Genomic DNA, 57,671 nt, shown 5'->3' with positions numbered 1-57,671 from the left:
CCAAGAGAGAGGCAAAACGATCCGCTGCCTGTGCCTGGATCTCCTGGTAGAAGAAGACACCTAACAGCTCAGAGATAATAGATAAGCCCACCATGCAGTACACCAGAAGAGCCGCAGTTTTAAGTACCTTGGGAACCAGTGGCTTCTCCATGTGTTCGGGGAGCTGCTGGCCATAAGCCTGAGCGTAGCCGGGGGCTGACCCCTGCTGGTACTGCCCAGTATGGGGGGCCTGCTGGTACTGGCCGGTGTACTGGGGCGGCTGAGGCTGATTAGGGTAGGTGTAGTTAGGCTGATCTGACATCGAGTCTGCTCCTTAGCTTCCTTTTCTGCTTGTTCCCTTATTCTCTGGCGGCACCTGCACCGAGGGGCTAGGCCGGACCATGTCATAAAGGTCTGGATATGCGCACAAGCTTCCTCTTAGAACCTACACTAAGAGTGATATAGCTCCAAGAGAGAAAGAACAAAGATGTCCGCACTACTCCAAGAATTAGTTCAGTCCGTTTCCTGTACTGTACTCACTGACCCAACTGACTTTGACCGCTACCCGGAAGATGACTCCGAAGCCACACCCGAGCTACCGCTGGCCGTCCTGCTGGCTGAGTCCACCCAGGATGTTTCTACCGCCCTGGCCTGGGCCAACCGGCACGGGGTTAAGGTATCGGTCCGCGGTGCCGGTAGTGGGCTAGCCGGTGGGGCAGTTGCTTACGCCGGCGGCCTGGTGCTTTCGGTGGAAAAAATGACTTCCCTGTCTCTTGACCCGCTGGCCCGCCTGGCGGTAGTTGGGGCAGGTGTCATTACAGCTGATCTAGATAGGGCCGCCCAGGAACACGGGCTCTTCTTCCCGCCGGACCCGGCATCGGCGGCTATCTCAACGGTAGGCGGTAACATTGCCACCAACGCCGGCGGACTGCGCTGTCTTGCTCACGGTGTTACCGCTGACTCGGTTGTAGCCCTTGAAGTAGTTCTTGCCGACGGCAGTGTCATTCATACCGGTGCCCGTACAGCTAAAAATGTCACCGGCCTTAACCTGACCCAGCTCTTTGTGGGTTCGGAGGGCACCCTGGGTGTTATTACCCAGGCGACGGTCCGGCTCAAGCCTGTTCCTGAGGGGGATCCAGCAACCTTCTCCGCACACTTTGATTCGTTTGAAGAGGCCACGGATACCATCATTGCCATTGCCTCCAGCCAGGAGAAGCCCGAAAGCCTGGAACTTGTAGATGCCGAGACAGCGACCATGATTGAGAAGCACCACAGCAGGGGTCTGACCATTCCGAAGGCCGCTATCGTCATGGGTAAAACCACCGGGCCACGTGCCCTAGAACAGGCTCAGGCCTTTGCACAGCGGTGTGCTCAGGGTGGTGCGATTGAGACTGCCGCTCTACCCGGGCTAGATCTTATGGAAACCCGCAGACTGGTTCATTCAGCCACCATTGCAGAGGGCTACCTGGTCTTTGGTGACACTGGCGTACCGCTAGAGAAGCTCTCCCTCTTCGTAGCAAAAATCCGGGAACTAGAAGCCGAGTACGGCCGTAAAGTCACAATCTCTGCCCATGCAGGGGACGGCAACCTACACCCGGCTGTCTACTCAGCAGATGGGGAGGAAGGCCAGGCACAGGCCCACGAACTCTTAGACAGAATCGGCCTTGAAGCGCTCAAATTGGGCGGTACCGTCACCGGTGAACACGGCATCGGCTCTCTGAAGATGCAGGGCATGCTCGAGCAGCTCAGCCCGGCTACTCTTGCGGCCCAGCGCGCCATTAAGGCGGCGCTGGACCCCAACAATATTCTGACACCGGGCCGGGCTGTCTAGGCCGCTCCCCCGGTAGGGTTTAGTTACCCTGGGTGAAGATTCCCCGCGCCTTATCTTTAAGGACTGTGGTCGCGGGGAAGATTCGCCCGCTCATAGCAATGTAGATACCAGGTTCTAAAAGCCCCAGGGCAGTTACCGCTGACCCCAGGTTGAAGCTGGCGTCAGAGGCCCGCATAGAAGCCGGTTGCATGGCCCCGGTGAGCACAACGACCTTGCCCTGTGCCTTTTTGTTCGCTTGCAGGTAGCGAGCAGTCTCGGGCATAGTGTCCGTACCGTGGGTGATCATGACGTGCTGGGTCTCTACCGCTTCGAGGGCGGAGGCAAGAACTGCGCGGTCCCGATCGGTCATGTCCAGGCTGTCGAGTTTCAGCACACTCTGTACCGTGAAGTTGATGTCGCTGAGCACAGGGCCCAGGAGCTCGGGAACGCTGGGCGGGCCAATAATAAGTTCCCCCTCTAGGGAGTAGATTTTATCCACGGTCCCCCCGGTAGTCAGAACGGTAATATGGCTGGGGTGCTGAATAGGCATCTATTGGCTTTCTACTGGTGCTGACGTGCTCTCTTACTCTGGCACGCCTAAGGGGGTTGCGGAATTGCTGGATTAAAGTCTAGTCCACGGTTTTATCTTTTCGGGGCGGTAGTATGGTCCCTAGGATTTTCCACTGAGCAAAGGAACACTATGTCTGTAGCGACTGCACCTCTTAAGCTGACCTTCCCTATCGTAGGGGCACAGTGGCTTGCCGCTCACCTAACGGCACCTAACCTGATTGTTCTGGACGCGTCGGTCGGTGACTTTGCAGGGGCAAGCGAGGGGATCCCCGGTGCCCGCGCTTTCGATATTGACGGTCAATTCAGCGCCTCCCAAGGCGTTCACACCATGCTCAGTGCACCCGAGTTTGAAGACAGGGCACGGGCTCTGGGAATTAACAAGGACTCAGCTTTGGTGGTCTATGACAGGCAGGGCATGTTCTCTGCCGCCCGTGGTTGGTTCATGTTTGTGGCCATGGGTTTTGACAACGTGGCTGTTCTGGACGGCGGCCTACCCGCCTGGGTAGAAGCTGGCTACCAACAGCTCCCTCTGGATCGTGGCCCCTTCGTCCCTGGCTCTTTCCTTGCAGAAGACCGAGAGATTTTCGTGGATGCCCTGACCACCAAGGCCATGGCGGGTCACGATTCAGCACAGGTTATTGATGCCCGCAGCGCTGAGCGTTTTGCCGGCAAGGCACCGGAACCGCGCCCCGGTTTACGGTCCGGGCATATCCCCGGTTCTGTCAATCTACCTTTCACCAGCCTGCTCGATGAACGGGGCAGGTTCCGTCAGCCCGATGAAGTTAAAAAGGCTGTCGATGAGGTTGCCGACGGCAAAGAGCTACTGATTTTCACCTGCGGTTCCGGTATCACCGCCTGCGTGGATGCCCTGGCCGCCTATGTTTCTGGCTACCAGCAGATTGCCGTCTACGACGGTTCCTGGGCTGAGTACGGGGCAGAAGACCCCGCCGGGGTACGCCCCGTGGAGCGCTAAAATGCGTGTTGAAAGCTAACTAGCTCCAGGAACAGGCGCACTACCAGCCCAAGCATAAGAAAACCCCTGTCTTCCTAGGAAGACCGGGGTTTAGCTGTGCGCCCTGTGGGAAATTCAGAAATCAACCCGCCATTGAATGTACCAGGACATCCTCGATCCTAATCTCTGATGTAATATCGCAGCATCAAACTGAACCAGTGAAATTATCCTTATTTCTGTAGAATCCGGCAATGCTGCAAATCAAACCGGTAAATCCTCAGCTAACCGAATCACATCAGACAGTGACACGGAGGTAAGTGTGGCACTTAGAGTAGAGCAGTTGCGCTCTTTATCGATTTTATTTCCTCCTATTTTCTCTAGTCAATGGGATAGTTCTCGTCCGCGTAGTGATGCAAAGCCTCGGAGGCAAAAACGGCGGCTTGCGACCCGCCAAAAGCTGAGTAAAAGTCGGGGTTAGTGGCATAGAGGTTGGCTATACAACGTAGCATGGCGGCGGTTTTAAATATATCTCCTGCATGCAAGGGTGTCCCCGGAATCTGGGCGAACCATGCTACGTGCATAGCCGCATGATCTTGGGTGGTCGTATCTGTAGGAGTAAGCCCCTGTCCATGTAATTCACCCCACTGCGCCAAAAGCTTCTCTGTATTGGCTTGGAACCGCCGTTGCTCGTCGATACTCTTGGTATGCCACCAGCGGTTTGACTGTTCGAACGCGCTATGGCCCCACCGTTGGATGACCTCATCTTCATAGCGGTCGTTGAAACCTTCTAGAACCATATTCATCCGAGGTTGCTTCCCCTCGCGACGCATCATCAAGATGTTTCTGACCGCTGTGATGCGCCGGGCAAGTTCTTTCTGTTCCTTGCTTAGGTAAGCCAAATGGTCATTAAGGGTTTTATTTTCGGCACCACAAGTGCCGCCCTCCTCCAACGCGGTGGCTATATCCGCAAGCGACATACCTGTTTCACGAAGTTGCAGGATTCGTTGTAGATGTGCGATAGAGGTGGATCCATAATAACGGTAACCGTTAGTACCAATTCGGTCCGGTACTAAGAGACCAATCTGGTGGTAATGGCGTAGGGTTCGCGGGCTAATTCCAGCCCGCTCTGCAACTTCATGGATAGTCCACTCCATTATCAAAATTCTCCCATTCAGCACTCATGTTTCGTCAGGCCCAACCGCGGCAGTGCGATATCCAGGACCTCAGAAGCCGGGGTAATCACGCACTCAGCTGCTGTGCGGCAGGTTGCGTCCAGGTATGCCTGAACAATGCGAGTTCCCGCAGCATACCCTGCTCCAGTAGGTAGGCCAACCGGTTGCAATCCGTACAAGCGGGCTGTTGCGTCACCGAGAACCCAGGCAACGAAGTCTTGCATCCCCGTAACATCAAGACCTTCGGTAACGCGACGCAGAACGTCATTACTTGACCTGGTCTGGTCGGTAACGAAGTGTGTGTAGCCACGCTGGCCGTAGGATTGTACGGCAAACAGGTCAGCCAAGCCCTCTGCGATAACATGCTCAGCTACAGTCACAGTTTGTGGATCCCATACAACCCCATGAGGCGAATAGCGCACGTTATGATGCAACTCATGCAAAGCAATCGCTTCCAACCGTCCGAGCACCTCATCTGTGGGCCAGACCGTAATAACGATATATCCACTAATCCCGCCGAAAGCCGACAGTCCCCGAATCTCATCCATGAAATGCTGATTGGTAGGGTCACCCAGCACTAGCAACACGGTCAGATCCGGAATAAGTATATGGGGATTGGCCGTAGCAAGGTCCAAAATCCCCTGCGAGAGGGCCCGATTAACGCGATTCCAGGCATCGGCATCCTTCAACTTACCCAGCGCATTAATTATTTGCTGACGAGGTGCCCCTTGGCTGAAGCCTAAATTCTGACTGTGGACGACGGTCCAATCAGGGCCACCGGGGATAAAAAAGTACATACCGCGCATTGGTTCCCACAATTGGCGGGTTTCTTCCAGCCATTGCTCCGGCGAGCAGTCCAGCATGGCTTGCATTCTGGCAAGGCTATCAATCATTGAAACTTTCATGGCTTCAATGCTAAACATTGACGCAACGGCAAGGTCAATCATGCACCTCATCAAATATACTGGCCGCCGTAAATATGGGCGATGATGGTGTGTCTAGCCAGCTATCCCCCGATGGCCCTGTGAGATGCTTTTTGGGACAGATGTGTATAACTCTGGAGTCTGCATCAGGGTGCTTTGACGGAGCGTGGGCTATAGCTCCTTTCTTTTAAAATCAAGGCTAGGATCAGCTCTGCTCTCAGAGGGACGATTATCTGAGTTCCGCTCTCCTCTAGTAAGTTTCGACTAAAACTTCTCAAAAATAAGAATTCGCAACAGTGAGATAGCCGCTAGGACCACAGTAAGATACAAGAAAGATGAAATTGATAGCCATAGATACGCAGTATAACTACATCTCAGCAGGTTTTGCCCTGGGTATGGTCAATTCAGATCTAACCGGCGAAGATCCAGTGCTGAAACTATCGAAGACTAACTTTGACAGCGCCTTCTGGCAAGCCTGGAGAGACTGGCAATACAGTACGGAGTTCTCCAGCGTCTCACGCTCCGCAGAGTTTAGAGGCAGATGCCTAGCACCCTACATCTTCACCCGCAAGTTCACCTGCAGAAAGTTCTCGCCCTCCTCCCCCTTGTACTGGGAAGGAAACACGATATACACCATGATTGACGCCCCCAGCAAAGAGAATATGAGAGATATTGCACTTGGCATAAACCCCAGCATCTCGCTTGATGCCTGGGTTGAACTTGTTGAGAATGTTTTTACCATCTGCCCCAACAAGCAATAACTCCGCTACCGCTTTCCGTCGTCTTTTGAGTAGCTTAAGCAGGCGCTTTTTACGCTCTTGCGTTGCAGTTAGCTCACCGAAAAATCGCCCACCTACAGACTGGAGGGGTAGATTATCCAGTGCCCCCTCATATCTTCCGTAAGACGGTGGCGACCTTGCTTGCTCGTACATCTAGCCTGGAAGATGCGAGCGCTCAGCTAGGGCACTCGTCTACTGACATCACGGCGGCTTACTATATTCAGCGGCTTTCTGAGGCTCCGAATAATGCGGCTGTGTTGGGTGCTTACTTGGTTTGAATTTCGAGAGTTTATCGAGACCTGAGGTTTTTTCTGACCCTACAACAAAACCCCATCTCCCTAGTTTTAACTAGTGAGGTGGGGTTTAGCTGTGCGCCCTGTGGGGCTCGAACCCACGACCCACGGATTAAAAGTCCGATGCTCTACCAACTGAGCTAAAGGCGCTCCACTGAGACGAACTCAGCGCTTACCACTATACACGCTGAGCACCGTACCCACAAAACCTTATTCACCTGCTGGGCCATCCGCTCGGCAGGCACCCAGCAACTAGGGCTAAACTAGCAGCTATGTCAGCCGCCCGCTTTCACCGCCCCGTCAAGTTCTCCACCGAAAAATTCGAGCGCTTCCAAGGCGACACCAGCCCAGAAGACCTCACAGCCGCCGCCCAAGCCTCCGCCCGCGCTCTTCTTGCCCGCGGCCGGGCTAACGAAGACCCCTCCGTCACCAAACGGCTGGTGCACTTTACCGACGAGTTCGGCATTGAAGCGGTCGCCCAGCTCTGGGCACAAGCTGCACCCGTGACGGTGGCAGGAGCCCTCTGGCGTATCTACGCCCTACGCGGCATCATCCGCGCAAACGCTCAGCTCATGAGCTACTACTACGAGCGCGGCATGCACTCCAACTACCTGGCCCAGGCCCTCGCTGGTGTGCCCTCACCTCCGACTGCCGAAGAAATCTGCTCCACCGTTGATGCCATTCTGGCCGGTGCCTATACCGGTGATTTTGATATAGCGCTGGAACGCTTTGCCGCTTTTTGCCGAGTACTCTCCTTGGGGCAGGACGATATTGCCCTAGAACTAAGGCACGGACAGTCGCTTACCGACCACGGTCACAGGCACAGCGCAGATCCTCTCCATCTGCCCTCCCCCGAGGTCAAAGCCGAAGGGGCAAGCCGAGCTCAGCGGCTCCGCACCGCGGCCCGCAAGCTCCTGGGTACGGCAGGGGAACTTGAAGAAGCCGCTGCGCTCTGGCGGGCGGGCACCCTCGACTAGCCGTTCGCCCTACCTTGTAGGCAATAGCTTCTGCCTGGCTTACTTTCTGGGCACGGCAAAGGGCCCCGGTCCACTATTTCTAGCGGGCCGGGACCCCTCACCTATCTACCTGCTGGGGTGCCGGTAAAAGTTTTACCGGCTAGCCCCTAGGCGGCCTTAGCGGCTTACTACGTTCTGGTCGTAACGGTAGATGAAGGCTGCCATAGCATCACGGGCAATCGGGGTGACGGGGCGGAAGCTACCGTCCTCCCAGCCGGTGGTGATGCCAACCGAGTTCAGCCAGGAGATTTCCTTGTAGAACTGGTCACCGGGCTTCACATCGCTGAACTTAGAATCAGCCGGTGCCGCGTAGGCAGGTTCCCCGGCCATGCGGTAGAAGAAGGCTGCCATAGCGTCACGGTTGACGTTAGCCTGGGGGCGGAAGGTGCCATCGGGATAACCGGTGGTGATACCCATATCGTGCATCCAGGCGATTTCCTTGTAGAACTGATGGCTGGTAGGTACATCAGAGAAAGGTGATTCGCTGGGTGCGGTGTACTGGGGTGAACCAGCCATACGGTAGAAGAAGGCTGCCATAGCGCCGCGCTCAACCTTGTTCAGCGGGCGGAAAGTGCCATCGGGGTAACCGGTGGTGATCTTCTGATCAGCCAGCCAAGAGATTTCCTTGTAGAACTGGTCGCCGGGCTTCACATCGGTGAAACGGGGCTTGCCCTCAACAACGGAGGGGCTAGTCTCGGTGACGTTGAGGACCTCAGCCTTAGCGCCATCTTCACCGCTCTTGGTGCCGGTTAGGTCACCGCTGGCGTTGTGGAAGTGCAGGAGCAAGGCCTCATTGTTTGTAGCGCTACCGGGACCCTGGCGGTCTACGGTGATGTCGGCATCGGGTGCATCGACAAACAGGCCCTGAGCATCTGAGCTCTTACCAGAGAAAGTGAGCTCAGGTGAGTAGGGGTTGTAGCTAATCCAGTCGGTCTGGTCCACGGTGGATGGTTCGTACCAGGAGTAGGTAGAGACAGAGTAGCGCAGGTTCTTGGCCTTAGCTTCATCCAAACCAATAGCCGACAGTTTAACAGGTAGCGCCATGACGTTGCTATCGAAGGTGTTGGTGTCAACATCACCTAAGGCTCCGTTAAGGGGCTGAACATCCAGCAGAGTCAGCTGACCCTTATCGTAGCCGGTGGTGTAAACCAGCGGGTAGTCCAGGCCGGGGAGGCGCTGTGTCATCACAACGTAGTCAGCACGGTTATCACCGTCCAGATCGATTCCCACTTCTACTGCTGTAGTCGGAGTGAGATTTTCCCAGTTAGCCCAGGTTGAAAGGCCGATGGTCATGATGCCGTCCTTGGCTATATCTCCGCCGGAGGCCTCGAGCTCAGGAACGTTGCTGTAAGCGCCCACGTACTGCAGGTCAACGCGCTGGCTGGTCAGAGCACCAAGACGTGAGCTCTGAATACGGTCGCTCTTAGCGCCCAGCTGATAGGCACCAACCAGGGAGGTGTAACCGCCCTGATCTACAGGGCTACCTTCAAGGTCGATCTTTGCTTGGCTTGCATCGTTAGCAAATTCAATGCTTGAGGATGCAGCCTTCATATCAGCAACAGGCTTAGGAGCGATCTGAATAGGCAGACGGGTCTGCTGATCACCTTCAGTTAGGAGCAGGCGACCTGACTCAATGCTCAGATACTGGCGGGCAAAATCAAGCTGTTCAGCTCTACTTGCCGGGTCCAGTGTCTTAGCTAGCTGAGCAGGATCAACAGTCACAGTCACAGTTACCTGTGCCTTCTGGCCGGGCTGAACGGTGACACTACCGGGGGTAGAGACAGTGACACCGGGAGTCTTTGAGGAAGCCTCGAAGGACAGTGCGTAGGTGTGAGCTACTGAGTCGTAGTTTTCTACGGTCAGGTCGCGGGTGTAGCTCTGAACACCGGCCGTGGGGAGGACCTCAACCACACCAAAGCTCTCGGAAACCTGCGCGGGAGTGTCTGAGTTATAGACCAGCACATTCTGGTTAACGGCCTGGAGAGCATCAACGCGGCCGGAGCCTACACGCTCAACGGACTGGACAGCACCGTCAGCGGTTTTCAGGTCGTGAACAGCAGAGTTCATGATCGCGGCCTTGACCTGGGGAGCTGAGTAGTTCTGGTGAGCCTGGTAGACCAGAGCGGCGATACCTGCTACGTGGGGGCTAGCCATTGAAGTTCCGGTGAAAATAGCCTTACCGTTACCGCTACCCACGGCTGCTGAGCCAATGTTGGTACCGGGGGCGGCAACATCGGGCTTGGTGAAGCCCTGGGAGCCGTGAACGCCCCTACCTGAGGATTCATTGACCCGGTCAAACTGCTCTGAGTCTACAACCAGAGAACCCACCCAGTCGCTTTGGAGCTTAATTTTTAGGTTGCCGGCCTGGGCTGCCGGGCGAACTTTCTCGGCATCACTCTTGCTGAGGCGGATACCGGGGATTGTTGCGTTACCGGCGATGCCGATATTTTCGATCTCCAGGTTAGAAGCCAGGACAACGCCCTTGGCTCCTGCCTTCTCTAGGTTGTCGAAACGGACCTTAGAGCCGCAGGGGAAGGTCTCGAAGTTATCGGTCCAATCAATAAAGACCCACTTGCCACCAAAATCAGTGCCTGCGGGGAATGCGTCACAGGCAAACTTGTTATTCTCGGGCGCTGCGACAACGGTGCCGCTAAGCTCTTCCTCAGAAGCAGCGGCATAATCGAAACTAACCGAGTAGGAGCCCTTTACCTGGCCAGCAAGGTCACTAGGAGCCGTTACCTCTGCCTTATCCACATAGGTAGTCGAACCAATCGAGTTGGCTACCGCCAGGGCGGATACAGCGTTTGCTGGGTTACCGGAGACAGAGTAGGTGTCCCCATTACCCTTAGCTGCTGAAGAGTTACCGGCGGCGACAACGCTTAGAATTCCATAGCGGGTCAGAGCATCAACCATGGCGTTCTCAGGGTCATCAATGGCACCAAAGTCGGAGCCCAGTGACATGTTGACCACATCAACACGGTCATCGTATTTACCGTCGCCGTTAGGGTCCAATGCTCGGTCAAGAGCCAGGCCCGTCAGATCGGTTGAGCCCTCACAGCCAAAGACACGCAGCCCAACAAGTTGAGCACCGGGAGCGGTGCCAGCACCGATCTTCATATCGCGCATCTGGTCTTCTGTGATCTTGGTGTAGTCACCCTTGAAGGTGCTACCATCGGGGTTGACCGCGTAACCAGCTGCAGTGCCAGCAACGTGGGTACCGTGACCGGCGGCCTTGCAGTCTAGGGGGTTACCGTCTGGCTGAGGGACGCGAGTTTTACTGCCGTAGTCATCACCAGCTAGGTCATAACCGCCAATAAATTTCTCGGGGTCGTAGAGGCCAGAATCTGCCGCTGGCATCTCGCTCGAAGCTGAAGCCTTAGCGTAAGCCTCGCTGGTACCGGGACCACCAAACTGGGTGTGGGTGTAATCGATACCGGTATCGATCACAGCGATCTTGACACCTTCACCGGTGAAACCGGTCTGTTGCCAGGAGGCAATGGCCTTGGTATCAATGGCTGAGCCGGCATTTGAAGGGTACTTGGCAACGATGGGGGAAATCTTAACTACATCACTACGCGAGGCAAGCTCACGAATCTTAGCGGCGTCACCGCGCAAGGCAACACCGCGTACGGTGTTGTGGGCAGTGTAAATAACATCTGCACCTGCGGCAGCTGCAGCTGACTGCCCCTGCTTTTCAACAGCTGCGGCAATAGCCTGCACCTGCGCCTGAGCATCAACGGCAGTTGCCTGCTCACCCTGCAGAACAGAGTCCGGCTGAGTACTCTCGTAAGCTCCCTTACCGCGGAACTGGACGAAGACGCTCACCTGGCCTTCAGCGGCCTGCATGGAGGGACTAATAACCTGGTCGCCAATCTGATGGCCAGATTGCACCATATCGTCTACCGAGCCCTGGAAGAGCCGGGCATCTTCTAGGGCACTTGCTGCGGGCAGACCCAAAGTTAGGGCCATACCCAAGCCCAGGACAGATGCCACGCTGGCGCGAGCTACCTTCTTGGGTGTGTATTTTTCATTCATTGAAGGATTCCTTTGAATCAGTGATTCACGGTGTGTAAAAGTGCGAGCGTACAATAACAATGTCGTACATCACATTCTTAGTCAATAGTAACCCAGCTTATTACCCAAATATTTAGCCCCCGCCACACACTGGTGACACAGCAGAGAAGAACTTGTACTAAGCGGCCGCTTCTGCTCTCACTAGAGGCCCCACAAAGACCCCGTACACAGCTTGACAGAGGCACCGCAGAGGAGAAAGATGTATTACAAGATGTCAGGCTGCTAAGGTAGCCCCGGGCTCCAAATCTTTAGCCGCTTCGAGCGGCCTACCGCCGAGAGGCGCTCCCAGCCTGGCATCCCTCAACTTTCATACGGCTTAGGCCGGGCACCACCCTCTTGGGCTGGCTGTCCGGCTTTTGCGTGCCCAAGGGTAGCGCCACCCCAGCATTTGTTAACTTTCTGGCGGTACCATAAGCACAAGCAGACCAGACAGCATCATCAGGAGAAACGGCAAATGCTCCAGCGCATGTTCCCCCAAGAAAACACTTCGCTAAAAGCCCTTGCCGGCCTCTCCGAACAGGTCTCAGCTTCCGCTGCCCTGCTCTCCGAAATGGTGGGTTCCCCCGAAGACCGCTACCCCGAACTGCTCGAAAGAACACTCACCCACGAAGCTGAAACACTCGACATGCTTCTAGCAACTATGACAGCGGTTCGTAGCTCCTTCTCCACACCTATTGCCCGCGAAGATATCTACGCACTCGCTGTTTCTCTCAACACCGCCGTTGAAAAGCTCACCTCCGCCGCAAATATTCTTCACCTCTACGGCATTGTCAGATTCTCTCCTAAGGCCGCGACCCTTCTTGACCTCATTCAGCGTCAGGCTGTACTCACCACAGGCATCATCCCCAAACTCAGCACCCTGCGCGATATGGACAACTACTGGATAACCATGCTCCGCATCACCAAACAGGCCGTAAGAATCGCGGAGGAGTACGATGCCGATATCCAGGGCCGATACAAGCAGAGCCGCTATCTGCAAACCAGGCGGTTTATCCATAAATTGGTTGAAGCCTCCGAAGCCATGCGCACCGTCGCCACAGAAATCGGTCGTATCATCGTTCAGGAATCCTAGTGACCCTGCTTCTCTTCGCCCTTAGCTGTATAGCCCTCATCGGCTTCACCTTTGTGACAGGTTTTCACGATGCTCCCAATGCAACAGCGATCCCCGTCAAGACACGAGCACTCACACCCAAGGTAGCTTTACGCACTAGCGCCCTCTTTAACTTTCTGGGCATGGCCCTCACCGGCCTTGCTCTGGGATCGGTGACAACACACTGGCTTACTGTTCCCCAGGGCAAGACCGGCCTGGGCATGATCCTGGCAACCCTCACCGCCGCAGTCATGTGGGGGCTCATCACCTGGTGGTTCCGTATGCCCTCGTCCTCAACCCACGCGCTCATCAGTGGCCTTGCGGGGGCTGCCTGGGCGGCACAAACAGTAGGGCTTGGCCGTTTTAACCCCTTTTCTGAACCGCTCACCACCTTCCTCATCATTCCCCTGGTCCTGGTTCCCCTTGTCCTTTTCTGTTTCTCCTGGGCCGCTGTTTTCCCTTTCTACGGGTTACTTCAAGGCACCTACCCCGCCACCGTCAACAGGTTCTCCCGTATTATCCTGTCCCTGGCGAACTCCCTTATATCCCTGGTGCACGGCGTACAAACGGGGCAGCGAGCTGTGGTGATATACGCGGTTCTACTCCTCTCGGCAGGGCTGGATGTCGCTCCGACGACCTACGTTATATCGGCGATTTTCCTGGCCATGGTGTTGGGCCTGGGCACGGCCCGCGGAAGCTCCCGTATCGGCTACACCTTCGCTCACCAGATGGTCAGAGTTGACCCCCTGCGAGGGGCTATCGCCCAAAGCTCCACCGCTTTAGCGCTCGTGCTTCTGCAGTTCTTCCTGAACACTCCGGTATCGTCCTCCCACCTATCAGCATCGGCAGTTCTAGGCTCCGGGGTTAACCAGCGGTTCGCAGCAGTTCGTCTCAAAATTGTTGTGCGCATTATTTTCACATGGGTCATCACTCTGCCGGCCTGCTTCATACTCTCAGCAGTTTTGTTCTTGGCTCTCTCACCCCTGCTTTAGCTCAGGGTCTTTCCCCATAAACAGGTGCAAACCCCAACATCGCGGAGTCAGTCACCATTCGATATATTGGGAAGAGAACCTCGCCCCAAACAAGCTGAAAGCACCATGCCAAAAGTTGCAATTATCGTTCGCACCAAAGATCGGCCTCTCTTTCTGAGGAGAGCGCTAGCTAATATCGCCGAACAGACCTACACGGACTACACGGTGGCAGTCGTTAACGACGGTGGGGACCGTAAAGTCGTAGAGCAACTGGTTGCAGAAGCTCAGGGCCTTAGGGAGGTCCAGGTCATCCATTCGGGCTCATCAAAGGGTATGGAGGCCGCATCTAATCTGGGCATCAAAGCCACAGAATCGACCTATATAGCCATTCATGACGATGATGACCTCTGGGAACCAACTTTCCTGGAAACTACCGTAGCGGCCCTGGAAGAAACCGACGGGCAGATAGTCACCGTACGCACTGATGAATATTTCGAACGTATCACCGATCAGGGCACCTTAGAATTCATCGAATCACGGCCTTTCTGGGGTTCCCTCAACGACATCACGATTCAAGACCTCATGCGTATCAACCGAGCTGTCCCCATCTCTATCCTCTACCGCCGGAGTCTGCACGAAGAGCTAGGTTACTACGACGAATCCTTACCCGTGACCGGAGACTGGGAATTCAATATCCGGGTAGCCTCCCGCTACCCGGTACACTTTATCGAGCAGAACCTCGCTCACTGGTCCAAGAGGCCCCAAGCAGATGGTTCTAATGCCAACAGCATCCATGCAGGGCAGATACTCCACGATATCTTCGACGGGCAGGTTCGTGCGCGGGCTATCCGCGAAGACCTCTCGCAGCAGGGTCGGTTAGGCTCCTACCTCTTTCAGGCACACCTAGCAAATCAAGTCGATGGCAGAGTAGGGCATAATATTGATTTGACCAACCGTGTCCTTGACGAGCTGGCAGCTATCAACAGTAAGCTGGACCGGTTAGAAGAAATAACCCGTACCACCACAGAGCAGCTTAACCGCATCGAGCGGGCGCTCTCGCTCAAATCCCGCCTGGCTCGCCTGGTGAAAGGAACCCGCTAACTATGCCACGTATTCTTGTGCTCGCCGATCTAGGGCAGGTTCAGTACCATGTGGGAGACGAGACTATGGGCATTGCAGCCGCTGACGAGCTGACCCGCCGTGGGTTCGATGTTGTCATCGCAACCCGTGACGTCGAACATTCCAGGCAATATATTGGGTCCGCAAGCGACTATATGGCAACCCTGCAGGTACCCTGGCCCCCTGCTGAACGTGAGCTTTATATTGCTGAGCTCCGCGCTCATTTAGCAGGTGCACCAGCGCGGTCAGAAATCACAGATTTTGTGCACAATGTATCAGCAGTAGACGGCATAGTTATAGCTGGTGGCGGCAATATGAACTCCACCTATGGCTGGCTACTCTACGAGCGGGTTGCCTATGCTCTGATCGCTCAGGCCTATCAAATACCCCTGGTTATTTCGGGTCAGTCTCTGGGACCGGTTCTTACCGAAGCCGATGCAAAGGTTCTGCACGAGATGCTCGATATAGCCCAGCTCGTTGGCCTGCGCGAATCTAGCTCCTACAGCTGGGCCCTGTCCCGCGGTCTTAAAGCTAACCTCATTGCAGATGACGCTACTTTCTACCAGCATAAGCACCGTTCCCTACCCGGACGCCCGATTGTTGATTTGCCCGAGAACTATATCTGTGCCACCTTCAACGGCTTGAACTCCGGGCAGTCCCGGATAATCGGTCAGATTCTGGACGATATGCACCGCCAGTACGGCCTAGGTACCGTCTTCCTGCCCCATATGGGCCAGCCCCAGCAGGAGCAACAGGGCGATGTAGCGGTTCACCGAGAGATTGCCTCACACATGTTCTCGAACCCCATTGAGCTACCGGTCGTCCATGCAGACGACGCCGTCCAGGTGCACAGGGGAGCTTACATCGGTTTTTCGACCCGCTACCACCCCGGGGTATTTTCCCTCTCAGCGGGTATTCCTTTCGTAGCCCTGCTACCCGATGCTTTTACCGACATGCGGGTACGAGGAATGATGAGCCAGTACGGTGCAGAGAACTACGCTATACCCCTGGCCCTCTTAAACTCAGCAGCCCCCCTTGAGGCACTGCACGAGGTAGTTCAGCTACGCCCTGAGCTTTCTGCAAGCCTGCAAGCACGCACAAACCGCCTGAGTGCTTTCTCAGCTCAGTGGTGGGATGCCGTATCCACTGTCTTAACCCACAAGAGCAGCCATCTGGCCCCAACTATCCAAAATCTAGACAGTACTCCCACGCTTTTTACCGGTGAATGGAATCTCACTAATCTGCTGGTTCGTGACGATATTGCCGAGATTTCGCTGGCAGCCTCCCTAGCTCGCGCTGAAAGTGACCGAGCGCTTTCCTGGGACTACCAGCGTCTGCTCCAGCGCGACCGTGCCCAAGCCCGCGCCGATGAACTCGAGCGTAGGAACGCGGAGCTGGCTGATTCTCTGATTGAGGCAGAAGAAAACGCCACTCTACGCGGCTGGGTACGCCGCAAGATGCGCGGAGAGTAAAAAGGAACCCAGCTCCCGTCTGGGAGCTGGGCTTCTTTTATTTTTTAGCCGAAACGGCCTGAGACGTAATCCTCGGTGGACTTTTCTCGGGGGTTGTTGAAGATTTCCTGGGTGGGGGCATATTCAATGAGCTTGCCCGGTTTACCCGTTCCCGCAATGTTGAAGAAGGCGGTCTTGTCTGAGACGCGAGCGGCCTGCTGCATATTGTGGGTCACGATCACCACGGTGAACTCTTCTTTCAGCTCATTGATAAGATCCTCCACGGCCAGTGTAGAGATAGGGTCCAGGGCGGAGCAGGGCTCGTCCATCAGGATTACATCAGGTTTGACCGCTATGGAGCGGGCAATGCACAGGCGCTGCTGCTGACCGCCCGACAGGCCGGAACCCGGCTTATCTAGACGATCCTTAACCTCCTTCCAGAGGTTAGCACCGCGCAACGAGCTCTCAACCAGCTCATCGGCGTCACTCCTAGAAATTTTGCGGTTGTTGAGCCTGACCCCTGCTAAGACGTTTTCACGGATTGACATGGTGGGGAAGGGGTTAGGCCGCTGGAAAACCATGCCGATCTGCGAGCGCACGGTCACGGGGTCTACTCCCTTGCCGTAGAGGTCGTCCCCGTCGAGCAGGACCTTGCCTTCGACCCGGGCGCCGGGGATAACTTCGTGCATGCGGTTGAGGGTACGCAGGAAGGTTGACTTGCCACAGCCGGAGGGGCCGATGAAGGCGGTCACTGTTCGTGGCTCAATGGCCATGGTGATATCTTCTACCGCGAGAAAGTCACCGTAGTACACGTTCAGGTTTTCAACGTCGATACGCTTTGACATGTGTTTTCCTTTTTCAAGATAAAGTCTCTAAAGAGGGAGGCCGCTCGGGCCGGGTGCTTAGCGCCCGGTCTTGGGGGCGAAGAATTTGGCGATAAGGCGGGCTGTTAGGTTCAGGATCATCACAATCAGAATCAGAATCAGTGCCGCCGCCCAGGCGCGGGTCTCGGAAACTCCGGCTGCGGTGGGGCTGGTCGGTGACATGATCTGGTAGTAGATGTAGGTGGGTAGTGTGGCCATCCAGCCGCCCAGGGCATTCCAGTTGATGGAGGTGACGAAGCCTGCGGTTACCAGAATCGGGGCGGTTTCACCGATAACTCGGGCGATAGCCAGGGTGACACCGGATGCGATACCTGAGATTGCGGTAGGGATGACGACTTTCATGATGGTTCGCCATTTACGCACGCCCAGCGCGTAGGCCGCTTCACGCAGTTCGTTGGGCACGATTCGGAGCATTTCTTCGGCGTTACGAACTACGGTGGGAATCATGAGCACCGATAGCGCTACCGCAGCGACCAGACCCATACGGTTCATAGGGTCACCCGAGATAAGGGCGAAGAAAGAGGCGGCAAAAAGACCGGCCACGATTGAGGGGATACCCGTCATAACGTCCACGAAGAAGGTAATTGCTTTGGACAACCATTTACCCTGGCCGTATTCAACCAGGTAGATAGCGGTTAGTAGGCCAATCGGCACAGAGATCACGGTGGCAAGCAGGGTGATCTCTAAGGTGCCAAGGATGGCGTGGTAGATACCGCCCAGTACCGGTCCGGTGCCCTCGGCTGCCGCGTTGTCGTGGACGCCGGTGACGCCCTTCATGGATGTACTCAGGAAGTTACCGGAGAGGCCGGGGATGCCCCGGGTGAGTACGGTGTAGAGAACCGACACCAGGGGCAGCAGAGCTAGAAGGAAGGTGCCATAGACCAGGTAGCTGGCAAAGGCGTCCTGCCCCTTTCGTTTGCCTTCAATGGAGCCTAGGGCTAGTGGCCCGGCCAGGACAAAGATGAGCGCGGAGAAAACAGCGAAGGTTGCTATGGAGAAACCCATGAGGGAGCTGGCTGCAGCGCCCAGGATAAGAGCGCCCAGACCAACAGCCGGAGCAAGCCAGCGGGGGGCCTGGCGGCTGGTAAAGCGGGATTTGCTGCTAGCTACAGACATTAGTTAGCTCCTGAGAAGTCCTTGTAGCGGGACACAATCATGCGGGCCATGATATTGACCATGAGGGTGATGACGAAGAGCACCATACCGGCGGCAATCAGCTCTGACATGCGTAGCCCGTAGGCTTCGGGGAAGTTCAGGGCGATTTCCGAGGCGAAGGTTTGGTTACCTGAGGTGATGAGTGAAGCGGTCAGTGGGCCGGAGGCTAGTACCAGGGTCACAGCCATGGTTTCGCCCAGGGCGCGGCCTAGGGCTAGCATGACCGATGAGATGATGCCGCCGCGGGCAAAAGGAAGGACCGTCATCCGTATCATTTCCCAGCGAGTTGCACCTAGCCCCAGGGCGGCTTCCTGTTGCAGGAGCGGGGTCTGAACAAAAATCTCACGGCACATGGAGGTGATGATGGGCAGAATCATGATGCCCAGCACGATGCCCGCGGTCAGGATGGTTTTACCGGTCTGCGAGGCGGGACCGGCAAAGATGGGCAGGAAACCACAGTAGGTTGCTAGCCAGTCGTAGAAAGGAACAATCTTGGGCGCTAGCACCGAGGCGCCCCAGGCACCGAAGATAACGGAGGGGATAGCTGCTAGCAGGTCAATGACGTAGCCGATGCTCTGGGCCAGCTTACGCGGGGCGTAGTGGGAGATAAAGAGCGCTACACCAATACCGATAGGGGTGGCAAGGAGTAGGGCGATAGCCGAGGCAATCAGTGTACCGATGGCCAGCGGCCCGATGTACTGAACAAAACTACCGCTGGGCAGTTCAGCCGGGTCAGAGGTGAAGACCGGTAGAGCCTGAGCCACCAGGAAGATAGCAACAGCTGCAAGAACGACTAGGATTAGGACACCCGCACCCAGGGAAATACCCGAGAAAATTTTGTCGGCCGCTGGGTTGCCGACAGCGGGCAGGTCTTGAGTTTTCGCGCGGCCACCTGCTGGGCCATGCTGCGATACTTCGGTAGTTGACATAGTAATTGATTTGAGCCTTTGGCCTTGTCTTACTCGAGACGGTGCGGCTAGTTATCACAACTAGCCGCACCGTTGGCGGGGTGAGAGTTACTTAGTAACGGTGATGGACTCGACTGCCTTCTGGGCATCAGTGCTCAGTGCCGATGTCAGAGGGGCAGATGAGGCTGCGTCTGCAGCGTCCATCTGGCCCTGCTCGCTGACGACGTAGCTCTCGTAGGCCTTGACTAGGCTTGCCTTGTCCTCATCTGAGTAGCCGGAGCAGACGATATGGTAGGAGACCAGGACTACGGGGTAGGCCGTGGGGTCTTCGGGGGTGCGGTTGACCTGGATTGCCATGTCGTTCTTATTCATGCCGCCTACCCGCTCTGAAAGTTCAACGGCTTTTGCGGCAGTCTCTGCGGAGAGCTCAACGTAATCATCACCGACCTTGACGTTTACCTTGCCGAGGTTGCCGATAGCGGAGGCATCAGCGTAGGTGATAGCGCCCTCGGTAGATGAGGTGGTGGAGACAACACCGGAGGTGCCCTTGTTAGATTCACCGGAGTACTGGGAGGGCCAGTTACCGTCTGCTTCTACGTCCCAGGCGCCGTTGGAGGCGGCTTGCAGGTATTCGGTAAAGTTCTCGGTGGTACCGGAGTCATCGGAGCGGTGTACCACGGTGATCTTGGTGTCGGGCAGGGTGACGCCCTCGTTCTGGGAGGCGATAGCTGCATCCTTCCAGGTGGTGATTTCACCCTTGAAAATTTTGGCTATGGTTTCGCCATCGAGGTTGAGGGAGTCAATGCCGGGCAGGTTGAAGGCAATAGCAACGGGTGAGATGTAGACCGGGATGTTGATTGCGCCGTCGGGGCCGCAGACTTCCTTGGATTTTTCCCACTCTTCGGTCTTGAGGGCGCGGTCGGAGCCTGCGAAAGCGGCGCCACCAGCCAGAAAGGCCTCGCGGCCAGCACCGGAGCCATCGGGTGAGTACTGGACGGTACCGCCGATGTTGGCGAAGCCGGTTTCCCAGGCGGTGATGGCTGCCTGCTGTGAGGATGCGCCAACACCGGTCAGGGCGCTTGAGGGGAGGGAGGACGAGCTACCACCGGCGCTGGAGCCGGTTCCGGTTGCGTTATCTGAGCCGCAAGCGGTGAGGGCGAGTGCGCCAACAAATGCAAGTGAGCTCCAGCGAGCGAGTGACTTAGCCTTCACGGTATGAGGATCCTTTGTTTGTGTGCTCTCTTGTGCCGACCGTGTTTGGGTGGGGCCGACAACCGTTGAACAGTTGGTCAGGTATCTAACGTCTATGACTTTAGGGAGCTTAGGTAGCAGGTGGGCTAGCACTGAGTAAACGGTGGGTGAACAGAGGGCGCACAGAGGGCGTTAAGACTGGGAAGGTGGGGTGGTGATGGGCTCCTACTAGAATGGTAGGCATGTGTTTTGGTCAGCAGGTTAGTGTCATCAGGAAGAAGGCAGCGCACCGGGGTCGCCTGGGTGTGATTCGTATGAGGGAGGGGTTCTTCCAGTCCCTTCAGATTGTGGTCTCTGGTATTGGCGCTTATCTCTTTGCTGAGCAAGTTCTGGGCCATAGGCAACCGATTTTTGCCGCGACCGCTGCAATTGTGTCGCTGGGCTATATCACGGGTGCTACTCATGCCCGCCGTATCCTTGAGGTTTCTTTTGGGGTGACGCTGGGTATTTTGATGGGTGATCTCATGATGATAGTTCTGGGTCAAGGGATTTGGCAGGCTGGCTTAGTGATGTTCCTGTCGATTATGTTGGCCCGGTTCTTGGATAACGGGATTCTTTTTACTATTCAGATGGGTTTGCAGTCTTGCCTGGTTGTCTTGTTGCCACCTAATGCGGACGGGCCTTTTGGCCGCAGTCTTGACGGGATTGTGGGTGGCTTGTGCGCTTTCTTGTTGATGTTTCTCTTCCCTAAGGATCCGCGCAGGACTCCGCGTGAGAACGCCCGCAAGTTGATGAGTGCTTTTGCTTCTGTTTTCCGTGATGCTGGGACGGCAATGGAGCATTATGACGGTAAGGAGGCCTGGTATGCACTGGGTAGTGCCCGTAGGCTTCAGCCTCTCTATACCACCTGTGAGAAGGACATTATTACCTCTAAGGGGATGGCTCAGTTGGCCTGGACCGGTCGGTCACACATGAAAGAGCTGGAACGCTATAGTCAGGTTCTAAGCAAGATTGACTATGCGATCCGTAATACCCGGGTGCTTAATCGTCGTATGGCTTCGACCATTAATAACGTGCAGATTTCGCACCGGGCAATTAGCTCAATTGCCCAGGCCCTTACCCACATTGGTGATGCTATCGGGATTTTGGGTGAAGGTATGTCTGCGCCGGAGGCTAAAACCCGTTCAGCCTGCATGATGCAGGCACGCCAGAATTTGTCGCTCTTAGCGGGGCGGTTAGAGCCCCACATGATGGGTGTTCAGAGTATGGAGGCGGAAGCCCTGGTTTTAATGTTGCGCCCGCTGGTGGTGGATCTTTTGGAGGCCTCGGGGCTGACTCATGCGGAGGCGGAGTCTATGCTGGTTCCGCTGGGTGATTCTATGACTGAGCACGCTCCGACTACCAGTATGATTCCGGTTCAGCCTAGCCCCTTGAAATCGGCTCAGCAGCCCTTGGTTGAGGAAAAGCACCGGGCCGATACGCAACAGCTTACTATTGTTTTGCGGGCTAAGGACCGGGCTTCTGCACGGTCTGGTGGGCAGGAGCCTACGGGGCCACAGGCAACTGTGAAGGTGGCTCCAGAGCTGACGGCTGGCCTTGCCCGCGTGGAGAAACAGCAGGAGCTAAATACCCAGCAGCTAGCCCTTATTGAGCAGAAGATTGAAACCGGGCGGAGCCCCGAAAAGTAAGTTCCCCTTCAGTTCGGTGTCGTGCCCGCTAGCTGATGCGGGGCTGGTCTTCTAGGGCAGTTGCCCAGCTCGGTATCGTGCCCGCTAACTGGCTCGGGGCTGGCGTTTAAGGGAAGTTAGCGGGCATGATACCGAGCAAAGCCCAGTGTAAGTCCCTGCCAACTGTCTCGGGGCTGGCGTTTAAGGGATCTTGGCAGGCACCAGTACTGGGCAGAATATCACGATAACTAATTCCCAGCGTTGGGAAAGAGCAGGGCCAGGGCCTCCCCCAGCGATGCCACTTCGCGCACCGATACGCCGGCGGGTACTTGGCCCACACCTGCCGGGGAGGCAGGGACAATGACGTGGGTGAAGCCCAGGCGTCCTACTTCTGCAATGCGTTGGCGGATGCCCGGTACGGCTCTGACTTCACCGGCTAGACCTACTTCTCCGAAGACTGCAAGTTTGCGTGGGAGTGGTTTGTCTTGGGCGGCTGAGGCGAGGGCTATGACGCAGGCGAGGTCTGCGGAGGGCTCGGAGATTTTGGCGCCACCTACGGTTGAGATGTAACAGTCGAGTTTTCCCACGCTGAAGCCGGCTCGTTTTTGGAGGACGGCGAGCAGCATAGAGATGCGGGAGCTATCTAGGCCGCTGGTTGCTCGGCGGGGCTGGGGTGTTGCGCTTTGGTCGAGGAGAGCTTGGACTTCTGCTAGGAGGGGGCGGCGGCCTTCCATGGTGACAGTGACGCAGGTTCCGGCCACCGGGTGGGGGGTGCGGGAGACGAAGAGGCCGGAGGGATCGGTGACGGGTGCTATGCCGTCTTCGTGCATGTCGAAGCAACCGACTTCGTCGGTGGGGCCGAAGCGGTTTTTGATGGCGCGGAGCATGCGGATGTGGGAGTGTTTGTCGCCTTCGAATTGGCAGACGACATCGACCAGGTGTTCTAGGAGGCGGGGGCCGGCGATGGTGCCTTCTTTGGTGACGTGCCCGACCAGGAGAGTGCACATGTTGCGGCGTTTGGCGGCGGCGATGATGCTGGCGGCGACTTCTCGCACCTGGGTTACGCCGCCTGCGCTCCCCTCAACGTCTGTGGAGGCTAGGGTTTGCACGGAGTCAATGATGAGCAGGTCAGGGATAACCTGTTCGATGTGGGCGAGGGCTGTGCCGAGGTCTGTTTCGCTGGTGAGGTAGAGGGTGTCGGCGAGTGCGCCGATGCGGTCGGCGCGGAGTTTGACCTGGGCGGCGGATTCTTCGCCGGTGATGTAGAGGACGTTGTGTGCTTTGCCGGTGGCTTTGCCGCGGGCGAAGGTGGCAGCTACATCGAGTAGGAGGGTGGATTTACCGACGCCGGGTTCACCAGCCATGAGGATGACTGCGCCGGGGACGAGCCCGCCGCCGAGGACCCTGTCGAATTCGGGGTTGCAGGTGCTCATGTATTGGGCGACGGTGGAGTCGACTGCCCCGATGGGTTGTGCGGGGGTTTGGACGCTGGAGGCTACGGTGGTTTTGGCGGCGATGGCACCGGTGGCGGCTTCTTCGACGGTGCCCCAGGACTGGCATTCGCCGCAGCGGCCTACCCATTTAGCGGTGGTCCAGCCGCATTCGGTGCACCGGTAGGCGTTGGTGGAGCGGGAGCGGGTGTTTTTTCGGGTAGCCATAGTCACAGCATAAAGCCGGGGGCTGACATTTTAGGTGTGACTTAGCTACCGGCTGACCGGTGCGGGGTGGGGACCTACATGAACCGTTCGAGCAGGGAGCTTTCTGCCATGCGGGAGAGTGATTCGCGGATGACGCGTGCTCTTTGTTCCCCGATTCCTTCTACGGCGCGTAGGTCATCGAGGCTGGCGGCCATGAGGGATTGGAGGCCGTCAAAGCGGTCTACTAGGCGGTCTGCGACTGCTCCGGGCATTGTTTTGATGCCTGCTAGTAGGCGGTGTCCGTGGGGGTGTAGGGAGGCGCTGAGTTCTTCGCCAAGTCCCACGGTGCGGGCGATAACGAGTAAGTCAACGATTTCTTTGTCGTTGAGTTCTTGCAGGGCGGCTACGGCTTTTTGGAGCTCTTCGGGGGTGATGTCTGCGGGCAGGTAGTCACGGAGCACGACCCAGCTTTCGGGCAGGTCGTGGGTGGCTAGTTCTTCGAGCTGGAGGGCGACCAGTCGGCCTACATCGCCCAGTTCTACAACATAGTGCCCGGCTTCTACTGCGATGCGTCGCACCATTTCCATACGCTGGAGGGTGCTGGCTACGTCGCGCAGGGTTACGTTGGCTTCGATTTCGAGGGAGGAAAGCTGGTGGAGCACCTGTTCTAGGCGTTCGGTATAGCTGTCGAGGGTTCTGATGGCCTGGTTGGCGCGGCTCATCAGAGATTGGGCGTCTTCGACCGTGTAGCGGATTCCTTCGGTGTAGACCGAGATCAGTGACATGGAGGCGCTGACTGCGATAACGGGGAATCCTGTTTGTTTGGCGACTCGTTCGGCGGTGCGGTGGCGGGTGCCGGATTCGTTGGTGTCGATAGAGGGGTCGGGTAGGAGCTGGACCCCTGCTGCTAATAGGGTTGAGGCGTCGCGGTCGCAGATGATGGCACCGTCCATTTTGGCGAGTTCGCGCACGCGGGTTGCCGAGAATTCGGTGTTGATGGCGAAGCCGCCTGAGGACATGTGGGCAACGGTCTTGTCATTGCCCAGCACGATGAGGGCACCGGTACGACCGCGTAGGATACGTTCGAGCCCCTCGCGTAGCTCCGTACCGGGGGCAATCTGGGCGATTGTTTTCAGCAGGGAATCACTATAAACCGTTAGCACCCCACCTATTTTAGTGCACCCGACTGTTTCCTGCCTTAAAGACCGGTGCCCCGGCAGAGTATGCCGGGGCACCGGAAGAGAAAACCCTTAGGGTTTAGCCGGTGACGATGATGCGGATGGGCTGTGAGGCTACACCGTTGACACTTGCGGTTGCCCAGTAGTGGCCGGGCTGGATGGTTGCGGTGGTGTTGCAACCGAGGACATTCAGTGAGCGGTTCCAGGTCAGCGGTGTGGTGTTGGTGGCACCGGCCGCGACTTCGGCGTCTGCAACGGGGTTAGCGTAGCACTGAGCGTAGTTGTAGACCTGGGCGGGGCCGGAGGTGATGTTGACATCTACGTTGTTAGCGCCACCGGTAACGATGCAGGGGTTACCTGATGTGTTGGTGTAGGTTACAGCGAGTGCGGGGTTCTGGCCTGCGGCGTAGGTTGGGCTATCAGAGGTGATGCTGACCTGTAGGTCTGTTGCGGTGCAGGCAGCTACTACAGCGGGGGCCTCGCTGGGTTCAGCAGAAGGTGTGGCTTCAGCGTCCTCACTGGCTTCATCAGAGGGCTTAGCTGACTCCTGATCAGACTCTTCCTCTGCCTTCTTGCTGGCTTCATCTGATGCTGAGCTGTCATCGGCTTTGGCGCTTTCAGAAGCGGAGCTTTCGTCCGATTTTGCGCTCTCAGAAGCAGATGCTGATTCGCTAGGACGCTCGCTAAAATCGCTAAAGGCGGCGGCGCTGGTAGAAGCGCTAGCGGCGGTTGAGGCGCTCTCGGTGTTCTTTCCGCGACCGGCCAGCAGGCTGATAAGCCCGATAATCAGGAGCAGGATAAAAACAAGAACGAGCAGAGCGACAATGCGGCGGCGGCGGTAGATTTCGGGGGAAACCTCTTCTACCGGTGAATCAACTTTAACAGACATATCTCTAGACTACCGTCTTCTACGCCAAGATAGGAGCTTTTAAGCCCCTATTAGGGGGTTAAGTCAATCGTGTTTTAGAGTGTTGGGGTGTCTTTTACTCTGCCTCTGAGCGGTTTAGCTCCACAGGACCTCAACGCTCTTCATGCCCGCATCAATTCCTGGTACTTAGAGAACCGGCGTGATTTGCCCTGGCGCACCGGTGAGAACTCTTCCTGGGAGGTCATGGTCAGCGAATTTATGCTGCAGCAGACCCCTGTCAAGCGGGTACTGCCGGTCTGGGAAGTATGGCTGGATCGCTGGCCCACCCCTGCTGATTTGGCGGCTGAGGATTCCGCGGAGGCAGTACGCGCTTGGGGGCGTCTGGGCTACCCGCGCCGCGCTTTGCGTCTGCACGCTGCCGCTCAGGCTATTGTTGAGCGCCACGGAGGCCAGGTACCCAGCACCTATGATGAGCTGCTTGACCTTCCCGGTGTGGGTTCCTATACGGCGGCGGCTATTTCTGTGTTTGCTTTTGGCAACCGGGCTACGGTGATTGACACCAATATCCGCAGGGTTCACGCCCGCTTGGTCTCGGGTAGAGCTTTACCGGGGCCTTCTCTCACGGCAGCTGAAACCCGGCTAGCCGACGAGCTCATGCCCGCTGATACCCCTACTTCTTGCCTGTGGAATGTATCGGTGATGGAGCTGGGTGCTCTTATCTGCACTGCTAAGTCACCGGCTTGCGCTTCCTGCCCCGTGGCTGATGCTTGTGCCTGGGTGGGCGCAGGAAAACCGGAGGCTGACTACCAGCCTAAGGGTCAGGCCTGGGCTGGGACCGACCGCCAGTTGCGGGGTGCCATGCTGGGTGTACTCCGTGCGGCCCTAGCCCCGGTTCCTTCGCGTTTACTCACTGCACCGGGCCAGCTTGATTTTGTGGTGCCCACCGAGCTGGTTCCTGCCGTAGAAAAATTACAGAAGCTCTCCCCCACCTCTGAGCAGATAGAACGGTGCTACTTGGGGCTAGTCGCTGATGGTCTCGCCAAGGAACACAGCGGGGGCTTGATATCGCTCTAGGTTGCTAAGAACCGGGAACAGAGACAGCCACCCCTACCAGTACTAGCAGTTGAGTACAGAAGTCAGAGGAAACTTTCTATACCTTCGAGTCATTTGCTGACTGCTGCGGCCAACATTTTGATAGGTCTTGGCTCAGAGGGAGATGATCATGCGGGTATTGCCCAGAGTATTGGGCTTGACCCGAGCCAGGTCCAAGAACTCAGCCACACCCTCATCGTGTGAACGCAGGAGCTGCATGTAGGTTTCTGGATCAAGCTCTTCCTGGTTCTCCATCACCCTAAAGCCCAATCGCCCAAAGAAGTCCACCTCAAAGGTCAAACAGAAGACACTCTCCACACCCAAATCCCGGGCACGCTCTAGCAGATTTGAGACCAAAGCAGCACCCACTCCCCTGCCCCGGGCAGCGGGGTCGGTAGCTAAAGTCCTCACTTCAGCAAGGTTTCGCCAGATCACATGGAGCGCACCGCAGCCGAGCATCTGCCCGTCTTCGGTCTCAGCCACCACAAACTCCTGGATTGCCTCGTAGTAGGCAACGTCCTCCTTATCAAGGAGGATACCCTCAAGAGCTAGGGGGCGTACAAGCGCCTGAATATTTGCCACATCGTCCACGGTAGCCCGGCGTACACGGAAAGAAGTCATACCCCCAGGCTACTGCCCCCATGAGCCAGGTTAAAAATAAATCAGCCCCCGTTCCACCTATTGGTGAGGGGGCTGATTTACATCATTACACACACATACACACAAGAGTTTTCTTGTCCTGAGCGGTCCTACGCACTAAGACCATTTGCTTCAGGGGCTCTGTCGAACCGCATGACTTAAGTATTGACCACTAGCCTTGAGCCAAGTCCTTAAAGACCTGGGCGCTAGCTGAAAGGTTGGTCAAGCTTTGGTTACAGCTCCAACACTAGGCCATATTTCGATATATTTTTCCCTGTCAAGACCGAAAACCGCCCTGGCTCCCCTCTCAGGGCGCAGGGCGGCTTCTTAGGTAAGAGTCTAGAGCTGGCTGTCACCTTCCACCGTGCTCTCGGCAACGGCAGGCTGGTCAGCCTTCTGATCACCTTCGCTAAAGACACGGTCAAAGCTGTCGCTATCCAGCTCACCCAAAGGGGCAGAGCTAAAGGTGAACTTAGCCAGGTCGCCCTCGCCTTCAGTGTCCACGGTAATCTTCTCACCGGGCTTGATCTCACCAAAGAGAATCTTTTCGGAAAGCGGGTCCTCCAGGTTGCGTTGCATCTCACGACGCAAGGGGCGGGCACCCATCGAGGGATCATAGCCCTTAGCGGCCATCAAAGCCTTAGCCTGATCGGTCAGTTCAATAGACATATCCTGCTCGCGCAGGCGCACGGCCAGGCGGGCAACGAACAAATCCACAATCTGCAGAATCTCAGACTCAGACAACTGCGGGAAGACAATGATGTCATCGACGCGGTTCAGGAACTCGGGGCGGAAGTGCTCCTTGAGGGACTCCATGACCCGGCCCTGCATACGCTCGTAGGTGCCTGCGTCGTCGCCCACCTGCTGGAAGCCAACAGGAACACGGCGGGCCATCTCACGAGAACCAAGGTTGGTGGTCATGATGATGACAGTGTTCTTAAAGTCCACCACGCGACCTTGTGAGTCAGTCAGGCGGCCGTCCTCAAGAATCTGGAGCAGGGAGTTAAAGAGATCAGCGTGAGCCTTCTCCACCTCATCAAAGAGCACAACAGAGAAAGGCTTGCGGCGGACCTTCTCGGTCAGCTGGCCGCCCTCCTCGTAGCCTACATAGCCGGGAGGGGCGCCGAAGAGACGGGAAACGGTGTGCTTTTCCTGGTACTCCGACATGTCCAAAGTGATAAGGGCATCCTCGTCGCCGAAGAGGAACTCGGCTAGAGCCTTAGCAAGCTCAGTCTTACCGACACCGGTGGGGCCTGCAAAAATGAAGGAGCCACCAGGACGCTTGGGGTCTTTCAGACCGGCGCGGGTACGGCGGATAGAGCGGGAGAGAGCCTTGATAGCGTTCTCCTGGCCAATCACGCGCTTGTGTAGCTCGTCTTCCATCTTGAGCAGACGACCGGACTCTTCTTCAGTAATCTTGTAGACAGGAACGCCAGTTGAGGCGGCTAGGACATCGGCAATAACCTCGGGGGTTACCTCACCAAAGGCATCCCCAGCGTTACGCCATTCCTTTTCTTTCTCGTCCTTCTCGGCAATCAGCTTCTGCTCTTGATCACGCAGGTCAGCGGCCTTCTCGAACTCGTTAGCCGAGATAGCCTCTTCCTTCTCGCCACGGAGCTTAGCAATACGCTCTTCCAAGATCTTGATTTCCGGGGGTGCGGTCATACGCTTAATACGCAGGCGGGCGCCGGCCTCGTCAATCAGGTCAACAGCCTTATCGGGCAGAAACCGGTCTGAGATATAGCGGTGGGCCAGGTTAACAGCGGTCTCGATAGCCTCATCGGAAATGGTGACGCGGTGGTGAGCCTCGTACTTATCGCGCAGGCCCTTAAGGATTTCCACAGCCAGCTCGGGTGACGGTTCATCCACCTGAATCGGCTGGAAACGGCGCTCCAGAGCGGGGTCCTTCTCAATGTGCTTACGGTACTCATCCAGGGTGGTAGCACCGATGGTCTGTAGCTCACCTCGGGCCAGCATGGGCTTGAGAATAGAGGCCGCGTCTATGGCGCCCTCAGCTGCACCGGCACCAACCAGGGTGTGAATCTCGTCGATAAAGAGAATGATGTCACCACGGTTGCGGATCTCCTTGAGCACCTTCTTCATGCGCTCTTCAAAGTCACCGCGGTAGCGTGAACCCGCAACCATAGAACCCAAATCCAGGGTATAAAGGTGCTTGTCTTTAAGGGTTTCAGGAACATCACCGTGAACGATAGCCTGGGCAAGGCCCTCAGCCACAGCGGTCTTGCCTACACCCGGCTCACCAATGAGCACAGGGTTGTTCTTGGTGCGGCGAGAGAGGACCTGCATAACCCTCTCCATCTCCTGATGACGACCGATCACGGGGTCAAGCTTGCCCTCACGAGCAGCGGCAGTCAGGTTACGACCGAACTGGTCAAGGATGGCTGAGCCCGCGGGGGTGCCCTCACGGGAATTACCGGCACCAACGCCAGCGGTCTCCTTGCCACCCTCACCATTGTTGTTACCGGGGTAGCCGGCAATCAGGTCCATCACGGTCTGACGAACCTTGGCAGGCTCAGCCCCAAGCTGGGTCAGGATCTGGTTGCCTACACCCTCATTAGCGCGCACCATACCGAGCAGAATGTGTTCGGTGCCGATGTAGCCGTGGTTAAGCTGAATAGCCTCACGCATGGAGAGTTCAAGAACCTTCTTGGCACGAGGGGTAAAAGGGATATGGCCGCTAGAGGCCTGAGCGCCAGAACCGATGATGTCCTGCACCTGATCACGGACAGCGGCGAGGCTAACCCCGAGCGATTCAAGAGCACGGGCAGCGATACCTTCACCCTCGTGGATCAGACCGAGCAAAATGTGTTCGGTGCCGATGTAATTGTGGTTGAGCATGCGTGCCTCTTCTTGGGCAAGCACAATCACTCGACGGGCGCGGTCGGTAAACCGTTCAAACATTGAACACTCCTTGGAAACTTACTATTACCCAAAAGATTACGCGTGTTCTCTAACCCACGGGGGCCTGTTCGCCACGGAATGAATGGTGTTCGCCTACAAGGGAACGAAAGCCCACACCCACCCGTCAAAAATCAGAGAGCAAAAACCCTGCGCGGTATCGGGCGCTAGAAAATAATAATGGCACTTTCACGGCCTCAGGGAGTTACACAAAACATTCCCTCAGAACTCCCAGGAAGTTTCAAGTAAAAACTCCTCCCCCATTAGGCCCACAAATAATGAACACCTGTCGCCAATTTAGATGCCTTGATATGGGTAAACACAATGAATCCCGTAAAGAAATGGGGCGGAATACCTTAAGGTATTCCGCCCCATAAAAACGGGAAAGAAACTATTTACTTGTTTTCTTTACCCTTAGCAGCGTAGTAAGCATCCTGGATATCCTGGTGAATACGTCCACGGCTAGAAACGTTATGACCGTTCTCCTGCGCCCACTTGCGAATCTCAGCAATTTCAGGATTGCGCTTGGGGGTGGTACGTGAACCAGCCGGACGGCCAGCGGTGCGCTGAGCACCATTTGCACGGCGGGCCTTAGCGGCAAACGGACGGATGGCATCGCGCAGGCGGGCAGCGTTAGCGCTGGAAAGGTCAATTTCGAACTGACCACCGTCGAGACCGAAACGTACGGTTTCGTCTGCGGGGCCACCGTCGAGATCGTCTTCAAGAATAATCTTGACCTTCTGAGCCATTGTTTTCTCCTTTTGATGAGGTGATGAAGGGAATATACACTCCGCTACTTCGGGTACCTAAGTAAAGACTAATAAATCTTTGGTTGGGCTGTGGGGTGTGTAACGAAGTTAGCCACCCTCGATGACTAATAATAAATAATACATATCATTGCACCAAATAGGAAATAAAGCCCAGATTCTTATCTCGGGTTTCCCTCAAAAAAATTATTAAGAATCTTCGGAGCCAAAAGGATTCCTAGCCCCATCAGAGCTTTTTACTGACTGATACCACTGCTCAGCATCCTTTTGAATATCACGCTGCGCGGCTCTTTCTGTTCGGTCAGCTCGGCTCATCCACCGCAAAATAAAATAAAGCGCTACCCCAGCACAGGTGGAGGGCACTAGCCCAATAAGAAAATCCACTGTTCTAACCTTTCGCTCTCTTTAAGCCCCGGTAATCTACCCTAGAACTCTACCCTAGAACCCAAGAGTAAAGCCCGCCCAGCCTTTGCTGAGCGGGCCAAAAATCAGAGGCTACTTTTCACTTATTCAGCTTCGGGTTTCATCAAAGGGAAGAGAATAGTTTCACGAATACCAACACCGGTAAAGAGCATAATCAAACGATCAATGCCCAAGCCTAGGCCACCCATGGGAGGGGCACCGTACTCCAGGGCACGCAGGAAGTCCTCATCAAGCTGCATGGCTTCGTCATCTCCGCCAGCGGCCAGCTTAGACTGCTCAGTGAGCCGTTCACGCTGAATCACGGGGTCAATGAGCTCAGAGAAGGCCGTGCCGCGCTCCATGCCACCGATAATGAGATCCCACGCTTCAATCAGGTTGCTCTCAGAGCGATGCTGACGGGCCAGCGGCTGTGCGCTGGGCGGGTAGTCATAGACAAAGGTGGGGTTCAGCAGGGTGGGTTCAACGATCTCACCGAAGAGCTCCACGACTAACTTCTCGGCATCCCACTTAGGATCAACCGCAACGGAGTGCTTCTCCGCGATTGCGCGCAGTTCCTCAGCGCTCGTTGCAGGAGTAATCTCTACCCCCACTGCCTCGGACAGACCGGGGTAGACACCCAGCCACTTCCACTCAGCGGTCAGGTCAATGGTTCCAGCTTCAGTCTCAATCTGGTGCACACCCACAGCATCAGCGCAGGCCATAATAATTTCCTGCATACGCTTGGCCATAACGAACTGGTCAGCATAAGCCTCATAGCATTCCAGGGTGGTGAACTCAGGGCTGTGAGTGGAGTCCACACCCTCGTTACGGAATACACGGCCAATCTCGTAGACACGTTCTAGGCCACCGACTTCGGCGCGCTTGAGGAAGAGTTCGGTAGCAATACGCAGGGTCATGGGCTGATCAAAAGCATTCAGATGAGTCTCAAAGGGACGCGCTGCCGCACCACCGTGAATCAGCTGCAGGATCGGAGTTTCCAGCTCAATATAGCCGTGGTTATTCAGCACGTTACGGACAGTCTGAGTAATCTTGGCGCGCTTAATGACCAGCTCGCGGGCCTCATCACGCACCATCAAATCCAGGTAGCGCTGGCGGACACGAGTCTCTTCGTTGAGGTCAGAATGCAGGTTGGGCATGGGGCGCAAAGCCTTAGAAGCCATCTGCCAACTGTCGGCCATGACCGAAAGCTCACCACGGCGAGATGAAATAACTTCACCCTGAACAAATACATGGTCACCCAGGTCAACCAGAGCCTTCCAATCAGCCAGGGCTTCCTCACCCACACCAGCCAGCGAAATCATGGCCTGAATACGAGTGCCGTTACCCTGCTGTAGGGAAGCAAAGCACAGCTTGCCGGTATTACGCACGAACACTACGCGCCCAGCGATACCGACAATATCGCCGGTCGTCTGGTCAGCTTCAAGAGTTCCATCGTACTTTTCACGAATCTCGGTAATGGTGTGGGTAACGGGAACACCTACCGGGTAGGCTTCACGGCCACTTTCTAGCAGCTTCGCGCGCTTGTCGAGACGGATCTGCATCTGCTCCGAGGCGGCGTTCTCTACGGCCTTGGTCTCTGCGGGGGTCTTGCCCTGTTCAGTCAATGATGTACCTGTTCTGAGGTTGATGATAAAAGATTCTTAGTTGATTTCCATGTTATCGATGAGGCGGGTATTGCCTACGTAGGCAGCTACGAGCGCTAGGACACGTCCGCTCTCATCAAGGGGGGCCTCAAAGGTGTCAGTATCGACTACTTCGAGGTAGTCCAGGCGGACACCGTCGGTCTTATCAATCGTTTGGCGGGCCCGCTCAACCTGCTCCGGAGAGAAAGCCCCGGTGATGTACTGCTCACGCAGGGTAGCCAGAGTGCGGGAGAGCACCAGAGCAGATTCGCGTTCTTCGGCGCTCAGGTACTGATTTCGGGAGGATAGCGCCAAACCGTCATCGGCACGCACAATCGGCACAGGCTTAATAACAACCTCGTGGTTGAAATCTTTGACCATGCGCTGAATCAGAGCCAGCTGCTGGGCGTCCTTCTGCCCAAAGTACGCGTTGAGGGTAGCCTGCCCCACCATGGGCTTAAGGATATTGAAGAACTTATTGACAACAGTCAAGGCACCGTCGAAGTGCCCGGGGCGGGTTTTCCCCTCAAAGAGGGTGCCCAGCTTGCCCGACGAGACGGTAATTTTCGGATTGCCGCCGGGGTAGATATCTTCTACCTGAGGAGCGAAAATTACGTCAACCCCTGCCTGAGCGGCTAGCTCAGCATCTGCTTGAAGGGTCCTAGGGTAATGCTCAAAATCTTCACCGGGACCGAACTGAAGGGGGTTCACAAAAATCGAGAGAACAACAAGATCGTTCTGTTCACGGGCACGACGAATCAGGGTGGCGTGCCCCTCATGGAGGGCCCCCATGGTGGCTACGTAGCCAACGCTGAGTTTCTTCTTAGACTTTGCGGCTCCATTTTTCTCAACCTGTGCTGTTGCCGTGGTCATAGAAAGAAGCATTTCACGGGCGAGATCGGAGATAGTGTGTGCGATGGGGATTTGGCTCGTCACGGTGGCGAGGTTTCCTTTCGGTTTTTTGCGCTCTCCCAGTTTACCCGGCAAGTGCGCTCAAGACACTATGGTACTGCTCTTGAGTTAGTGCCCCGCGAGTGTATGCTCTCTGGGCAGTCGCCTTGGCTAGGGCAAGGTAGGCAGTAGGAATATCTTCTGCGCCTTCTTCCAGGGCATAGTTTGCCAAAGTCTGGGCATGTGCCGCAACGGTATGAGCGTCACCCCGAACTACTGGGCCAGTCAGGGCGTTCTCCCCCGAGGCAAGAGCGTTATCCAGGGAGGCCCTCAGGAGCGGCTCAATGTAGCGGGCGGGATTTTCAATACCTATAGAACTCAGAATTTGGAGTGCCTGGCCGGTGACTGTTACCAGGTGATTAGCGCCGTGGGCTAAGGCCGCGTGGTAGAGCGGCCGGTCCCCCTCAGCAATGATGACGGGTTCCCCACCCATCTCAACGGCGAGCGCCTGGGCAATGGGAAGGAAGGGGGCTGGGCCAGTCACCCCGAAGCTGGTGGAGTTCAGCCGCGCCAGGTCAAGGGAAAGCCCGGTAAAGGTCATGGCCGGGTGAATGGCAAGACCGATAGCGCCCTGGGCTGTTGCCGGGGCCAGGACGTTTGTACCGTGGCGGCCCGAGGTGTGAATCAGGATTTGGCCGCTACGCCAACCGTCTGTCTGGGCTATTCCTGTGACAAGGCCGGGGAGGGCATCATCGGGAACTGCTAGCAGGATGACTTCGCTCTGCTCGATAATTTCGGGGACGGTCAGCACGGGAACCCCAGGAAGCAGGGCATCGGCCCGGGTGCGGGAGGCTTCAGAAACCGCGTGAAGGCCGGCGATAGTGTGGCCGGCTGACCGCAGTGCCGCGCCCAGTACCGCACCGACTTTGCCGGCGCTGATAAGACCGATCTTGAGGCGGGCCGGTCTAATGGGGCTGTTCATGGTCTTTCTTTCTGCCGATGACACTGACCTGCCCAGTCTACCTGCCGAAGTCTAGTGTGCGGGGTGGCCCTTGCGGTAGTGCTCGTAGAGGCGAGAACCCAGAATACCTAGCGGGATAAGAACAGCCCAAGGCTTACCAATCCCTAAAAGCAGACTTACCGAGAGAATCTCCAGCATCACACGGAAAAGTGCAGAGGCCGGTTCAATAGGGATAACCAGCCCCTCGGGCAGGGTTATGACCAGGTCATAGTTATAGGTCAAGGGTGGGTTGTGTTCACCGAGTGCGGTAGCTAGGCCAAAGATAAAACCGGTCAGGGCAGAAAGTAGCGGCAGCTGGAAGACCAGAGCCATCACCAGAACATAGCAGGAAGCCGCAAGGGTGGCTCCTCCGGCAAAGCCCAGGACGGTAGAAAAGTAGGGCGCTGAGAGCCAGCCGCGCAGGGGAAGGTTGGCCGCCCACTCGCGGGTCAGCCAGCGGTAGAGGCTTGCCACCATCCAGGCCCCAACTGCAATCACCACACTGGCACCAGCCTGCCCCAGGGCAACTCCACCTAGGATAGCGAAGGGAATGGTGAGAACAAGGATGAGGAAGAAAGGGCCGGTGCTATCAGCTAAAGCAGCCAAAGACAGCAGGAGTGGGCGAGCCGAGAGCACCCGCCTTCTGAACCGTACACTCTGGGAGCCGGAGTAGCGGTAGCCGTCTGCCCCGCCCAGGTTGCGGAGCCCCTGAAAGAGGATAGCACTACGCCCGTAAGCGCTGGTGAGGGCGTACCAGGTCAGGTTCGTTCTGGTACCGGCAAGACCATAGGCCAGCGCGCCCAGAAAGCCGCTACCCAAGATTCCCGCCGCGCAGAGCTGGGCCGTACTTGTGGGGTCGTAGCCGGGCAGTAAATCACAGGTGGTCGCAAGGACCAGTCCCAGACCGGTTACTAAAGCTAGAACGCCCCAGCCTGCCAGTAGCCGCCAGTGCCCGCTGGCCTGAACACCGATTGCTCCGTGAACCAGCACAGCACCATACAGGCAGGCCGCAGTTAGCACTGCACAGAGCTGCGGGGGCGTTAGGGGCGTAAAAATGATGGCAAATGATGTCACTACCAGCGCCCATAGCCCCAGGGCACCCCACATGGCAGGTTGTTTCCAGGGGTTCTTGCTGGCAGGGATAAGACCGGAATAGCGCCAGAAAAGCTGGGAGGGTGAGTAAGCTACCGGGCCCAGTAAGCCCAGAACGGTCACGAAGGCTGCCACCACTATAAGCAGGGCACCCAGGAAAAAGCCGGGAGCCTGAGCGTCATCGAGCGTGAAGTAGAGGTAGTGGCCCCTGAGCTGTTTGAGGGCGTACGAGATTGAGCCCACCAGCGCTAGCATCACCAGCAGGTAAAAGCTCAGGTTATAGAGATCAACAAACCTGTCGGTGATTTTAGTTTTCATGGGACTCATCTAAGAGCAGGGGGAAGGTGAGCTTACGGGTTCCGGGGAGCATATTAAGGCTGGGTTCGTGGGTAGCTAGGCAGACAGCCCGGCCTTGGGCGGTTTGTTCCTGTGCCCAGGCAGCCACCCACTCAATACCCCGCCTATCAAGGCGTTTTTCTGGCTCGTCCAGGAAGTAATAGCGGGCTGGACGCACCAGCAAGGAGGCCAGTTTAGAACGCTGTTCCTGGCCAGAGCTTAGGGTGAAGGCCTCCCTGTCGTAAACTTGGGGTACACCTAGCTCTTCGAGGGCATCACGCGCGCTCAGCAGTTGTGCAGGGTCAAACCCCAGCTCCTGGGCAAGAGCAGGCCCCTGGGAGGCAATCATCTCAAGGTGCTGGCCCACCGTCACTCCGGGTAGCCAACCCACAGAATCATTGATACCAAAAACCTGCAGGCGAAACTCTGGAGAAGCTGAAGTAATAGGCTGTCCATCCAGGACCACATGCCCCTCAGTCAATTCTTCCTGCTGAAGCAGGCAACTCATAAAGGTCGATTTACCCGAACCGTTGGGGCCGACCAGAGTGGAGTAGGTACCCGGCTCAAAGGTCACGGATATCTCCGAAAAAATGAAGTTATCGCGGTATGACTTGGCCGCCCGATCCATAAGTAAGGATTGTTCGCTCATGAATATACACTCTACATGCGCTCAAGCACAGCAAGCTGGGATTGACGAACCAGCAAGGCTCGCGCGACCTCTGCATCAAGGTGAGATACGCGTGTCCCTAAGGCACTCCCGGCCACCGACACCTCTAGGTGGGCAAGACCTAGACGCCTTTGCCAGGGCCCCTGCCGCAAAGCAACCCCCTGGATTTTCCTATGAGGCACCATGCCAAACCGCCGATGCCACCGACCCGAACGAACCAGCAAGAACTCAGGAGTCTGCAAGAAACCGTTATACCGGTAAGTAAACCAGTCAAAAACACGAGCCGAAGCAGGAGAAACCGTAAAACCAGCACGGCCCTCAAGAGCGCCCAAGCCTTCACGCAGATGCCCAATGGATACTCCACCCTGGCTCAAAGCAGGCAGAATGAGCTGGACAATAGCAAGAACATCGTCAAAGGTGCCCACCGGCAAAAGCTCACCGGTAGCCTGTTCATCCAATTCGCTTTTACCCGCCAGCGTCACCCTAACCCGATACCAGCCGAAAAACCGCCAGAGGAAAGGCTGCTCCACCTGCAGGCGCTGGACCCTACCGGCCGGCAGGGTCTGCGTGGTGGTGTCCCACAGTCCATAACGGGTCTTCAAGCCGCTAGAACTCGTAGACAGCGAAAAGTTAAAGCCGGTATTCAACCGCTTCAAAGCTCCCGCGAAAACGCCCAGAATCACAGCAAGATTAGACGTGATGATAGTGCCGATACCCCAGTCAGCTGACACCATAAACGCGCTTAGGCCTATGCCAATAAGCAGACCCAGCCCCCAACCAAAGTTAAAAACCAGGGAACCAATCAGGCGGCCCAGAGGCACTTTAACAATAAGGCGCTCATCCTCACCTGTAAGACCCATAAAATTCTCGGTCAGGTGCTGGACTAAAGGCTCAGAAAGGTGCTTCTCCCCCTGCGCAGGGAGAGTAGCGGCTTCACCGGCTACAGTCTGGGCAGGAGCTTTGAGGGAGCCAACCTGAGCTAAGAGCTCATCGCGAAGCTGACGGGCACGGCGGTAGCTCAGATACTCAACCTTGAGAGCAGAGGAATCACCATCGGCCACATCAAACTTAAGCTCTGCCAGCCCCAGCAGACGGGCCGCAAAGGGACGGTTGACGTCAATAGACTGCACCCTATCCAACCGTGCTTTTCGTTCGGTGCGGAAAATTGCCCCGCTCTTGAGATAGAGGTTCTGCCCATCCACCGCAAAACGGTAGAAGAACCACTGGCTCATCATAGGGATAAAGAAAATTAGAAAGAGAGCCAGCAGGGCCGCAAGATACCAGTAGGTGCCAAAGACAGCGGTCCAGGCAAAAAGCGCCGTGTCCGGGGGCCCACTCTTAAGGCGGGCGCTGGGGTCAGCATCAAATTCCCCCGACAGCAGGCTTTCCACCGCATGACGCCCAATGGTAAAGAAGAAGATAAAGATAAGCAGCCAGGCCTTCACCAGAGGGGATAGCGGGTGAGCACGCTGCCAGACCAGCTTCACGGGTTCAGGCTCCCCCTGTTGCTCTGTATGCTCTGTATGCTCTGTGCGCGACTCTGCCATTAGAGACCAACCATCTTGGCATCGGACAGGTCGGTCAGGACCTCGCGTAGGTTCTCCGCAATCGTACGCTCTAGCCCGGGGACGGTGGTGCTGTTGGCCGCAGTCCGCACCTCTACATTTGCTAGGTTCAGGGCGTTGAGGATAGGGCCGGAAGTCACATCAATATACTGGATGCGCCCATAGGGTATAGCGGTCACCGAACGGAACATCAGGCCCCGCCGCACCAGCAGGTGGTCCTGACGTTCGCTGTAACCAAGCGCCAGCACCTGCCCTTTAACCAGAAGACTGAGCCAGATGTTCAGGGCAAGAACCAGAGCAGGAAGCAGGTAAGACAGCCAGAGAGGCCAGTCCCACCAGCCCAGAAACCGGGTAAAAACTAACGGTAAGAAAGCAGCTCCTGTCAGCCCAAGAGACCATATCAGGCGGGCTATCAGACGCACCCGAACATAACGGGTAGAAACACCTTTCCAGGAGACCTCCGGCAGGGTACTAACACCCCGGCCAGCGCCGTCCAGATCCAAGGGAGGCAAGGTCGGGCTGAAGAGCTTTTGCTCTGCCCGGTTAGGGGAAGGCTGAGTCCACGAGATATCGTCCATGCTTATACCACCCTTTTCTGCCTCGGTTGCATCAGAGTCAAACCTGCGGAAGGGGCCATAAAACCGCCCCCCATTCCCCCTACAGTCTACGTTTTATCGCTAGTGCGGCCCAGGGGACCTGGCTGTGGGGCAGCCTCTGTTAGTCCGCCTCCGGGTTCGTCGTCGTTCGGCGGAATCTTGCACCAGTTCTCAACAAGGATTCCGCACACCAAGAGAATGAGCCCACCGGCTAGGGCACACAGAGTATCGACCAGGGGTGACCAGGTGGCACGAGCCCCGGTTAAACCCAACTGATAGACCAAAATCGCTACCTGCCAGCCCATCATGAGCGCCCCGGTCAGAGCCATAGCCTGAGCGAAAACAGCGACCCGAGCCGCAAAGAGCGGGGTCATGTTAGTTGCCCGATTACGGGTTTCGACCCGGCTGTATTGAGCAACCTGGCGGCCCCAGTACAGGGCCACCGTGCCTACAATGAGGCAAACCAGCACAATAAGGGCGGGTAGGGATAGCTCACGGCCCCCCATCTTGATGCTCAAGAGGTTAAAAACCGAACCTGTCAAAACCCCTAGGGCGAAGGTGAGGGCAAGTGCCCGGCTCCTCAGCCTCATAGGCACACCACCGGTGCAGGATGGAATTCGCGGATCCCCCCAATATCCTCAGCGCGGTCAGCTAGATCCCGTACAGGTTCGCCCAGCAGAAGCGCATCAGGATCCATACGAGCCCAGGGTTCTAGGACAAAAGCCCTCTCAGCAGCCCGCGGGTGAGGCAAGGTCAGCTCAGGATCATCCATCTGAATAGAGGCAATATCAATAATGTCTATGTCAAGAGTGCGAGGCCCCCAGCGGACATCGCGCACACGGTGATGCTTCTGCTCAATCTGCTGAGCGTACTCCAAAAGTTGGAAGGGTCTGAGTGAGGTTTCAACCTCAACAACCATATTTGCGTAGTCATCTTGGTCTGCTGGCCCACCCACAGGCGCTGTAATAGCTATAGGTGAAATCTTAGTAACGGTAATTTTTTCGTGGGAGCAGATATCGGCAATAGCCCGCACCAGAGTTTCTTCACTGTCCCCCAGGTTTGACCCCAGGGCAAGGATAGCTTTAACGGGCATTATTCTCCCTAAAAATCGTGACCGAAACATCGGCGAAGGTCACTTCGATGGGAGCCTTCGGTTTATGTACGGTCAGTTCAACAGCGAGCAGAGGGAACTGTTCTAGGATTGTTCGGGCCAGCTGTTCGGCTAGTGTCTCAATCAAGTCGAGCGACTCACCGGTGATGACAGCTCTAATCGTCTCCGCTACTTCTGCGTAGTTAACGGTGTGGGCAACATCGTCGGTAGCTGCTGCCCGGGTGAAATCGGTGAACATGGTGACATCAACGAAGAAGGGCTGCCCCGTCTGTTTCTCTGACTCAAGTACCCCGTGATAGCCCACTCCACCGACGCCGGTGAGGGTAATACGGTCGGCGCGCGAATAGTCCCGAACAGTTGCACGCGAAGAGCTCTGATCTTGCATGGGCACCTTTCACCGAAAGTAGCCGCCGACTCAGAAAAGCGCCGGCGCTTTTGTCTGCAATTATGCACCCTGCGGGGAGGGCACCGGAGGACGGGCTTGATCTGCACAAGGTAGGCCTAGAGGCGCTAGATGCCCCATTTTTCAAGGGCTATAAACCTAACCGCACCCAGCGCGCAGGCCACCCTAAAGCGCTTAAAGTCACATATACATTTTTATATATGACGACTCTATGTCAGGCCTTATTCTGTGCTTTCAGCTACCTCGTGTTGCCTCTAACCAGGCGGTTCGTACGGCCAGCGCATCGGCTGTTGCCTGCACATCATGAACACGTACAGCCCAGGCACCAGCATCGGCAGCCAAGAGGGAAAGAGCGGCAGAAGCGATGTCCCGTTCGGTAGCCGACCGTTCGGTCACTTTTTCTAGGTCTAGCCCGTTTGTGGCAGCATCGAGTTCCTGCAGAAGGCGGGCGATAAAGCGTTTGCGAGAACCAGCAACCAGTACCCTGTGCCCCTGCTCGGCCAGTTGCTCGGTGGCCGCTAGAACCTGCCAGTTCTGATCCCCCTGCTTGGCAAAACCAGGGCCGGGGTCGAGAATGATGTTCTCTGGTGCTACTCCCCCGGCTAGTAGACGCTCACGCAGCACGAAGAGCTCCCCCAGCACTTCCTCAACCACATTGGTGTAGGTGGCTTGGGTATCCATGTTCTGGGAGCTGCCGCGCGCGTGCATCAGAATGTAGGGCACACCCAATTCTGCTACGGTGGACACCATATCCTCACGCAGGCTCATGCCCGCAACATCGTTGATGATATGCGCACCGGCTTCAACGGCAGCTCGTGCGGTCTCGGGGTTGAGGGTGTCTACGGACATGACAATGCCCTCGGCAACCAGGGCTTCGACCACAGGTAGGACGCGGCGCTGTTCCTCGGCCAGAGGTACACGAATAGCGCCGGGGCGGGTCGATTCACCGCCAATATCGATGATGTCTGCCCCCTGGGCTACCAGTTCGCGGGCGTGGCCAACAGCGGCGGCGGGGTCGTCGTAAAGCCCCCCGTCCGAGAAAGAATCGGGGGTTACGTTAAGAATCCCCATAATCAGGGTGCGGTCAGTGGGCAGGTTCTCAAAGGAGCCGTGGGCGTGGGGAAGAGTCATGGTTTCAGCGTAACACTGTGCGCCCGGTCTAAAAGCAGAAAGAAAGGCACCGGCTCTATCACCGGTGCCTGGTTCAATGCTACTTGGGCTAAGTTACGAGGGCTTGCTATAGCCGCTAACTGGCTCGGGGCTGGTCTATAAGGGTGTGTGGGGGTTGGTGCCGTCTCAAGCTCAATACCGTTCCCGCCAACTGGCTCGGGGCTGGCGTTTAAGGGTGTGTGGGGGTTGGTGCCGTCTCAAGCTCAATACCGTTCCCGCCAACTGGCTCGGGGCTGGCGTTTAAGGGTGTTGGCAGGAACGGTATTGAGCTCTATAAAAGCCTACGAAGCGTTCATTAAACTCATCGCCTCAGCACGAGTGGCAGGGTCACGTAGAGCACCGCGCACCGCACTCGTCACGGTCTTAGCGCCAGGCTTGCGCACCCCACGCATGGACATGCACATGTGCTCAGCCTGCATAACTACGATAGCCCCGGCGGGGTTCAGGTGTTCAACCAGTGCCTCAATGACCTGAGTTGTCAGCCGCTCCTGTACCTGCGGGCGCTTGGCGTACAGATCGACCAGGCGGGCCAGCTTAGACAGGCCGGTAACTTTACCGTCGCCACCGGGAATATAGCCGATGTGGGCAGTCCCGTAGAAAGGAACCAGGTGGTGCTCGCAGGTGGAGTAGAAAGGAATGTCCTTGACCAGGACCAGCTCGGAATGGTCGATATCGAAGGTGGTGCTCAGGAGCTGACCGGCATCCTGGTGCAGGCCAGAGAACATTTCCTCGTAGGCCCTAGCCACGCGTGCCGGGGTTTCAAGCAGGCCATCACGCTCAGGGTCCTCACCGATGGCAAGGAGGATTTCACGGACGGCAGCTTCAATACGCGGTTGGTCTACTGCCATGAGCGATTGCCACCCAAGGGGTCGATATCTGGGTTGCCGTCGGGGCCAGCGGCACCGGGGTGCGGGTTGCCGGGTTCCATAGGGTCAACTACGGGCTGCTGCACGATACCCTGCTGGTCTGCGGGCTCAGCAGTTTCGCCCTGCTCAGGGGTGTTCTTTGCCTTAGCCTGCTCGGCGGCTTCGCGTTCGCTCGGGGCCAGGACCGGGGGGAGGGTTGAGATTTCGCGGTTCTCCTTGGACAGCCACTGGGCGCGCTCGGGGCGCTTGCGGACATCCTTGAAGATTTCGGCGATTTCGTTCTCTAGCAGGGTTTCGCGCTCGAGTAGGGCGTAAGCCAGGGTATCCAGCACGTCACGGTTCTCCATGAGGATTTCGTGGGCCTCATCGTGAGCCATAGAGAGCAGGTCGTGAACCTCCTGGTCAACGGTAAAGGCCAGCTGGTCGGAGTGCTGGTTGCCGCCACCGGAGCCACCACCCAGGAAGGGGTCGGATTCCTTGGCGACCAGGCGCACGGAGCCTACCTTGGTGCTCATACCGTATTCGGTGACCATCTTGCGGGCGGTATCGGTGGCCTTCTGAATGTCGTTGGAGGCGCCGGTGGAGGGGTCGTGGAAGACAATTTCTTCGGCTGCACGGCCACCCATAGCGTAGGCCATCTGATCCAGTAGCTCGTTGCGAGTGGTGGAGTACTTGTCGTCCTGGGGCATGACCATGGTGTAGCCCAGGGCACGGCCACGGGGAAGAATCGTAATCTTGGTGACCGGGGCTGAGTTACGTAGGGCCGCCGCGACCAGGGCGTGGCCGCCTTCGTGGTAGGCGGTGACCTTGCGTTCATGCTCCTTCATGATGCGTGAGGATCGCTGGGGGCCAGCCATGACACGGTCAATGGCCTCGTCGATGGCGCGCTCGTCAATGACGTTCCCGCCGTCGCGGGCGGTAAGCAGGGCGGCTTCGTTCATGACGTTTGCCAGGTCTGCACCGGTGAAGCCGGGTGTGCGCTTAGCGACGGAGGCCAGCTCTACGCGGCGGTCGATAGGCTTACCTGCGGCGTGCACTTCCAGGATTCGCTGGCGACCCTTAAGGTCGGGGGCGTCAACCCCTACCTGGCGGTCGAAACGGCCAGGGCGCAGCAGGGCGGGGTCAAGAACGTCGGGGCGGTTGGTTGCCGCAATAACGATGATGTTGGAGCTACCGTCGAAACCGTCCATCTCAACTAGGAGCTGGTTGAGGGTCTGCTCACGCTCGTCGTTACCGCCACCCATGCCGATGCCGCGCTGGCGGCCTACAGCGTCGATTTCGTCCACAAAGATAATGGCGGCCTTGTTGGTCTTGGCTTCCTTGAAAAGGTCCCGCACACGCGAGGCACCCACACCCACGAACATTTCAACGAAGTCTGAGCCGGAGATGGAGTAGAAGGGCACACCGGCTTCGCCCGCAACTGCTTTAGCGAGCAGGGTCTTACCGGTACCGGGAGGGCCGTAGAGCAGAACGCCCTTGGGGATTTTTGCACCCAGGCGGGTGAACTTCTCGGGTTCGGCCAGGAATTCGCGGACCTCTTCGAGTTCGGCCAGGGCCTCGTCCACGCCTGCGACATCGGCGAAGCGGACGGTGGGGTTATCTTTGTTGAACTTCTTAGCGCGCGACTTGGAGAAGTTCATAATCTGTGAGCTGCCGCCGCCCATACGGGACATGATGAGCCAGAAAAGGCCCACCATGATGACAAAGGGCAGAATCATGTAGAGTGTGGAGGTAAACCAGTTAGTCTGTACCGGCTGGTCGGTGTAGGACTCAAGTGAGGCATCATCCATAGCTGTAATGACATCTGCGGCTCGGGGGGCAACATAGTAGAAGCTCACCGACTTACCCTGGTTATCACCAGCAGCATTGACGTAGTCATCTTTGAGTTCCAGGTCAACGCGCTGGTCGCCGTCATAAATTTTGGCACTGACTACCTTGTGGTCGTTCAGCAGGCCAATACCAACGTTGGTGTCAACGCGCGATGATGCTGCCATGGAATTGGCAAACAGCATAGGAACAGCGATCAGCAAAGCCATGAGAACCCAGAACCAGGGCCCAGAAATGAGCTTGCCGAAGAACCCCTTTTGCTTGGGGTCAGGGGTGTTATCCGTTTTCTGCACAGCCGCGCCTTCCACACATGATGGTGCGGGGGTTGCTTGAATCCCCCCGCAACTTTGGTTGCTCTGCACCCCGGTTTTTGGGTGCAGTGAGCCTCAGACCTATCTAATGTACCTAAACTTACCGGCTGCTTGCTCCCTAGCTCTGATTTTTCACCTCAGGGCTAAAGGGGGCAAGCTCCCGGGTGCAGGTCAGGGGCGGAGTGTGAGCCTCCGCCCCTGACCTGAAGCTCCCCTTAGCTCTTAGGAGTAGACGTGGGGTGCCAGGGTTACGATGCAATCAAGGTTGCGGTAACGCTCAGCAAAGTCCAGGCCATAACCCACCACGAACTCAGGTTCGATATCCCAGCCAACGTACTTGACCTCAACATCGGTCTTCACGCTCTTGGGCTTGCGGAGCAGAGTGCAGATTTCCACGGAGGAAGCGCCGCGAGAGACCAGGTTCTGTTGGAGCCATTTGAGGGTTAGGCCCGAGTCGATGATGTCCTCAACGATAAGCACATCGCGGCCGGTCAAGTCGGTATCCAAATCTTTGAGAATACGGACCACACCGGAGGACTTGGTGCCCGAACCGTAGGAGGAGACTGCCATCCAGTCCATGGTGTAGTGAGCTTTGAGAGCGCGCGAAAGATCAGCAACTACCATAATGGCACCCTTAAGCACGCCAACGAGCAGGACGTCCCGCCCTTGGTAGTCCTTATCAATCTGAGCGGCTAGCTCCTTGATTTTGGCGTCGATCTCTTCTTTGGTGAAGAGAACGTGCTTAATGTCTTTCTGTACATCGAGTGCGTCCACAGTTGATCTTTCTGCTGGGGTAAAAGAGGAAAGTACCCTACCGTGGGGATTGGGTAAGGCATACGTTCACTCTTAAGTATGGTTTATGGGGCGGTGTTGAGTAAAACGATGAGGCCGGTTTTCTTGAGGTTTATTTCTTGTCGTCCCCGCTTGAGGGTAAGGCCGGGGCGGCGGCGATAAGCCTTAACGTGGCCAGGGAGCTGGAGTGGCCCTGCCACAGAATGTTCCCGGGTGAAGGTTTCTAGGGCGGCCAAGCGCTCAAAACTAACGGACTGACCCCCAGCCTGCGCCAGAGCCAGGGCTAGGACGCGGGTACGCAGAGCTGGGTGCAGATCGGCCAGACTAGCCCGGTCAAGGAAGACACACCGGTGGGAGCCGTCTAGGGGCGCAGCCAGTGCCGGTGCTAGCCGCTGGGCAAGTTCTTGGGGAGTAGGCGCTAGTTCCTCTGCCCTCACCAGTACGCTATCCAGGGCCTGGCGGGCGGCCCGGTCCAGGTAGTTGCTATCTGCACCGGTGATTGCGGCGGTTCGCGCCAGGGAAAGGGCAACACCACCGCCCAGGTGCTCTTCAAGGTAGGGCAGAATACTGTGCCGTACCTTAGCCCGCATCAAACTCTGGTCTGTGTTGGTGGGGTCATTCCAGGGTTCTAGCCCCTCAGCCCGGCAAATCTGATCGATATCTGCCCGGCGCAGGGCCAGCAGGGGGCGCAGGTAGCCGGTGCCTCCGTCCTGCCGCCAGACAGGCATACCCGCCAGGGAACGGGTTCCCGAACCCCGGGCTAGACCCAGCAAAACAGTTTCAGCCTGATCGTCGAGAGTATGCCCCAGGGCTATGGCCCCAGCGCCGGTTTCAGCGGCAGCCTCTTTAAAGGCGCCGTAGCGGGCTAGGCGGGCGGCCATCTCGGGGCCTTCCTTACTCTCTGCTACCTGAACGGTGCGCACCAGTACCGGGTTCAAGCCCATACCTGTTAGTGTCTGGGCGGTATCTGCGGCGACCTCCGCTGAGCCGGCTTGAAGCTGGTGATCTACCACGATAGCCCCCACCCGGATATCGCCCCGCCGGTTGAAATGCGCCAGCAGGCTAGCCAGAGCCAAGGAGTCGGGGCCACCACTCACAGCGGCAAGGATAAGGGGGGCGTTTTCAGCGCCGGTAGACGGTGCACTACCGGTGGGTGCAACTGTGCCTACACCAAAAATACTGTTCAGGACGCGGGCCACTTCGCGGCGGGCGGCCCCCACCACCGGGTTCAGGCGGCTCTTACGCATCTTGGCCATCAGCCTGAGTCTCCTGCCCAAGAACCCGCTCAACCCAGAGCATAGGCTCATGAATTTCTTTGACCGTGGGCAGGTTCTCGGGGCCCTCCCAGATACGGTTGAAGCTGTCCATACCCACCCGGTCAACAAGAGCCTGCACAAACTTCTGCCCGTTCTTGTACTGGGCCAGCTTGGCATCCATACCCAGAAGTTTGCTCATAAAACGCGGGAAGAAACCCTGGTTCTTGCTCCGCTGTTCAAAGCGGCGGCGAATTGTCTTGACGCTGGGGACGATGCTGGCATCGACCGAGTCCATCACCACATTGGCATGGCCTTCCATCAGGCTCATCACACCGGTTACTGCCTCCATGAGCTCACGCCCCCGGTCGCTCAGAAGCAGGGTGGCCCCGGCGGGGCGGGGTTCCTTGCCTTCCCCAGGGGCCTGGTGTTCTTTCATGCTACGCACCGTGCCGGTGGCGGCGGAGGCAATCCGCTCGGGCAGGTTATCGGTCGCTTGGCCCAGCTCATGCCCCAGCTGGTGAATGAGGTTGAGCAGATAGTCGCGGAGCCAGGGGGCGGCGGCAAACTGAACCCGGTGGGTCTGCTCGTGCAGAGCAACCCAGAGACTAAAATCTGCCGGGTCAAGGTTCAGCTCTTTTTCCAGCATCATCAGGTTGGGCGCTACGATCATCAGGCGGCCGCCGCTTGGCCCGTGCCCGGCAAGAGCGGCAAAGGGGTCGTACTGGCCCAGCACACGGGTCGAAAGAAAAGCCAAGACGCCACCTAGCTCGGCTGCTCCACCGGTCTCAGTGAAGGCCTGTTCAAGGCTCGATAGGCGGGACAGTCGCTCTCCCAGTACCTCCTGGGCAATCGGGCCCAGCATCACGTCAAAGGATTGGGTATTAGCTTTAACCCAGGTGGGGCGGTCAAGGACCAGAACCTCAGAATCGTGCAGGTTGGCGGCCGCCTCAAGGCCAGTAATGGCGTACACATGGTCTACAGCTGCTACCGCCGCGTACCGCATTTCTTCGACGGCCTTACGCTTGGCCTGGGCCTGGGCGCGGGGGCCAGCCGGGGCCAGGAAACCAGCGACCTTGTGGGCCAGAGAGAGATTGACGGGGAGCTTAGCGGGGCTAGATGATGCCTTCATGAGAACCCACTTTACCGGGTTGATTTCACCGCATAAACATCAAGCCCATTGTGGCCAGTCCTCTGGGCTCACAATGGGCTTGAATATCTAGGTCTTTAACCTTGGCTCTTCTAGGGTTTCCCCTGTAAGAGACAGAGAGGCCTTAGTGGCCTTCCTGTTTGAAGCGCTCCTGGGCTTCTGCAACCAGCTTCTCAGCAAAGGCACGGTCCTCCCAGCCCTCACCCTTAACCCACTTGCCGGGCTCCAGGTCCTTGTAGCGCTCAAAGAAGTGCTTAATCTCCTCCTTGAGCTGATCGGCTACGTCGCTCACTTCCTGGATATGGTCATAGCGCTTGTCAGCGGGTACACACAGAACCTTATCGTCGCCACCGGCCTCGTCGGTCATACGGAAGACACCGATGGGGCGTGCTTCAACCAGTACGCCGGGAACAAGGTCAACATCGAGAATGACCATGGCATCCAGCGGGTCGCCGTCTTCACCGAGGGTGTTCTCAAAGTAGCCGTAGGCGGTGGGGTACTGCATGGAGGTGAACAGTACGCGGTCCAGACGCAGACGGCCGGTTTCGTGGTCAATTTCGTACTTGACGCGGGAACCACGGTTAATTTCAATAGTGACATCGAGTTCCAAGGGGAACCTCCTGGTTGAGTGGTGTACAAAGGTCCGCATAAGAGCGGCCGGTCCAGCTTATTAGTCTATCCGAGAACAGGCATGCTCAGTGTTTTTCCCCTGATAGGCGCGCTGGTGTCACCCGTATTACGCGGGAACGGTTTGTCATAGCAGGCCGGGCAAGCCAGCCGGTAGCTTACGCCCGCTACATATAACCTATATAGAGGACACGCATCTGCGCTAAGGGACCGATACATACGGAGGTTATATGACTGCTTCTCGCCAACGCCCGCTTCTGGCTTGGGCACTGACCGGTATGCTGATTGCCGGTTGCAGCGCAGCGGGCATGTGGGCGCTCCCCCGCTGGCAGGAGGCTGACCGTCTTCAGCAGCAGGCCCTAGCCCCCACCCTTGAGAGCACCCAACCCGCTCTTGAAGCGGTATCGGCTGGCACCCCCGTAGATACTGCGACTCTAAAGGCCGATATTGACAAGGTTCTAGGTTCGTTAGGCCAAGGAACAGTCTCAGCCCAGGTAGTTGATGCCGAAAGTGAGCAGGTACTCTACAGCCGCGATGCCCAGGCATCTCGTATCCCCGCATCGAATATGAAGCTCCTGGTGGACTATGCCGTCCTGGCAACCGCGCCCCAAGCTCGCCTCAAAACCTCTGTTGAGCTCAACGACCCCGCTACCCTAACACTGGTCTCCGGCGGTGACAGTCTCCTGGTTCCCGGCGAATCAACCCCAACCGCTGTTGTCGGTCACGCCGGCATTGAGACTCTCGCCCAGCGCACTATCGATGCCCTCAAGGCTCAAGGAACCACCAAGCAGAGCTTGGCTGTCAACCTTGATACAGGGGTCTTTGCTGGGGACTCCTTTAACAGTGAGTGGGCCCAAGAGGATATTGAGTCAGGTTTTATCAGTGCCGTGACACCCCTGGCTTTTTACTCCCACTACTCCCCCACAGCAGACGGCTCAGCCGCCAGCACCGACCGCCCCAAGAATGCCCCCGCAGAGGTCCACCAGAGCTTCATAGCAGCCCTGAACCGGCTGGGCCAGGCAGAAGGGCTGAGCTTTACGGCCGGGATCACCACCGAGGAACACCTTCAAGGAACAGAATTGGCAGCGGTGGAATCAGCTACCCTAGCTGAGCAGTCAGCGCATATGATGCTGGAATCGGATAACAGCCTGGCTGAAAACCTGGGCCGTAATCTCTCGGTGGTCACAGGCGGTGACGGCTCTACCCGAGGTGCCATTGATGCCGTCAGAACTATTCTGGCTGAAGCTGGTTTACCCACCTCATACACCCAAAAAGATATCAGCGGCCTCTCCATGAATAACCGGGTCAGCAGCGACCTGCTCACCCAGCTAGCCCTGCGGGCGGTCACAGGTAGCGCTTCCGAACGCCTTGCCCTTGAAGGGCTCCCCGTTGCAGGCTATAGCGGAACGCTAGGCCTGGCTACCCGGTTCAACGATGCCGATGAGGCCGCAGGCCGCGGCCTGGTGAGAGCAAAGACGGGCACACTCAACAGCGTGCTCTCACTCACCGGTTACACCGTCACCGGCTCAGGGCGGGTGCTGGTCTTCTCCGTCATCATGAACGATCTTGACGATACAAGAGCCGCTAAGAGCACGGTAGACCGATTTGCCGCTACACTCACCGACCGCTAGACAAAAACCCGCACCTACTTGTCTAGGTGCGGGTTTTATTCCTTGGCCGTTCCGGTCTTAGCTCACCCAGGTTCCGCTGCGCCAGGTCCAGTTGATGGTAGTACCGCTTTCAAAGGTGACTCGAACTACCCCATCGGCCCAGCGAGTCTCGTCGGTAACAGGAAAACCTAAAACGCTAGGGCCGCCCATGGCATACCAACGACGAGAGATTGCCCCCCGACCAGCAATTGCACGTGCCCCTGTACGCGGGGTCCAGTAGACAGAAGTCACGTAACCTCCGCGCGCAAAATCTTGACGCATACTGCCCATGTAGCTGTACTCAGAGTTCATGGGGTAGCCCCAGTTAAATTCGTACCGGTTGCGGGCAAACTTATTACCGATCGCACCGGGCCAGTAAACGTGCTGAGCTCCGTACTGGGGGGACCAGTAGATGGTTTGGCGCTTGGAGAAGTTCTGGATGAGGCCCCCACCTACTGAACTGAACTGCTCACCTAGCGGTTGCCCAAAAGCGCCTTCTCCACCGTGCTGGTAGTAGTACTGCCCAATGAGACCCTTAACCAAGCTACTGTCTTCAGTCGGTTCGGGTACCGGCCCTACCGGTTCAGCGGCGGTGATGGTAGAAACGTAGTCGTTGGGGCCGCGGCCTGATTCGTAGCGGTAGATACCCACATTGCCCAGTACACGCCAAGGCAGTGAGCTACCGTAGCCGTAGCAGAAGCCAATACCGATGACGTTTGCGTAGGGGGATAGGATAGCAGCGCGGTGAGGGGGAGAGCTCTTCCAGAAGTTCAGGAGCTGGTTGAGGTCGTCATTATAGGAGAGGGCAATAACCTCACGAACGAAGCTATAGCCCTGAACCTTAGCATTGTAAATAAATTCGGTACCGTGGGAGAAGTAACCCGCTTTGAACTGGCGGATTGCCTCGCCTTCCATAACTCCTGCAACGGTCGCCGAGTGCTTAACCGGAGCTAGACCATACTGGGCACGGTAGGCGTTAATAAGGTCGAGTAGGGTCTGCTGATCGGCAGCGAGTTGGTTATGAGATACTCTACGAATATCTGAAGCAGCTGCTGAGGCGGAAGTCATGGCAGAGCCGGCGGCCAGGCCGGAGAGAGTAAGGATTGCAGCCTGTCGACGAGTGGGCCGAACTGCGCGTGCAGTTTTAAGAAGACTCTTCATGCTGGCTCCTTTTTCTTGTGCAATGAGTGAGCAGATAAATTTTCTGAACACAACTTTATAGAATCGTGACCTGATTTTTACCCTTTTCACATGATTTTTTGAGTCTAGAACCATAATCATTCAGAGTCCCCCCAATCGCAGAAGAAGGCTCCTGGAGAGTATTTTGCCTTTTCAGAGCCTAATAATCTGCAGTTATACAGATATTCCTGGCAGACGGTAATTAACCAAAAAAATTAAAGCCACTTCCGCGTGGCGACCATACAAAACCACGCCTCTTAACCGCGCCAAAAAAGCCCTTGACATGCGAGAACATCGAAGCTCCGCACAATCAATATTTCCCCTTCAACAACTGCTTAACAAAATAAAGGCACCCCCAATTCAACCCACAGGGTGCCCGAAAGCATTGATTCGTGGCGCAGGACATAGCCATTCAAGGGATTACGTGTTTATCCCGTTTGATAAAAGGAGTTATTGTCTCTAAGTTTATGTTCGATACCAATTAGTAAATTATTAGAACAAGTGTTCCATGTTTATAACATTGGTCCGAACCTTTTGGCGGCGCCCAGACGCTTAAACTGTCAGCCACCCTTGCTAGCCTTGGGTACAGGAAACCCAAGGAGCAAGATGTTCTTTATTGACTCAGAAACTACCTATGCAGAGCAAGAGGCGCGGCTTGAACCTGTCGGGCAAGACCTCATTTACTCAGCCACAGATATAGTTCTATCTGCCCAATGCCAGTTTGCTACTCTCTACACTCTCGATCAGGCACTTGGCCGGCTTCCCCCTATAGAGATAAGCAAAAATATGCAGCGATCCCGCGCCGCAGCCCTTGGCCAAGCCCATGAAGAAAGAGTGCTGGCAGACTTCCTTAACCAGTATGGCCCCTGGAACGAGCTGACAGGGAGTGGTGTCTATCAGGTTGAGCCACCTACCAGCTACAGCAGGCAAGATCTGCAGGCCAAGCGAGATGAGACACTCATGGCCCTGCATGCAGGTGCAGATGTGGTCTTCCAGGCTTCTTTCTTTGATGGGGAGTTCCACGGGCGAGCAGACTTTCTGGTTAAACAAGAAAACGGTACCTATCGTGTAGTTGATAGCAAACTGGCTCGTACTGCCCGTGTGCCCGCCCTCCTTCAGCTAGCTGCCTATGCAGACCAGCTCCACCGTGAGGGTATAAGCCTTGACCCTCAGGTTTCCTTGATTCTGGGCAACGGTGTTGAATCTCTGCACGAGCTGGCAACTATAACCCCTGTCTTTGAGGAGAAGCGAGAGCGCTTTCAGTCCCTCACCGCCGCCCATCGACTAGAGGGCCAGGCTCCGGTGAGCTGGCAGACTCAAGGGTTGGTGCCAGCTCTGAGCCGATGCGGGCGGTGCGATATTTGCTTAGAAATGGTGCGTCTTCACCAAGATATGCTCCTGACCGCCGGGATGAACCCCCGCACTCGGCAAGCCATCTATGAAAGGTGCGGTATCACCACCATCGATGAGCTGGCGGCATTGGCCGGTAATAAGCAGCTCCCCGGCTTTGTGCGCCGCTATGCGGAGCAGGCGGCTCTTCAAACGGGGGTAGCCCAACCCGATGGTCGAGCCACTTTCCGCCGTAATGGTGTCGAAGATGAGGTCACCTACAAGCTTCTCCCTCGCCAGGCTCTGCGGCTGCTTCCCCGTGCCAGCGCAGGAGATCTCTTTATATCCCTCCGTAGCGATCCGTTCTGGCGCGACGAGCAGGCTACAAACCCGGTACTGATGTGGGGGCTCACCTATTCTTTTGCGGCAGTTCACCTGCCAGAAGATCCCGGTGAGCAACCCAGTTTTAGCCATTTCTGGGCACAGAGCAGGTCAGCGGAAAACCGTCTGCTGACCGATGCCCTCAGCATGATTCACCACCAGCGTCAGCTCCACCCCGGGCTGAGGGTCTACTATTTTGGCGCTTCTACCTTGGCAGCCCTCCAAGAGCTCGTGTCCCTGCACGGTTCCGGGGAGGCTTACCTGACCGACCTCCAACGGGAGAACGTGCTGGTGGATCTGTCCGAGGTCATGCGGCGGGCTATGCGGGTCAGCACCGGGACATCCGACCTGGCAGCGCTGGAACCGCTCTACCTGAGCGGACTAGAAGAGAAACTCGACATACCCGCTACCGTCTATGCCGACTACTGTCAGGCGCAGACCGATGGTCAGGTTGAGCGGGTATCAGCGATGGAGGCCGCTCTGTCTCGTGATTCCTACCGCACCGGCCTCTCTCTACTCCAGTTGCGGGCCTGGCTCCTTGGACTGGCGGGCCGCTCCGCTGATCAGGAGATAGCCCAACCTGCTCCCCTGGTTGATGTTAATGACCTCCTGGTGCAGGCTGGGCGAGCTGAAGATGAAAGCGCAGAAGAGCGCGAACTCCGCAGGTTTGTACAGGCTGTTGATTCTGGGGGCCAGGTAGAAGGCACCCAGTTAGAGGGCACCAGGCAAGCTATCGCGATGGTGGCCGCCGCGACCGGCTACCACCGCCGCGAGCGCCGCCAGTTTTGGTGGGATCACTTTAACCGGCTCACGGCCCCGCTGGAGGATTGGGAAGATACCCGAGACATTCTTCTGCTGGGCAGGCTGTCTGTCGTGAGTGACTGGCATAAGCCCGAAGGTGCCAGGTCGGTTTCGCGTGTGCTCAGCGGGGTGGCAAGGTTGGCTCCGGGGTCTTCGGTCAAGGTGGGCAACAGTAACCTGTTTGCTATGTACGCGCGTCCCTTTCCCCCTTTCCTGGAGGTGGAGGCTCGTCAGCAGGCTCTGACCTATGCGGCTCTGCATGAGGGGGTTCTGCCGGTTGAGCCAGAACGGGCGGGAGCATTTAATACAGAGATTGTGGAGCTTGCGGAAATTCCCGAGGAACAGGCCGGTCAGCCGCACCTGGTAAAGCTGACGGTACGGGAAACCCTACGGGGTTTTGGGGAGGAAGCTGCCAGTCCTTATGCTCAGCTTCCCTTGGCGATTACTCCTGGCCAGCCTATTCCTACACGTGCTCAGGAGCAGTCGCTAGCTGAGCTTGCCTTGCGGACTGCACGGTCTTTGCCCGAGCTACCGCAGTCAGCGGGTACCGACCTGCTCCTGCGGACCCCACCCCGCTTGACAGGCGGTGGTGAGCTACCTCAGGCCAGTGAGTTCGTGGAGAGCCACGGCTCTCTGGCGGGGGCGCAGGCTATCTACCGGGCAGTGAGCCGGCTTAAGCGGTCCTATCTGGCGGTGCAGGGACCGCCCGGTTCGGGTAAGACCTTTGTGGGGTCACATGTGATCGGCAGGCTGGTGGACTCCGGCTGGAAGGTGGGCATTGTGGCCCAGTCCCACGCGGTGGTAGAGAACATGCTCCTGGGCTGTATCAAGAATGGTCAGGTTGACCCCGATGCGGTAGCCAAGGGTGCGGGTAAGAGCCAGACCCCCGACTTTCCCTGGCGGGAGGTCAGTAATGCGGACGTCACTCGGTTTATGGACGAACCCGGAGGCCGAATTTTTGGCGGCACAGCCTGGGACTTTGCCTCCGACCGCAAGTTCCGTGGGGAAAGTCTTGACCTGCTGGTCATTGATGAAGCCGGCCAGTACTCACTGGCCAATACCCTGGCGGTGGCCCGGTCCGCTAAGAACCTTTTGCTCCTGGGGGACCCTGCCCAGCTCCCCCAGGTGACCCAGGGTGCCCACCCCTACCCCGTGGACGAGTCAGCCCTGGGCTGGCTCTCTGCAGGCCGGTCCGTGTTACCTGCTGAGTTCGGTTATTTCTTGGATATGAGCTGGCGCATGCACCCGGCTCTCTGCGCCCCGGTATCTGAACTTTCCTACGAGGGTAAGCTGATTTCTGCACCCGTGGGGGAAGAGCGTCACCTGGACGGTTGGGCACCTGGAGTCTACCTGCGCACTGTGGAACACAGCGGAAACTCCACTTTCTCGCCCGAGGAAACAGCCGAAGTTATTTCTCTGGCGCGAAGTTTTATGGGGCAGATGTGGACCCCTAACCGTCAGAAACCAGAGCAGGCAAGCCCCTTAGAACCCGAGGACATCATTGTTGTTGCCGCCTACAACGCACAGGTAGATATGATTCGTTCTGCTCTGGTTGAGTCAGGATTAACTGACGCAGAAGGCAAGGGTGTCCGTGTGGGTACAGTCGATAAGTTCCAAGGCCAGGAGGCACCTGTGGTGATTATGTCGATGGCAGCATCCAGTGCCGGGGATAGCCCCCGCGGAACAGACTTCCTGCTCTCGCCCAACAGGTTGAATGTCGCTCTGTCCCGTGGCATGTGGGCGGCTGTGGTGGTCTGCTCCGACCGTTTTACCGACTTCTTACCTGCCAGCCCAGAATCCCTGGCCCAGCTCGGCGCTTTCATTCGACTTGAACAGGCTGCCCAATCCCTGCCTGCGCTTCCGCCGCCTGCTTCTACCACCGATTTCTCATCTACCGGGAGTTAACGTGAACCTCAAACCCACCAGCCGTAAACGCGGCCCCTACATCTTCCACTTCGAGGGTCAGACCGTGGCCCTGGGGGAAGCCCGCTACCTGCACCGCATTAACGAGCGCCTCATCGAGCAAGGCTACAGGACCAGGCCCACCTATTGGGACCAGGCCTACCTGGCTGATCTCTCTATGACCAATCCCGAAAACTTTAGCGTCGCCGCCGAACAGTTCGATCTTCCCAGCCAGGCTGACCAGCTCAACAGTGTGGGCGTGGATTGCGCCAGTAGTGAGTTCTGGTCTGCCATGTACGCTAGGGCTTTCAATACCGCGAGCTGGGGTGCAGACTACGATGACACCCTCTATATGCCCCAGCTACCAGATTGGCTAGAACGCTCTAGAGCTTGGTCTATTGACCCGCTTGCCCCCTACGAGGGGGGCGGTCAGCCAGACCCTGCCGGTGGTTGGGTGAGGGTGCGGGAAACCCCTGGCGGTAATCAGCCGCTCGGGCTTTTCCAGCTGACCAGTAATACCTCCTTCTGGGTCTTTGGCTCTGCCCCTGACCTTAAACAGATAGTCCGTCTGTGCCGAGAACTGGCGCGGGAGCGAACCGGTTTTGATCGGATGGTCGCCTATATGGGCTATGATCTGACCTGTAGCAGCATTTGCCTGCCGATAGAGTGCCGGCGGCCGCTAGAAGAAGAACTCTTTCTTGCCGGAGTGGATGCTGAAACCCTTTTTTGGGACAAAAACTAACCCCCTATAGGGCTTTCAGTAGGGCATACTTAGAATTGTGTTTGTACTGACCTTTATTGCACGTTCGAAACATGCTGACTTGGCCGCCTTGGAGTCCCGCCTTGATCAGTTGCACCCGGCAGTAGCGTTTACTCAGACCTACCCGGATGAGCTACAGGGCGCATTTGCCACCAGCGAGGATTCTCTAGCCGCTGCCCTCTTGGGGGCGCGTCAGGCGAGTTTTTGGGTGGGTATTGGTGTCGGTGAGCTAGCCCAGCCCCGGTTTGCCGCCGCCCTGGGGGCGGTAAGTACCCCGGAGTGTTCGGGGCCCGCTTTGAGCCTGTCGCGGTCAGCCGTTGAGCAGGCACAGACCGGTGCGCCACCGCGCGGTATTTGTCTGCACGCCGCCGGTGATTCCGCCGTCCGCGCCGACCGGGTAACCGGCCTCCTGCGTCTGCTCTACCGGGTGGCAGCGGCCCGCACCGAAGCAGAGTGGCGTGTTCTTGACCTGATTGTGCCCGGGGTACGTGGCCAGCAGAAGGCAGTAGCGGCAGCGCTCGGTATCAGTTCCCAGGCGGTCAGTAAGACCCTGGTCAGGGCCTACTGGCATGAGGAGTTGGCCTCCCGCGCACTGCTTGCCGAGCTCATAGATGAACTCAACCGTGCCCCACAGGGAACCCACCAGCGGCCCCGACGCTAGAACGACCTAGCTTGTCAGGTCAACCGACTTTTTCTTCTGGACAGTTTTACCCACAAGGAGAGCCAGCGCGGAAAGAGCACAGATCACCATTGATGCTCTCATCAGCTCTACCAGAACCGGTGGCCACCCTGCTACTGAGGCCAAGTCTCCGAGATCTGTGAGGTGGCTGAGGCATACTAAGACCCAGACAAGAGCGCATACTC

Annotated in this window: 48 protein-coding genes and 1 tRNA gene (2 of these 49 cut by a window edge); 14 read left to right on the top strand and 35 right to left on the bottom strand. The window is 57.0% G+C overall.

What is annotated here, in order from left to right; all coding sequences use genetic code 11:
- Positions 1 to 301 carry the start of a hypothetical protein gene (locus ACN082_RS01295; protein ID WP_419099046.1) on the bottom strand. The gene continues 383 nt to the left of window position 1, outside the view, so the window shows 301 of its 684 coding nt (coding positions 1-301); the start codon lies at positions 299 to 301; its stop codon lies beyond the left edge, outside the window.
- A gap of 165 nt (positions 302 to 466) precedes the next feature.
- On the opposite strand from ACN082_RS01295, the gene ACN082_RS01290 reads away from it, so the two are divergent.
- Complete coding sequence (locus ACN082_RS01290) at positions 467 to 1,810, top strand: FAD-binding oxidoreductase (protein ID WP_419099045.1); 1,344 nt, start codon at positions 467 to 469, stop codon at positions 1,808 to 1,810.
- A 19-nt stretch (positions 1,811 to 1,829) separates the two neighbouring features.
- On the opposite strand, the gene ACN082_RS01285 is transcribed toward ACN082_RS01290, so the two are convergent.
- The gene (locus ACN082_RS01285) at positions 1,830 to 2,339 is read right to left on the bottom strand and encodes an asparaginase domain-containing protein (protein WP_419099044.1); all 510 of its coding nucleotides are present in this window, start codon (positions 2,337 to 2,339) and stop codon (positions 1,830 to 1,832) included.
- A 150-nt stretch (positions 2,340 to 2,489) separates the two neighbouring features.
- On the opposite strand from ACN082_RS01285, the gene ACN082_RS01280 reads away from it, so the two are divergent.
- Complete coding sequence (locus ACN082_RS01280; protein WP_419099043.1) at positions 2,490 to 3,332, top strand: sulfurtransferase; 843 nt, start codon at positions 2,490 to 2,492, stop codon at positions 3,330 to 3,332.
- 356 nt (positions 3,333 to 3,688) lie between these two features.
- Here the strand turns inward: ACN082_RS01280 and ACN082_RS01275 are convergent, their stop codons facing one another.
- Together ACN082_RS01275 and ACN082_RS01270 are read right to left on the bottom strand one after the other, a co-directional pair.
- The gene (locus tag ACN082_RS01275; protein ID WP_419099042.1) at positions 3,689 to 4,465 is read right to left on the bottom strand and encodes a MerR family transcriptional regulator; all 777 of its coding nucleotides are present in this window, start codon (positions 4,463 to 4,465) and stop codon (positions 3,689 to 3,691) included.
- Positions 4,466 to 4,482: 17 nt separating this feature from the next.
- Positions 4,483 to 5,376: a DUF2268 domain-containing protein gene (locus ACN082_RS01270; RefSeq protein ID WP_419099041.1), complete on the bottom strand. Its 894-nt coding sequence runs from the start codon at positions 5,374 to 5,376 to the stop codon at positions 4,483 to 4,485.
- Between the two features lie 365 nt (positions 5,377 to 5,741).
- Between ACN082_RS01270 and ACN082_RS01265 the strand changes: the two genes are divergently transcribed.
- Entirely contained in the window at positions 5,742 to 6,167 is a 426-nt protein-coding gene (locus ACN082_RS01265; RefSeq protein WP_419099040.1) for a hypothetical protein, read from the top strand.
- 388 nt (positions 6,168 to 6,555) lie between these two features.
- Here the strand turns inward: ACN082_RS01265 and ACN082_RS01260 are convergent.
- Positions 6,556 to 6,628 (bottom strand) — tRNA-Lys (locus ACN082_RS01260).
- A 122-nt stretch (positions 6,629 to 6,750) separates the two neighbouring features.
- Between ACN082_RS01260 and ACN082_RS01255 the strand changes: the two genes are divergently transcribed.
- Positions 6,751 to 7,455, top strand: a complete 705-nt coding sequence (locus tag ACN082_RS01255) for a histone acetyltransferase (RefSeq protein WP_419099039.1) — start codon at positions 6,751 to 6,753, stop codon at positions 7,453 to 7,455.
- 156 nt (positions 7,456 to 7,611) lie between these two features.
- Here ACN082_RS01255 and ACN082_RS01250 read toward each other — a convergent pair whose 3' ends face one another.
- Positions 7,612 to 11,529 carry a S8 family serine peptidase gene (locus ACN082_RS01250; RefSeq protein WP_419099038.1) on the bottom strand — a complete coding sequence of 1,306 codons (3,918 nt, stop codon included), beginning with the start codon at positions 11,527 to 11,529 and terminating at the stop codon, positions 7,612 to 7,614.
- A 493-nt stretch (positions 11,530 to 12,022) separates the two neighbouring features.
- Between ACN082_RS01250 and ACN082_RS01245 the strand changes: the two genes are divergently transcribed.
- From ACN082_RS01245 to ACN082_RS01230, 4 genes are all read left to right on the top strand, one after another.
- A complete protein-coding gene (locus ACN082_RS01245) occupies positions 12,023 to 12,640 on the top strand; it encodes a DUF47 domain-containing protein (RefSeq protein ID WP_419099037.1) in 618 nt (205 codons plus the stop codon).
- On the top strand, positions 12,640 to 13,650 hold the full coding sequence (locus ACN082_RS01240; protein WP_419099036.1) for an inorganic phosphate transporter: 1,011 nt from the start codon (positions 12,640 to 12,642) through the stop codon (positions 13,648 to 13,650). The genes ACN082_RS01245 and ACN082_RS01240 overlap by 1 nt, the downstream gene beginning before the upstream one ends.
- A 105-nt stretch (positions 13,651 to 13,755) precedes the next feature.
- On the top strand, positions 13,756 to 14,730 hold the full coding sequence (locus tag ACN082_RS01235) for a glycosyltransferase family 2 protein (RefSeq protein WP_419099035.1): 975 nt from the start codon (positions 13,756 to 13,758) through the stop codon (positions 14,728 to 14,730).
- 2 nt (positions 14,731 to 14,732) lie between these two features.
- Positions 14,733 to 16,220 (top strand): polysaccharide pyruvyl transferase family protein, encoded by a 1,488-nt coding sequence (locus ACN082_RS01230; protein ID WP_419099034.1) that lies wholly within the window; start codon positions 14,733 to 14,735, stop codon positions 16,218 to 16,220.
- Positions 16,221 to 16,264: 44 nt separating this feature from the next.
- Here the strand turns inward: ACN082_RS01230 and pstB are convergent, their stop codons facing one another.
- The 4 genes from pstB to pstS form a co-directional block, all read right to left on the bottom strand.
- Entirely contained in the window at positions 16,265 to 17,044 is a 780-nt protein-coding gene (gene pstB, locus ACN082_RS01225) for a phosphate ABC transporter ATP-binding protein PstB (protein WP_419099033.1), read from the bottom strand.
- A 57-nt stretch (positions 17,045 to 17,101) separates the two neighbouring features.
- Positions 17,102 to 18,199, bottom strand: coding sequence for a phosphate ABC transporter permease PstA (gene pstA / locus ACN082_RS01220; RefSeq protein WP_419099032.1), 1,098 nt, complete (start codon positions 18,197 to 18,199; stop codon positions 17,102 to 17,104).
- Entirely contained in the window at positions 18,199 to 19,167 is a 969-nt protein-coding gene (gene pstC / locus ACN082_RS01215; protein ID WP_419099031.1) for a phosphate ABC transporter permease subunit PstC, read from the bottom strand. The genes pstA and pstC overlap by 1 nt, the downstream gene beginning before the upstream one ends.
- An 87-nt stretch (positions 19,168 to 19,254) precedes the next feature.
- Positions 19,255 to 20,358: a phosphate ABC transporter substrate-binding protein PstS gene (gene pstS, locus ACN082_RS01210; RefSeq protein ID WP_419099030.1), complete on the bottom strand. Its 1,104-nt coding sequence runs from the start codon at positions 20,356 to 20,358 to the stop codon at positions 19,255 to 19,257.
- Positions 20,359 to 20,579: 221 nt separating this feature from the next.
- Here pstS and ACN082_RS01205 point away from each other — a divergent pair, with 221 nt between their 5' ends.
- Complete coding sequence (locus ACN082_RS01205; RefSeq protein ID WP_419099029.1) at positions 20,580 to 22,025, top strand: FUSC family protein; 1,446 nt, start codon at positions 20,580 to 20,582, stop codon at positions 22,023 to 22,025.
- A gap of 227 nt (positions 22,026 to 22,252) precedes the next feature.
- Here the strand turns inward: ACN082_RS01205 and radA are convergent, their stop codons facing one another.
- From radA to ACN082_RS01190, 3 genes are all read right to left on the bottom strand, one after another.
- The gene (radA, locus tag ACN082_RS01200) at positions 22,253 to 23,662 is read right to left on the bottom strand and encodes a DNA repair protein RadA (RefSeq protein WP_419099028.1); all 1,410 of its coding nucleotides are present in this window, start codon (positions 23,660 to 23,662) and stop codon (positions 22,253 to 22,255) included.
- A gap of 74 nt (positions 23,663 to 23,736) precedes the next feature.
- Positions 23,737 to 24,804, bottom strand: coding sequence for a DNA integrity scanning diadenylate cyclase DisA (gene disA / locus ACN082_RS01195; RefSeq protein ID WP_419099027.1), 1,068 nt, complete (start codon positions 24,802 to 24,804; stop codon positions 23,737 to 23,739).
- Between the two features lie 94 nt (positions 24,805 to 24,898).
- Positions 24,899 to 25,708, bottom strand: a complete 810-nt coding sequence (locus ACN082_RS01190; protein WP_419099026.1) for a hypothetical protein — start codon at positions 25,706 to 25,708, stop codon at positions 24,899 to 24,901.
- Positions 25,709 to 25,795: 87 nt separating this feature from the next.
- Here ACN082_RS01190 and ACN082_RS01185 point away from each other — a divergent pair, with 87 nt between their 5' ends.
- The gene (locus ACN082_RS01185) at positions 25,796 to 26,761 is read left to right on the top strand and encodes an A/G-specific adenine glycosylase (RefSeq protein WP_419099025.1); all 966 of its coding nucleotides are present in this window, start codon (positions 25,796 to 25,798) and stop codon (positions 26,759 to 26,761) included.
- Between the two features lie 132 nt (positions 26,762 to 26,893).
- Here ACN082_RS01185 and ACN082_RS01180 read toward each other — a convergent pair whose 3' ends face one another.
- The 20 genes from ACN082_RS01180 to ppa form a co-directional block, all read right to left on the bottom strand.
- On the bottom strand, positions 26,894 to 27,400 hold the full coding sequence (locus ACN082_RS01180; RefSeq protein ID WP_419099024.1) for an amino-acid N-acetyltransferase: 507 nt from the start codon (positions 27,398 to 27,400) through the stop codon (positions 26,894 to 26,896).
- A gap of 357 nt (positions 27,401 to 27,757) precedes the next feature.
- On the bottom strand, positions 27,758 to 30,340 hold the full coding sequence (locus ACN082_RS01175; RefSeq protein WP_419099023.1) for an ATP-dependent Clp protease ATP-binding subunit: 2,583 nt from the start codon (positions 30,338 to 30,340) through the stop codon (positions 27,758 to 27,760).
- Between the two features lie 392 nt (positions 30,341 to 30,732).
- Complete coding sequence (locus ACN082_RS01170) at positions 30,733 to 31,086, bottom strand: histone-like nucleoid-structuring protein Lsr2 (protein ID WP_419099022.1); 354 nt, start codon at positions 31,084 to 31,086, stop codon at positions 30,733 to 30,735.
- Between the two features lie 524 nt (positions 31,087 to 31,610).
- Positions 31,611 to 33,068 carry a lysine--tRNA ligase gene (gene lysS, locus ACN082_RS01165; RefSeq protein WP_419099442.1) on the bottom strand — a complete coding sequence of 486 codons (1,458 nt, stop codon included), beginning with the start codon at positions 33,066 to 33,068 and terminating at the stop codon, positions 31,611 to 31,613.
- 99 nt (positions 33,069 to 33,167) lie between these two features.
- Entirely contained in the window at positions 33,168 to 34,034 is an 867-nt protein-coding gene (gene panC, locus ACN082_RS01160; RefSeq protein WP_419099441.1) for a pantoate--beta-alanine ligase, read from the bottom strand.
- A gap of 91 nt (positions 34,035 to 34,125) precedes the next feature.
- The gene (locus tag ACN082_RS01155; protein WP_419099021.1) at positions 34,126 to 35,022 is read right to left on the bottom strand and encodes a Rossmann-like and DUF2520 domain-containing protein; all 897 of its coding nucleotides are present in this window, start codon (positions 35,020 to 35,022) and stop codon (positions 34,126 to 34,128) included.
- Positions 35,023 to 35,073: 51 nt separating this feature from the next.
- Complete coding sequence (locus ACN082_RS01150; protein WP_419099020.1) at positions 35,074 to 36,450, bottom strand: hypothetical protein; 1,377 nt, start codon at positions 36,448 to 36,450, stop codon at positions 35,074 to 35,076.
- The gene (locus ACN082_RS01145) at positions 36,440 to 37,117 is read right to left on the bottom strand and encodes an ABC transporter ATP-binding protein (RefSeq protein ID WP_419099019.1); all 678 of its coding nucleotides are present in this window, start codon (positions 37,115 to 37,117) and stop codon (positions 36,440 to 36,442) included. Before ACN082_RS01145 ends, ACN082_RS01150 begins: the two co-directional genes overlap by 11 nt.
- A gap of 11 nt (positions 37,118 to 37,128) precedes the next feature.
- Positions 37,129 to 38,682, bottom strand: a complete 1,554-nt coding sequence (locus tag ACN082_RS01140; RefSeq protein WP_419099018.1) for a PH domain-containing protein — start codon at positions 38,680 to 38,682, stop codon at positions 37,129 to 37,131.
- Entirely contained in the window at positions 38,682 to 39,278 is a 597-nt protein-coding gene (locus ACN082_RS01135) for a PH domain-containing protein (RefSeq protein ID WP_419099017.1), read from the bottom strand. Before ACN082_RS01135 ends, ACN082_RS01140 begins: the two co-directional genes overlap by 1 nt.
- An 86-nt stretch (positions 39,279 to 39,364) precedes the next feature.
- The gene (locus tag ACN082_RS01130; protein WP_419099016.1) at positions 39,365 to 39,886 is read right to left on the bottom strand and encodes a DUF3180 domain-containing protein; all 522 of its coding nucleotides are present in this window, start codon (positions 39,884 to 39,886) and stop codon (positions 39,365 to 39,367) included.
- Entirely contained in the window at positions 39,883 to 40,389 is a 507-nt protein-coding gene (gene folK / locus ACN082_RS01125; protein WP_419099015.1) for a 2-amino-4-hydroxy-6-hydroxymethyldihydropteridine diphosphokinase, read from the bottom strand. Before folK ends, ACN082_RS01130 begins: the two co-directional genes overlap by 4 nt.
- Entirely contained in the window at positions 40,379 to 40,792 is a 414-nt protein-coding gene (gene folB, locus ACN082_RS01120) for a dihydroneopterin aldolase (protein WP_419099014.1), read from the bottom strand. Before folB ends, folK begins: the two co-directional genes overlap by 11 nt.
- A gap of 252 nt (positions 40,793 to 41,044) precedes the next feature.
- Entirely contained in the window at positions 41,045 to 41,941 is an 897-nt protein-coding gene (gene folP / locus ACN082_RS01115; protein WP_419099013.1) for a dihydropteroate synthase, read from the bottom strand.
- Between the two features lie 320 nt (positions 41,942 to 42,261).
- Complete coding sequence (gene folE, locus ACN082_RS01110; protein WP_419099012.1) at positions 42,262 to 42,828, bottom strand: GTP cyclohydrolase I FolE; 567 nt, start codon at positions 42,826 to 42,828, stop codon at positions 42,262 to 42,264.
- On the bottom strand, positions 42,819 to 44,882 hold the full coding sequence (gene ftsH / locus ACN082_RS01105; RefSeq protein ID WP_419099440.1) for an ATP-dependent zinc metalloprotease FtsH: 2,064 nt from the start codon (positions 44,880 to 44,882) through the stop codon (positions 42,819 to 42,821). The genes folE and ftsH overlap by 10 nt, the downstream gene beginning before the upstream one ends.
- 324 nt (positions 44,883 to 45,206) lie before the next feature.
- Positions 45,207 to 45,758 (bottom strand): hypoxanthine phosphoribosyltransferase, encoded by a 552-nt coding sequence (gene hpt, locus ACN082_RS01100; RefSeq protein WP_419099011.1) that lies wholly within the window; start codon positions 45,756 to 45,758, stop codon positions 45,207 to 45,209.
- An 83-nt stretch (positions 45,759 to 45,841) separates the two neighbouring features.
- Positions 45,842 to 47,032, bottom strand: a complete 1,191-nt coding sequence (tilS, locus tag ACN082_RS01095; RefSeq protein WP_419099010.1) for a tRNA lysidine(34) synthetase TilS — start codon at positions 47,030 to 47,032, stop codon at positions 45,842 to 45,844.
- A complete protein-coding gene (locus ACN082_RS01090; protein ID WP_419099009.1) occupies positions 47,016 to 48,161 on the bottom strand; it encodes a zinc-dependent metalloprotease in 1,146 nt (381 codons plus the stop codon). The genes tilS and ACN082_RS01090 overlap by 17 nt, the downstream gene beginning before the upstream one ends.
- A gap of 142 nt (positions 48,162 to 48,303) precedes the next feature.
- Positions 48,304 to 48,828 (bottom strand): inorganic diphosphatase, encoded by a 525-nt coding sequence (gene ppa, locus ACN082_RS01085; RefSeq protein ID WP_419099008.1) that lies wholly within the window; start codon positions 48,826 to 48,828, stop codon positions 48,304 to 48,306.
- Positions 48,829 to 49,036: 208 nt separating this feature from the next.
- On the opposite strand from ppa, the gene dacB reads away from it, so the two are divergent.
- A complete protein-coding gene (gene dacB / locus ACN082_RS01080; RefSeq protein WP_419099007.1) occupies positions 49,037 to 50,437 on the top strand; it encodes a D-alanyl-D-alanine carboxypeptidase/D-alanyl-D-alanine-endopeptidase in 1,401 nt (466 codons plus the stop codon).
- 57 nt (positions 50,438 to 50,494) lie between these two features.
- Here dacB and ACN082_RS01075 read toward each other — a convergent pair whose 3' ends face one another.
- Positions 50,495 to 51,616 carry a CAP domain-containing protein gene (locus tag ACN082_RS01075; RefSeq protein WP_419099006.1) on the bottom strand — a complete coding sequence of 374 codons (1,122 nt, stop codon included), beginning with the start codon at positions 51,614 to 51,616 and terminating at the stop codon, positions 50,495 to 50,497.
- Between the two features lie 624 nt (positions 51,617 to 52,240).
- Here ACN082_RS01075 and ACN082_RS01070 point away from each other — a divergent pair.
- Genes ACN082_RS01070 through ACN082_RS01060 form a run of 3 tightly spaced genes read left to right on the top strand, consistent with a single transcriptional unit; the run spans position 52,241 to position 57,468 of the window.
- Positions 52,241 to 56,050 carry an AAA domain-containing protein gene (locus ACN082_RS01070; protein WP_419099005.1) on the top strand — a complete coding sequence of 1,270 codons (3,810 nt, stop codon included), beginning with the start codon at positions 52,241 to 52,243 and terminating at the stop codon, positions 56,048 to 56,050.
- A gap of 1 nt (position 56,051) precedes the next feature.
- Positions 56,052 to 56,789 carry a hypothetical protein gene (locus ACN082_RS01065; RefSeq protein ID WP_419099004.1) on the top strand — a complete coding sequence of 246 codons (738 nt, stop codon included), beginning with the start codon at positions 56,052 to 56,054 and terminating at the stop codon, positions 56,787 to 56,789.
- A 37-nt stretch (positions 56,790 to 56,826) separates the two neighbouring features.
- The gene (locus ACN082_RS01060; protein WP_419099003.1) at positions 56,827 to 57,468 is read left to right on the top strand and encodes a recombinase RecJ; all 642 of its coding nucleotides are present in this window, start codon (positions 56,827 to 56,829) and stop codon (positions 57,466 to 57,468) included.
- 6 nt (positions 57,469 to 57,474) lie between these two features.
- Here ACN082_RS01060 and ACN082_RS01055 read toward each other — a convergent pair whose 3' ends face one another.
- A protein-coding gene (locus ACN082_RS01055; protein WP_419099002.1) for a glycosyltransferase 87 family protein crosses the window boundary here: on the bottom strand, positions 57,475 to 57,671 show its 3' end. It continues 997 nt past the right edge of the window; 197 of the gene's 1,194 nt are visible here — the last part of the coding sequence; its start codon lies beyond the right edge, outside the window — the gene reads right to left on this strand; it ends in the stop codon at positions 57,475 to 57,477.

The organism is Rothia sp. CCM 9417, assembly GCF_048513575.1.
In the GTDB taxonomy this organism is placed as follows: Bacteria; Actinomycetota; Actinomycetes; order Actinomycetales; family Micrococcaceae; genus Rothia.
This window is presented reverse-complemented; position numbering and strand designations above follow the sequence as displayed.

Excerpts from the sequence above, each read along its gene's own strand:
- ACN082_RS01290 (WP_419099045.1), top strand. The coding sequence starts at position 467 with ATGTCCGCACTACTCCAAGAATTAGTTCAGTCCGTTTCCTGTACTGTA.
- ACN082_RS01285 (WP_419099044.1), bottom strand. The coding sequence starts at position 2,339 with ATGCCTATTCAGCACCCCAGCCATATTACCGTTCTGACTACCGGGGGG.
- ACN082_RS01280 (WP_419099043.1), top strand. The coding sequence starts at position 2,490 with ATGTCTGTAGCGACTGCACCTCTTAAGCTGACCTTCCCTATCGTAGGG.
- ACN082_RS01275 (WP_419099042.1), bottom strand. The coding sequence starts at position 4,465 with ATGGAGTGGACTATCCATGAAGTTGCAGAGCGGGCTGGAATTAGCCCG.
- ACN082_RS01270 (WP_419099041.1), bottom strand. The coding sequence starts at position 5,376 with ATGATTGATAGCCTTGCCAGAATGCAAGCCATGCTGGACTGCTCGCCG.
- ACN082_RS01265 (WP_419099040.1), top strand. The coding sequence starts at position 5,742 with ATGAAATTGATAGCCATAGATACGCAGTATAACTACATCTCAGCAGGT.
- ACN082_RS01255 (WP_419099039.1), top strand. The coding sequence starts at position 6,751 with ATGTCAGCCGCCCGCTTTCACCGCCCCGTCAAGTTCTCCACCGAAAAA.
- ACN082_RS01250 (WP_419099038.1), bottom strand. The coding sequence starts at position 11,529 with ATGAATGAAAAATACACACCCAAGAAGGTAGCTCGCGCCAGCGTGGCA.
- ACN082_RS01245 (WP_419099037.1), top strand. The coding sequence starts at position 12,023 with ATGCTCCAGCGCATGTTCCCCCAAGAAAACACTTCGCTAAAAGCCCTT.
- ACN082_RS01235 (WP_419099035.1), top strand. The coding sequence starts at position 13,756 with ATGCCAAAAGTTGCAATTATCGTTCGCACCAAAGATCGGCCTCTCTTT.
- ACN082_RS01230 (WP_419099034.1), top strand. The coding sequence starts at position 14,733 with ATGCCACGTATTCTTGTGCTCGCCGATCTAGGGCAGGTTCAGTACCAT.
- pstB (WP_419099033.1), bottom strand. The coding sequence starts at position 17,044 with ATGTCAAAGCGTATCGACGTTGAAAACCTGAACGTGTACTACGGTGAC.
- pstA (WP_419099032.1), bottom strand. The coding sequence starts at position 18,199 with ATGTCTGTAGCTAGCAGCAAATCCCGCTTTACCAGCCGCCAGGCCCCC.
- pstC (WP_419099031.1), bottom strand. The coding sequence starts at position 19,167 with ATGTCAACTACCGAAGTATCGCAGCATGGCCCAGCAGGTGGCCGCGCG.
- ACN082_RS01205 (WP_419099029.1), top strand. The coding sequence starts at position 20,580 with ATGTGTTTTGGTCAGCAGGTTAGTGTCATCAGGAAGAAGGCAGCGCAC.
- radA (WP_419099028.1), bottom strand. The coding sequence starts at position 23,662 with ATGGCTACCCGAAAAAACACCCGCTCCCGCTCCACCAACGCCTACCGG.
- ACN082_RS01190 (WP_419099026.1), bottom strand. The coding sequence starts at position 25,708 with ATGTCTGTTAAAGTTGATTCACCGGTAGAAGAGGTTTCCCCCGAAATC.
- ACN082_RS01180 (WP_419099024.1), bottom strand. The coding sequence starts at position 27,400 with ATGACTTCTTTCCGTGTACGCCGGGCTACCGTGGACGATGTGGCAAAT.
- ACN082_RS01175 (WP_419099023.1), bottom strand. The coding sequence starts at position 30,340 with ATGTTTGAACGGTTTACCGACCGCGCCCGTCGAGTGATTGTGCTTGCC.
- ACN082_RS01170 (WP_419099022.1), bottom strand. The coding sequence starts at position 31,086 with ATGGCTCAGAAGGTCAAGATTATTCTTGAAGACGATCTCGACGGTGGC.
- lysS (WP_419099442.1), bottom strand. The coding sequence starts at position 33,068 with ATGCAGATCCGTCTCGACAAGCGCGCGAAGCTGCTAGAAAGTGGCCGT.
- panC (WP_419099441.1), bottom strand. The coding sequence starts at position 34,034 with ATGCTTCTTTCTATGACCACGGCAACAGCACAGGTTGAGAAAAATGGA.
- ACN082_RS01155 (WP_419099021.1), bottom strand. The coding sequence starts at position 35,022 with ATGAACAGCCCCATTAGACCGGCCCGCCTCAAGATCGGTCTTATCAGC.
- ACN082_RS01150 (WP_419099020.1), bottom strand. The coding sequence starts at position 36,450 with ATGAAAACTAAAATCACCGACAGGTTTGTTGATCTCTATAACCTGAGC.
- ACN082_RS01145 (WP_419099019.1), bottom strand. The coding sequence starts at position 37,117 with ATGAGCGAACAATCCTTACTTATGGATCGGGCGGCCAAGTCATACCGC.
- ACN082_RS01140 (WP_419099018.1), bottom strand. The coding sequence starts at position 38,682 with ATGGCAGAGTCGCGCACAGAGCATACAGAGCATACAGAGCAACAGGGG.
- ACN082_RS01135 (WP_419099017.1), bottom strand. The coding sequence starts at position 39,278 with ATGGACGATATCTCGTGGACTCAGCCTTCCCCTAACCGGGCAGAGCAA.
- ACN082_RS01130 (WP_419099016.1), bottom strand. The coding sequence starts at position 39,886 with ATGAGGCTGAGGAGCCGGGCACTTGCCCTCACCTTCGCCCTAGGGGTT.
- folK (WP_419099015.1), bottom strand. The coding sequence starts at position 40,389 with ATGCCCGTTAAAGCTATCCTTGCCCTGGGGTCAAACCTGGGGGACAGT.
- folB (WP_419099014.1), bottom strand. The coding sequence starts at position 40,792 with ATGCAAGATCAGAGCTCTTCGCGTGCAACTGTTCGGGACTATTCGCGC.
- folP (WP_419099013.1), bottom strand. The coding sequence starts at position 41,941 with ATGACTCTTCCCCACGCCCACGGCTCCTTTGAGAACCTGCCCACTGAC.
- folE (WP_419099012.1), bottom strand. The coding sequence starts at position 42,828 with ATGGCAGTAGACCAACCGCGTATTGAAGCTGCCGTCCGTGAAATCCTC.
- ftsH (WP_419099440.1), bottom strand. The coding sequence starts at position 44,882 with ATGGCTTTGCTGATCGCTGTTCCTATGCTGTTTGCCAATTCCATGGCA.
- tilS (WP_419099010.1), bottom strand. The coding sequence starts at position 47,032 with ATGGCCAAGATGCGTAAGAGCCGCCTGAACCCGGTGGTGGGGGCCGCC.
- ACN082_RS01090 (WP_419099009.1), bottom strand. The coding sequence starts at position 48,161 with ATGAAGGCATCATCTAGCCCCGCTAAGCTCCCCGTCAATCTCTCTCTG.
- ppa (WP_419099008.1), bottom strand. The coding sequence starts at position 48,828 with ATGCGGACCTTTGTACACCACTCAACCAGGAGGTTCCCCTTGGAACTC.
- dacB (WP_419099007.1), top strand. The coding sequence starts at position 49,037 with ATGACTGCTTCTCGCCAACGCCCGCTTCTGGCTTGGGCACTGACCGGT.
- ACN082_RS01075 (WP_419099006.1), bottom strand. The coding sequence starts at position 51,616 with ATGAAGAGTCTTCTTAAAACTGCACGCGCAGTTCGGCCCACTCGTCGA.
- ACN082_RS01070 (WP_419099005.1), top strand. The coding sequence starts at position 52,241 with ATGTTCTTTATTGACTCAGAAACTACCTATGCAGAGCAAGAGGCGCGG.